This is a genomic window from Thermoanaerobacterium sp. PSU-2, from assembly GCF_002102475.1.
Taxonomy (GTDB): domain Bacteria; phylum Bacillota; class Thermoanaerobacteria; order Thermoanaerobacterales; family Thermoanaerobacteraceae; genus Thermoanaerobacterium.
In genome coordinates this window covers 1-40,802 of sequence record NZ_MSQD01000017.1, presented here as the reverse complement: position 1 = coordinate 40,802, position 40,802 = coordinate 1, and the positions used below count along the sequence as shown (strand labels likewise).

Here is a 40,802-nt window from a genome sequence, read left to right as displayed (position 1 = left end):
AAAAAAAGTCTAAGACTTTTTTTAAAAAAATCTATGCTATAATGCATAATAGAATAATAGATATTTTACAAAAGAAAAAGCTCAGGTGTCCCCTTCCTGGGCTTAAATTTTTGCAGAAAAAGAAGGATTTTAGAAAGAAATGTAGAATATTATGGTAAAAGTAAAAAAAGGGGATAATTATGGACGATATAACAAAATCATATTATGAAATGTTTAGAAATTGGTGCAACAGATTTAGCTTGAGCGATGCGAGAGAAGAGAGTGTTTTACTAAAATTTTTAAGAGAATTTTTAAATGAAGATGAAATTGTTGGGTTTTATTATCAACAACAAGAATTGTTTGTATTAACAGCTAATGGTATTTTGAAATTATCAATATATAATGGCGAAACGCAAATGCATATAATTCCTCTAAATTTAATAAAAGATATAAAAATTACTAAAAAGCCTAATCAAATTTACAAGGTGCTGATTATCTATAATGATAATGATTCATTATCATTGAAATCGGATAATGAAAGTCAAAATGAAGCATTACACATATTTATTAAACATTTAATGGAAGAGCTCTAATGGGCTCTTTTTTAGTGTTTTTTTTGAAACAAATTGAAACGAAAGGAGGCGTGCTTATGAGTTTAACAAAAAAACAGTTAGAGGCAGCTAAATTAATAGCCGAGGGTAATATGACTGATGAAGAAATAGCAAAAGCATGTTCCATAGGACGTACAACATTGTATCGGTGGAAAAAGCAAGAAGAATTCAGACAAGCTATTGATAATTTTACAGCGGAAATGAAGAAAGACATTGAACGTAAGCTCATGAGTATGTCCTCCAAAGCACTGAGAGAATTAGACAAATTACTTTGTGCACGATCTGAATTAGTACGCTTGCAAGCGATAAAAGATGTGCTTGACAGACTTGATATTAAACCGGCAGACAAACAAAACATTGATTTAAAAACAGACATGGACATAGTCGTTAAATTGCCAGATGAATTAACGGCAGATAAAAATGATTAACATAGATTTAACAGCATTGCCTGATTTAACAAATGACATATATTATCCACTATACAAAGATACAAGCAGATATTTAATCTTGTATGGTGGTGCTGGTAGTGGGAAATCTGTGTTTGCAGTGCAAAAAATATTAGTCCGGTTATTGACCGAAAAACCTCATAGATTCCTCGTTGTTAGGAAAGTTGCGAAGACACTTAGATATAGTGTCTTTTCTTTATTCCAAGACATAATAAGTCAATGGAATCTAAACACAATATTTAAGATAAATAAATCAGATATGACTATTACATGCATAAATGGCAATCAAATAATTTTTGCTGGTCTTGATGATGTAGAGAAACTTAAATCTATTGCAGGTATAACAGGCATATGGATTGAGGAGGCAAGCGAGCTTGAACAAAAAGACTTTCAACAGTTGGATTTGAGATTGAGAGGCCCTACAAAAAACTACAAACAAATTATTCTCACATTCAACCCAATATCAGCCTTGCATTGGCTGAAAAAAGTATTTTTTGATTTCAAAAAAGACAATGCAAGAGTTGTAAAGTCAACTTATTTGGACAACAAATTCATTGATTCAGAATATGCAAAAGTTCTTGAGGATCTAAAAAATCAAGACGCAACATACTACAAAATCTATGCTTTGGGTGAATGGGGTGTCCTTGGAAATCTTGTCTATACAAATTATGTTGTTGAGGATATACCACTTGACGAAAACAGATACAGCTCAATTTATTATGGACTTGATTTTGGATATAATGATCCATCGGCACTCTTGAAAGTAGCATTCAAAGACAATGAAATATATATACTTGATGAGATATACGAAAGACATCTCACAAATACACAATTGATAGAGCTGTGTAAAAACAAAGTAAATAAACGATATATGATTACAGCCGATAGTGCAGAGCCAGACAGAATAGAAGAATTCAGAAAAGCAGGCTTTAGAATACAAGCCTGCACAAAAGGCAAGGACAGCATTAATTTCGGTATTGACTGGATTAAGCGGCACAAAATACACATCCACCCAAGCTGTATTAATACTATCAAAGAAATTCAGACATACAAGTATCGAGAGGACAAAGATGGCAATGTACTTGATGAACCTGTAGACATGAACAATCACGCGTGTGATGCCATGAGGTATGCCTTACAGCCATTGATGAGCAACAACGAAGTGAGAATCAGATGGATATGATACGAAATAATTCTTTCGTATAATTAGGAGGTGAGATATTGAATATATTTCAGAGGATATTCAATCGCAGTCATACAAAAGAGAAGTCAGCACCATTTAGCTACTATCCGCTTAATTGGCAGATACCACCTGACAGAAAAGAAACAGACTGGCTTAAAGCATATCAAGAAAATAACTGGGTATTTGCAGCTGTATCCAAAATAGCACAGTCAGTCGCAGCGACAGAATGGAGACTATTCACGAGAGACAGTCAAGGAACAGAGATAGACATCATAGATGGCCCGATATATCAGTTGCTACAAAAGCCAAATCCATTTATGCCGTTTCAAGAATTTATAGAGCTGTCTCAAATTTATCTTGAACTTACAGGTGAAGTCTACTGGGCATTGTCGAAGAATGGTATGGGGCAGCCGGCGGAAATGTGGCCTGTGCCATCAGATAGGATGTGGGTAGTACCAGACAAGGACAACTTCATCAAAGGATATATCTACATCTGGGGCGGTGAGAACATACCATTCGATCCAGACGAGGTCATACACATCACGTATCCGAATCCGCTCAATGTTCATAAAGGCGTAGGGCCAACACAGGCAGCAGGATTGCAGATAGACAATGACAGTTTTGCACAGCAATATGCAAGAAACTTTTTCTACAATTCGGCAGTGCCGGGTGGATATATTGCAGTGCCACACGTACTAACAGAAGATGAATTTACAGACCTAAAGGAACGTTGGAATCTAGGACATCAAGGCGTAGACAAAGCGCATAAAATCGCAGTATTGGAAGGCGGTGCAGAATACAAGCAGACAGCATTCAGCATCCGAGACTTGCAATTGACGGACGTTAGAAAACAAAACAGAGATGACATCCTTGCAACCTTTGGTGTCCATGCGTCAATTCTTGGCATATCAGAGAACGTCAATCGTGCAAATGCCGAAGCAGCAGAATACACTTTTGCAAAGAGGACGATTGAACCACGTTTAAGGAAATTAGAAGGCAAAATCAATAACGAACTCATTCCAATGTTTAAGCCAAAAACACAGATTATATTTGACTTCAATCAAGTAATACCGGAAGATGTAGACACAGTCATCAAAAAGGTACAGGTTGGCATTCAAAGTGGCATAATGACAGTAAATGAAGCAAGAAATTTATTAGGGCTTGAGGATATAGATGGTGGAGATGTGTTATACATCTCTAATCAAATTATGCCGCAACCTATAAGCGATGTGGAACCAGATACATCAGAAGGAGAGGTAGAAACAGGGCAGGAACAAGACATGACAAAATCTTTTAAGACGAAAACAAAAGGTGCAAATACAGCGTGGAGAAAATTTGTAGGTCAACAAACAAAATATGAGAAGAAATTCAAAAAAGCACTTAAACCGATATGGGAGGAAATGCAAAAAGATGTAGAAGAAAGCATCCGCAATGGTCGAGGTGCTTTTTTTGATGCACAAAAATATAAGGATAAATTCTACAAAGTGGGCTATGAGCAAATAAAGACAATCCACAATGACTTTGCAGAGCAAGCCTACAATGAGGTATTTGCCACAAAGGCAATGAAGATAAAGAAGGATTTTGACCCAAGCCTGCACCGAATAGCTGAGTGGATACAAAACAAAACCTTCAAATTTGCTCAACAGATAACGCAGGACACGGAGGAAATGCTGAGACAACAGCTTGAAGAAGCAAATGCAAACGGTGAAGATATAGACCAGATTATGAGACGTGTTGCGGAGGTATTTGATATTTCAGCGACTGGATACAGAGCAGAAAGAATTGCAAGGACAGAGACAGTACCTGCTGCAAATGCGGGAGCACTCGAAGGATACAGGCAAACAGGTCTTGTATCCAGAAAAACATGGCTGACCGCAGAAGATGAAAGAGTCCGAGAATGGCATCAAGAAGCTGATGGTCAGACAGTTGGCATTGATGAGCCATTCATAGTTGGTGGCGAAGAATTGGATTTCCCCGGAGATCCAAATGGCAGCGCAGAAAATATCATCCAGTGTAGATGCACTGTTATTCCAGTTATAGATGAGTGAGGTGAGAAAATGGAAAAACAATTCAAACAATTTACGGCAGAAAAGCAAGGCGATTTTTGGTGCATAGCAAGTGATGAAACAGTTGACCGTTCAGGTGATATTGTCAAGGCAGATGGCTGGGAACTAGACAATTTTAAAAAAAATCCGGTTTTGTTGTGGGCACATGACTATTGGACGCCTCCTGTGGGAAAAGCAAATGATATTCAAGTATCGGGGGGTAAGTTGATATTCAAACCTGAATTTGCACCAACACAATTAGGACAGGAAATAAAACAATTGTATGAAGGTGGTTATCTCAAAACATTCAGCGTAGGATTTATTCCAAAAGAATTTCAAATCAATCCGGATACAAATGGTTATATATACACGAAAAGCGAGCTTTTGGAAATATCGTGTGTTCCTGTACCAGCCAATCCTAATGCATTAGCACTATTGAGCGCAAAAGGCCTTCTAAAAGGAGGTGAGAACGTGATAATCAAAGGCGCAATTCCATATAAGCAGACGCCAAAAGCGCCAGAGGACGAGCAATGGGATGCAGGCGAAGAAGTTAAAAATGCAACGGTAGATGACTTAAAAATTATGTGCGCTTGGTATGATGACCAGAATCCAGACGTAAAACAATCGTACAAATTACCACATCACAAAGCAGATGGGCAACATGCTGTTGTATGGAATGGTGTTCGTGCTGCTATGGCTGCGTTGCTTGGTGCAAGAGGAGGTGTAGACATACCAGATGCAGATAAAGAAGCGGTATATAACCATCTTGCAAAGCACTACAAAGAATTTGATAAAGAACCGCCAGAATTCCATAAGGAGGTGGATGATATGCATGTAGATAAGGCAGGTGCTGTATTGTCGGCTGCTAATGTAGAGAAGCTGTCTAAGATAGCAAGTGCTATCGATAGCGCAGTAGATGAACTTATGCAGTTTATTCAAGACGCAACAGGTACGAAGCCAGACGACCCTGACGAAGGCGAACCTGGGATGATGCCGGGCATGATGGAAGGAGGAAAAGGAATGGATGAAACAAAAATAAGAGAAAAACTTGAGCAAGAATATAAGCAAAAACTTGAAAGCGAAATTGCAAAGATGAAAGAGGAATTTAAGACAGCATTACAGGATGCGGTTAAAGAGTATAAGGAAATATTTACAAAAACTTTAAAAGGAGATGAAAAATAATGAACATATTCGAGGAGATCAAAAAACAAGCACAGACAATGGCAGAGGAAGACGCAAAGGAAATACTTAAAGGCATAGTAAATAGAAAAATAAAGTTCCCAGAAGGAGGCGCAGATCCAGTGGATAAAAAATTCAGTTTTTTGAAAGCTATAAAAGGCGTTATATTTAACGATTGGAGAGATGCAGACTTTGAAAAGAAGGCACTCACAGAAGGCACAGGCAGTGCAGGCGGATATTTAGTGCCACCAGAATACAGTACACAGTTAATTCAAATGGTATATGCAAAAACAGTCGTAAGAAAAGCCGGCGCAACAGTAATACCAATGAACAGCAACATTCTCTATATTCCAAAGCAGAACGGAACCGCTAATGCGACATGGATAGGTGAAAATACAGCAATCAGCGACACAAATCCGACATTTACACAGGTGCAATTAACAGCGAAGAAACTTGCAGCATTGGCAATATTCTCTAATGAATTGTTACAAGACAGCAATCCGCAAGTTGAAAGTGTAGTAATGAATGACTTAGCCAACGTATTGGCAGTTGCACAGGATAATGCATTCCTGCAGGGCACAGGTACAAATAATCAGCCAAAAGGCATAATTAATCAGTCTGGAATAAACACAATATCGGCAGGTGCAAACGGAGCAGATCTCACATACGACATGATAATTGACGCAATTGCAGCTATACAAAAAGCATCTTTAGGCAACTTTAAGCCAAATGCTATAATCATGCATCCGAGCATTTATTACAAAGCGATGAAACAAAAGGATAGCATGGGCAGATACTTAATTGAGCCGATTCAGAACGCTAGCGCAGCAACAGACTTCCCAGGAACTATTATGGGAATACCAGTTTTGACAACAACAACAATACCAACAAATCTCACAACAGGCACAGCAAATAATACATCTTATGTTATCTTAGGACAATTTGATGAAGCAATCATCGGCGAAAGAGGCGGAGTTGAATTATTGGCATCTAATACAGCGGGTAACTTCTTTACCAACGATGTAATGGGTATTAGAGCAACAGTAAGGCTTGACTTTGCACTCAGATATCCTGAAGCATTCTGCGTAATCAATGGAGTTATAGCAGCATAGTAGGTTTTCCCTACTATGCTTGCTTTTTGAGGTGATGACATGAAAGCAAAAGTATTAAAACATAACGCTCTTATACATGAAGGCAGAATAGCACAAAAAGATGACATAATCGAGGTAGACAAAAAATTGGCTGTGCAATATGCAGAAATGGGACTTGTAGAAATATTGGAAGTATCGGAGGACAAGACAAAGAATAAAGCCATAGAAAAGTGAGGTGGTAGTCTATGGCGTATTTTACAAACGATGAGTTAAACACGTATCTGGGGAAAACAGTCACAGCAACAGATTATCAGAGTGTGCATGATTTTGTGAAACAACGGATTGAGAATTATTGCGGACAGGAATTTGAACAAAGCACATACACAGAAAGCCGAATGTTGGATAGCGTCATATATCTCAAACATCAACCAGTAGCAACAGTAACGCAAGTAACAGACCAAACAGGCGCAATAATAGACCCAACGACATATGACGTGTATGGCTGGGGCATTGCATTCTATCAGATGCCATATACAAGAATGATAACAATATCCTACACAGCAGGATATTCTGTTTTACCACAACCTATTAAGGAATTGGCGCTTTGGATGACGAAAAAAATATTAGTAAAGCAGGATACGCCGGAAGGCCCTGCATTAAACAGCATGACAACAAATGGTATAACAATGGTATTTCAACATGCCGACTTGTACAATGGAAGGCTAACAGGTGACGACTACTGGGATGCAGTTGCTAATCAATACAGGAAATGGCCGAAGGTGATATAAATGGATCTCGAGATTGTGGTAGAAGGTGTATTGAGTATAAAGAAAGATGTCGAGCAAATGGCACAAAATGTTGAAAAACAGTTTACAAAAGTAGGTTTGATGATAAGCGCAGAAGCAAAGAAAAGAGCACCTGTAGGCGTATCAGGATTGTTAAGAAGTAGAATTACGTATGAAGTCATTAAAAGCGGGCCATTTTCGTTGTATACAAGAGTTTATGATCCTGCAAAGACTCAAAGTGGATTTAATTATCCACTTGCGGTTGAGTATGGCACAAAGCCACACTGGTTGCCTTGGAATGGCAACGAAAATACATGGCAGCTTTGGGCAAAAAGAAAAGGCATACCAGCCGGTGCTTTGCAAAGGGCAATAGCTATGCGTGGAACAAAAGCACATCCGTTTTTGCACCCTGCTGCTGATACTGTGTTAAAATCCTTTAAATGGGAGTTGTAACTTATGAAAGAGACACGACAATTTTTAAGTAATTTATTGCAGACTAATCTGACTGGAATAAAAACATTTATGAGTGGATATCCAATTATGCCAAAAGCTGATTGGTGTCCACTTGTAATGATATATAGTGATAGCGAAACTGTTAGCTGGAAAGCAAGCGGCACATTTACGAGTACGTTGGATTTACAAATTCTTGTAGGTGTAGATGCAACACAAGAAATGAATAGTGATGATAGAGGACAGGCTAATGAGGATTTTTTGAACGATACAGCACAGCAAATCAAAGATTTGATATTTAAGAATCCACAACCATATGACAATCTTATGTTAGTTGGAATACCGCAAATTGAATATCGCAACAACCTTGACGGAATGGTTAGAATGGCACTTATAAAAGTTAGATATACGAAATATTATGCGAGGTGATAACCTTGACTAAACAGGAAGCAATTGAAAAATGTAAAGACCAGATAATGCTATATAAAGAAGTTTTTATACCGGATGTTGGTACAGTGACAGTTGATGATGTAAATGTACAACAGATAAATACAATTAATTCTGACACAGTAGTAACAGATAACACGGAAGGAAGTGAGAATAATGGCTAATTATTATGGCGGTCTTGGCTGGATAGGTTTTAAAAAAGAGACTACACCGGGAACAGCGCAGGCAACAGTATCACAATTTTTTCAAACAGATAGCTTTATCTTAAATCAAGACCATAAACCTATAGACCTCAAAACGAATTTCGGCTCGCTTGGTGATGCGCCAAGCTTGGCAGGCACAATAACACCAACCGGAAAATTATCCACATTGCTAACAGCATCTTTGCCACATCCATTTTATTGGGCACTCGGTAAGGCAACAGTGGCAGGCACGACAACATATACACACACTATAACATTAGACCCAGCAGGACAGTTGCCATCATTGACAGTCGAAGGTAACGAAGTCGCAATACAAATGAAACAATCAGGTGTATATATCAATAAACTATCGCTGGCTTGTGCAGCAGGTGATGTAGCAAAGCTGACAATGGAATGGTATGGCCTTAATCACACAGACAACGCAACATTAACAAGTACGCCTGCATATGTCACAGATTACTTAACGATGTTGAACGCAACGATTACTATTGGCGGTACAGCTATGGCAGATGTTGACAATATTCAATTAGACATAGACAATCAGCTTGAGGCACAATTCCCAATCGGTACAAGCAGGTATCCAACACAGATAGTCAGAAAAAATAAGCCAAAGATAACAGGCAAAATAACATTTATAGATTATCCGTCAACATTGTATCAAGCATTTGTAAATGCAACTACGGTAGCAATAAATATAAATTTGACTGCAAGCGGAGGCAAATCATTAACGATTGATATTCCAGCAGCAGGTTTCAGTAAAGGATTTGCACAGGAAATTAAAGACGGGCCAGTCACTGCCGATGCAGATTATACCGTATTCCAAGACCCGTCGACAAGTAACATAATAACTGTCACGGCAGTAAACAGTGTCGCTGATTTAACAGTATAGGAGGTATAGTATGAGAATAGTTAGAGATGATGATATAAGGGAATTTGTAGACGAGAATGGAGACAAATTAGTCACATTAGCAAAAGTAAGAAAAAGAGACTATGACAAAAGACAGCAAATGATAATCGACATGGCAGATGTAAATATGGCAGATCCAACTAAGCCGACAATAGATAGTCTAAAAATAGACCAGCAGGCTATAAACGAGTTCATGTTTAAGACAGTTGCTCAGAAGTTTGTAATAGCAGGACAGGAGATAACAGGAGATGCTCTTTTAGACACATATAGAAACCTTGATGTCGATAGTGGCAATTGGGTAGATAATTGTATTGCAGAAGTGTGGAATGAAGTGCCAAAAAAAAATTAGAAATTGCCCGTAGAATGTATATTATGGCAGCAAAAAGGCTGCCAATCGAAAAGTTGGCAGCCGAACATCCTGACATTGTACAAAAGATGAACGATTATTGTTTATGCAAGCAGCTACATTGCCTCCCTGAAAGTGGTGGGTTAAATGACCAGTATTATGAGGACTACCAATACTTTATGATATTTGCAAGGGCGGAAGCGGAGATTCAACCTTCTTAGCCTGAAAAGCTAGATAAATATTTAGAACGTGCTTCATTGATTTTGGCAACTATGTTAATATATAGTTTCGGTATTTGAAATATGCCGTTGGACTCTTTGTCATAGTTGATGATGAGATATTGTTCATGAGTGACGCGTTTCTTTTTAAGACCAAAAGCAAATATTCCTACAAGCAATAATCTTGTTAATGTTACATCTTTGGATATTTGTTCTTCAGTTTTAAAGGATGTAGGCTGCAATCTGTCATATGTTATGAATTCGTCATTTTCATAATTTAAAAAGTATTTAGCTGGATGTAATGCAATGCCTTTTTCATAACATATGATTTCAATGTCTTCATTGGGGCTTAATGACAAGTTTCCCCCAACATATTTACTCATAGCTGCCATAATTCTTTTGCCGTATTTTTCAGACATTTTTGTTTTTTCATCTTTGCTACCAAATAAGCTCAAAATCAACCCCTCCTTTTTTCTTTTATTATACCACGAGAGGCGGTGAAAAGTAGATGGACTCGGAAAAAATTCTCGAAATAATAATAGAAGCAAAAGACAAAGCAACAGCGACTTTGGAAAAATTGGAAAAAAGTCTTAAATCAAATCAGGATTCAATAGAAAAAGTCAGCAAAAGTGCAACAGGAATGGGCAGCGTATTTAAAAATGTTTTTGCTGCTATGGGTGGCGTGGCATTATGGGATACTATAAAAAACGGCTTTGAAAATAGTATTGGTGCAGGTATTAAATTCAATGCAACATTACAACAAAACCAAGTAGCATTTACTACAATGTTAGGAAGTGCGCAAAAAGCACATAGTCTTATGACGCAATTATTACAGATGGCAGCAAAAACACCGTTTGAAACAGAAGATTTAACTAAAGCAGCACAATTGTTAATGAGTTTTGGCATGTCAGCAAATCAAGTTATTCCAACTATAAAAATGTTAGGTGATGTGTCGCAGGGCGATAGAGAACGGTTTAATGAATTGGCACTTGCATTTGCACAGATACAAGCAAATGGCAGACTTACAGGACAGGACCTTTTACAGTTAGTAAATGCTGGATTTAACCCATTAAAAATCATATCAGAAAAAACGGGTAAATCTATGGCAGAACTTAGAGATGAGATGTCAAAAGGAAAAATTAGCGCACAAGATGTTGCGAACGCATTTAAAATAGCCACAAGCGCTGGCGGACAATTCTATAATGCAATGCAAAATCAAAGCACGACATTTAACGGCTTAATGTCGACACTACAGGACAATTTGAATATCACTTTTGGTACAATTATGAAACCAGTATTTGATTGGTTAACTAGCACAGCGTTGCCAAAAGCCATTGACCTAACAAATAAATTTTCGGATGGTTTTCAAAAAGGCGGACTAAAAGACGGTTTAGAAGCAATATTTCCGCCTTCAGCAAAAACAACAATAGACGGAATATTTAACACTGTATCAAACTTAATAAATTTTATAAAAACTAATGGTCCTGCAATTGCTTCTATATTAGGAGGAATAGTAACAGGTTTTTTAGCTTTTAGAGCTATAACTTTTATACAAAGTATACCAACTATGCTAGAAGGTTTACGGACTGCAATATTAGGCGTAAATGCAGCTATGGCTGCTAACCCGATTGGTATTGTTATTTCTCTTATAACAGCGCTTGTTGCAACTATTATTTATTTGTGGAACACAAACGAGGGGTTTAGAAATGCAATCATAACAGCATGGAATGCAATAGCAACTACAGCACAAACAGTATGGAATGGTATAGCAACTTTCTTTACAAACATATGGAATGGAATAGTGAACACTATAACAACTGTATGGCACGGCATTGTGCAAACAATAACTAATGCGTTTAACAGTATTACAAATTTCTTACAGCCTGCATTGAATTTTTATAAAACTATTTTCCAAAGCACGTGGGACATAATCAAGAATATTGTATTAGGTGCAGTGCTTATAGTGCTTGATATAATAACAGGAAATTTTGGCAAGTTAAAAACAGATATTGCTGGTATATGGAATAATATAAAAGACGATCTCGGTAACATCTGGGAAGCAATAAAAACTGTAGCATCAACTGCTTGGGAGAATTTTAAGGCAGCAGTAACAAATATATGGAACAATATAGTTCAAGGTGCTAAAGATATATGGAATGGGCTTATAAATTGGTTCAAAGAGTTACCATCTGCCCTTTATAATATAGCAACTGATATGTTTAATCGCATGAGAGAGGGTGTAATGAACACAGTAGGCAATGTAAGAACTGCTATTGTGAATGGGATAAACAATGCTATTGATTGGATAAAATCCTTGCCATCTGAAGCGATTGAATGGGGCAAAGACATGATAAATGGCTTTATAAATGGTATAAAAAGCATGATAAGTAGCATTACAAATACAGTTAAAACTGTAGCAAACACAATAAGAAGTTATTTGCATTTTAGCGCACCAGATGAAGGGCCTTTAGCTGATTATGAAAGTTGGATGCCTGATTTTATGAGTGGATTAGCAAAAGGTATTGAACAAAACAAATATCAAGTGCAAAAAGCAGTTCAAGGCCTTGCAACAGATATGAATTTAAGCATTAATACACCATTAATGACAGCAACAACACCTACCATAAGTCCAAATGTTGGTAATAGTGGAATTACTAGCAATACAAATTTGCAACAAACTATACACGATGCAACGTATCAAGCGACATATCAGGCATTGATTGATGTTATGAAAGTAAAATCAGTATCGACAAATAATGATAACAACAAAGAAATGACAATACGCATTGATACTGCATCCAGCAATATGCTAGCAAGAATACTATTGCCTGCGATAATCAGAGAAGGGCAGAGACAGGGCCTTAATCTTATATTTCAAGGGGTGACTAACTAATGCAAATAGCAGGCGTAACAGTAGCAACACCCAATGCTGTAAATGTTGGCTCAACTGATATAACAAAAACAAGTAGAGCAGCAAGCGGTAAGATGCAGATTGAACTAATTGCAACAAAGAAAAAAGTCAAAGTATCATGGGTTAATTTAAGCGATACTGATTTTCAAACAATCATGAACACAATAGCGGCTAATAAGCCGTTTTTTAGTTTGACATATCCGGATGCGGGACAAGATAATACAATAACATGCTTTGTGGACGGAGACCCAAGCGCAGATTTAGTGTCAATGATAAATGGAGTAAAATTATGGAATTTAACGATTAATTTCACAGAGCAATAAGGAGGCGATAACATGGCAACAACAAGAGTGAGTTTGGCGAGACAACAATTAAGTGATACAGGTCTTACAGCTGCATATTCGCCAGCTACAACAGACGGACATGCAGTAGAAAACAACGGCAAAGTGATATTACACGTTAAAAATGATTCAGATACAGACGTTAATGTGACTATAAGAAGTGGATATGCAGTAAATGGCCTTAAGCTTGCAGATAGAATTGTAACAGTTGCAGCTCATACGGCAGTATTTATAGGGCCTTTGGATACAAGCATATATAACCAGACTGACGGACTTGCAGGTCAGGTGGCGATAGATTATAGCGCAGTAGATGGAGTTACAATAGCAGCATTATTGATGCCATAGGAAGTGATGATATGTACGCAGTAACACAAGATTTTCTAAACCAGATGAAAGCAAACAAGCGACAAGTCAGTGCAAAATGCCAAATAGATTATACAAATCCTTTCATGGATCAATCAATCAATATTACAACAAGTGAAAATGCCAATGTGTCATATCCATCTCAGGCAGCCGATTCGATAGTATCAGTTCCTCACAAATGGGCTTCTTTGGACGGTTCTTGGGCGTTAAACGGTTCATATTATTTAGCACCAACACAAGACTTGTTAAGCCAGTACCAATTTGGTTGGTGGGGAAGTCAAATGTCTGGTGCGGATGGCAGTTTTGTAAGCCCATATCCGACATTAACCGTCACACACTTTGCACGCCCTATACACACATTGACAGTTGTCGGCGATAGTGCACGTGGCGAGTATCCAACAGACTTTACGATAGACCTTTATGCCAGCGACGGAACAAAGCTATATACAAAGTCCGTAACAGGTAACAATCAGGTAAATTGGTCGTATGCTTTGCCTTCACCTGTTTTGGATGTGACAAAGCAGGTGCTGACAATAACTAAATGGAACATACCTAACAGGCAGGTAAAGATAACAGAATTTTTTACAAGTATTCAGGAAACTTATTACAACGACGACATTGTAAAGATTGATTTACTTGAGGAAAGGGAAGCGTCACAGGGCAGTTTGCCTGTTGGGAATATATCGGCAAACGAAGTTACTTTAACACTTGTAAATAAAGACAAGAAGTTTAATGTTGATAATACACAAAGTCCACTAAACAATTTGCTAAAGCCAAACAGAAAAATAAAGTTGTGGCTTGGGTTTAAAAGTGATGGAGAAGGGAATAACATCGCAGAAACAGAAGCTACACAGGCCGATTTTACTACTGGTACATTGACGAATGTTGTTTCTACTACAAGTGGGTTGCAGCTAGCCAAAACCGGAGCAGACTACTCCAAGACCGAAACAACTCAAGCCGACTTCCAGGCTGGTACATTGACTAACGTTGTAGCGACAAGTGCGGGAGATTTAGAGTTAATTTTACCAGATAACAATATAATTTCTCCCCGAAATAGTATATTTTCTAATGCAAATATAGGAGATTGGACGACATTTTTTTATTATGGTTCAAGTGTAAGTGCTGTATATGACAATATTGATACTTGGAATGGATACCCTTCAGTTAAAATAACAAAAAGTGGTAATGGTGATAGTGGAATTACACTTTATATTACAGGTCTTACCGCTAATACAGATTATATAGCTTATATGATGGTTAATATCCCTATTTCAGGTACAACAGATGGAAATGGAATTATTTTTATAGTAAATGGAGCAAACAATGCTGGAATAGCCGCTACACATTTATATACTGCAACAAATGGTTGGAAATTAGTAAAATTAAACTTTAATTCAGGAACTGAAACATCAATAAATTTTAGAATAACAACTGGTGATATACCAACAGTTTATGTTACAAATATTCACTTGGTTGCAAATCAAAGTATTTCTGGTTCTCGCCTCTCCCCCGTCTATGACATCAGTTCTGTCGGCACAGCGGCAAACAGCACTATCTCTTGGAATGCCACTATGCCAGCCAATACTAGCCTGACCGTCGAAACCAACCTTTCCCTCGATGGGGGTGCGACGTGGCAGGGCTGGCAGGTATGCACAAACGGTGGAGCGATACCAGGAATAACAAAAGGCACTAATCTTAGTAATGCCCGACTTCAAGTAAGGGAAACACTTAGTACGGCGGATACAACAATAACGCCTGCTCTTAATGATTTAACAGTATCTATAACAAGTGCTTATAGCACTATGGGTAATAGAGTTTCTAACATTATTGATTTGTCACCTGTAAATATTACTACTGGAAGTAGTATTTCTTGGAATGCTAATATACCTATAGATACTAACATTATGATAGAAACTTCGCTTGATGGGGGCACGACATGGCAACAATGTATAAACGGGGGCAAGATACCACAAATCAGTTACGGAGATAATTTGGCAGATAAATCTTTGATGATACGAGAAACGCTAACAACAACAGATATAACAGTAACACCAACCTTACAAAGCTTGACAGTCCAAGTCAACCATGAGGAATGGGTGCCATTAGGAACATTCTGGTCTTTAGATTGGGATAGCCCAGACGATGTATTGGAGGCAACTATAACAGCACGTGACAGGCTTGAATTGCTTCGCAAAGGAACATATCAATCCAGTACAGTACAAACAAATGTAAGTCTTTATACGCTTGCACAACAGGTATTGCAGGACGCAGGATTGGATAGTACAGAATACAACATAGATACAGCCTTGCAATCTATTGTAGTGCCTTACGCTTGGTTCAATTCGACAACACATAGAGAGGCATTGAGAATTATTGCAGAGGCAGCATTGGCAGTTGTGTATGCGGACCGTGATGGAATAATACAGATTAAAAGTTTTAACAGTGTTGGAACAGATATACTTGAAATTACAGATGATGACTATTTCTTGCCTTTGAGAAATCCGTCACAACAAAGTCAGGTATCAAACAAAATAATTGTCAATACCAATCCACTTGCACCGCAGGCGACGCAGGAAGTATATCGCAGTAATAGCCCAATTACAGTGCCAGCGAATGGTTCTACGACTATAACAGCGTTTTACAATCAGACGCCGGTTATAAACGCAACAGCAAGCATTGACGGTTCGCCGAGTGGGATAAGTATTGTATCGGCTACGTATTACGGCTGGGGTGCAACTGTAAAGATACAAAACACGAATAGTACAAGTACGAGCGTAACACTTGTAATAAACGGGCAGCCTCTGACGGTGCAAAACAAAGAGCAGTATATAGCGCAAGACGACACAAGTATAACCGAAAATGGCGAACTGAGATATGAGTATCCTGACAATCCGCTAATACAGACATTAAGCCAAGCACAGCAGATAGCAGAAACACTGCTTGCAAGTGTCAAGGACGCAAGGCGTGATATACAAATGGATTGGAGAGGAAATCCTGCATTGTTGCTTGGCGATAAAGTAACTGTAAAAGGCAATGACTACTACGTGATTAGGCAGGAAATAAGCTGGCAAGGATATTTAGAAGCTAATTTGACAGGAAGGAAGGTGGAATGATATGGCATGGCAGACGCCCAAAACGGATTGGAATATTGAGACACCGCCAACCTACAATGATTTTAATCGTATTGAACAGAACGAAGTAGAACTAAAGAAGGCTGCCACGATTGACATAGCCGACAGCGGAGGGTATTTGACAATGACAAATGTTGAAGATGCACTTGCAGAAATATACACAAAATCGAGGTGATGAATAGATGGCGTATGTAACACCTAAAACAAATTGGCAGGCAAGTGATGTTGTGCAACCTGCCGATATGAACAGGATTGAACAGAACACGGTTGAATTGAAGAAAGCTGCAACAATAGATGTAGCAGATGCGAATGGGTATTTTACGACAACGCCAAAAACTGTAGAAAGTGCATTGCAAGAATTGGGCAGTGCAGTTACGACAGGTAAAAATACTATCGCAAGTGCAATAACATCTATGGGGCAAAGTGCATCGGGAACAGACACTTTTGCAACGCTTGCGTCAAAAATACAAGCAATATCGACAGATGCCAATGCTGGTGTTGGAGACGTCTTGAGTGGTAAGACATTTTACCAAGGCGGGTCAAAAAAGACTGGTGCAATGGCTAATAATGGTGCAGTAATAATCACGCCATCAACGCAAAATCAAGCTATCCCAGCTGGCTATCACAATGGCAGTGGATATGTAAAAGGTGATGCAAATTTAGTGGCGGCAAATATTGTTGCAGGAAGAAGTATTTTTGGCGTTAGTGGGCCTACTGCACAATCGTATAGTAGCGCTTTCACAATGGCATCTAGTGTAACACAAAATATAGGTTTTAAACCTCGATTTATTGTTTTTCAGTATCAAGGCTCTATGACACTATACAATTCTGAGAATCCTTCTGAAAATGTTACAGGCATTTATCTTGGCATATTGGACCCAAGCAGGATTACGCTTACGAATACAGGTTTTACTTTAACCTCTGGTTCGGTAGGTCAGATTATAACTTATATTGCTTTCACTTAGATTTTTATATAGTTTTTATGTAGATAGAAAGGATGTATGCCTATGGAACTTGAAGAGAAGGTGAACAACATGGAAATACAAATTGCAAAGCATAGCGAAAGAATTAGCAAGCTTGAAGAATGGCAGGCGAAACAGAATGGCAGTCTACAGCGTTTAGAGCAAAAAGTTGACGGCATATATACATGGCTGATAGGTTTAATGGGAGGCGTGATAGCCTCTTTAATTATGCTTATAGTAGACTTTGCCGTAACAAGGAAGTGAAAAACGGTGAAAATAATAGACATCTCTAATCATAACCCGGTTCAAGACGCAACTAAAGTAAAAAATGCAGGCTATGCAGGCGTAATATGCAAGGCAACGGAGGGAAAGACATATATAGACCCGACGTTTCAAACAAATGTTGCAAAACTATCACAGGCTGGTATGCTGTTTGGAACATATCATTTTGCAAGGCCCGACAACAATCAACCTGAAGATGAGGCAACGAATTATTATAGGCAAATAGCTTCTATAAGCACAAAATTGCCTCCAATCTTGGATATTGAAGTAAATTGTAATTTAGGCAAAGATGCTCTAACTAACTGGATATTGCGATTTATTGCAGCTATGAAAAAACTTACAGGGAAAGACTGCATTATTTACACATATACAAGCTATCTAAATTCAAAGCTAGACTACAGCAAATTGCAGAATTATAACTTTTGGATTGCAGATTATGGTAGCAAAGAGCCTACAATTCCGCACATTATGTGGCAATACACAGACAAGGAGAACGTGCCGGGCATTGGCATATGCGATTGTTCTATTGCCAATGATGATTTATCAATACGGAAAGGAGGCGAAAGTGTGGATTGGATAAAACAATTGCAGCAAGAGCTGAACCAAGTATTAGGACTTAATCTTGCAGTAGATGGCATAATTGGTCCTGCTACAACAAGCGCTATAAAGCTATTCCAGACAAAGGCAGGGCTTACAGCCGATGGGGTATATGGTCCAGCGACAGCAGATGCACTTGCAAAAGCATTGCAAAACTTGAATAAGCTTGCACAAAATACACAAACTGCACCACAGATAAAAAAGACGCTTTTAAAAACGCTCACAATAAAGATCTATTCAGATGGAACTTACGAAATAAATTAAAAAAGGAGAGGATAAATTATGTTAGAAGGAAATACATTAGCAGTTTTAACATTAGTAATAGGACTTGTTATAGGAGTTGTAGCTACAGTTGGAGTAGTTATACCGCTCTTGAAAAAGAAAGGCATAGATATTGAAAAATATTTGAACGAAGCTAATGACACAGTAGTCAAAGTGGATCAGGTTTTCGATACAATCAAGCCTTTTTTGCCACAAGTGCCAGCTTTAGGTATCATAGACAAAGTTCTCGAATACACAAAACTCGGTGTAGACAAAGCAGAACAACTCTATCATATCGGACAAATTCAGGCAGACCAAAGAAAAGCAGAAGCAAAAAGTTTTATATTAGACGCTCTTAAACTTGCAAAGATAGACGTTACGCCGGAGCTTGACAAGGTTATTGATGGTGCAATTGAGGCGTCTGTTATGGCTTTAGGACATACACAGCAGACAGCACAGGCACAAGTAGCGGCGACAACAGACACGCAAACACCTGCTGCACAGACAACTACCCAACAATAATCAAGGCCCTTCGGGGCCTATTTTTTTGTGCGTAAAGGCATATAAATATATTCAGATGCACAAAATCCTTCGTTGTAGGCTAAAATCAAACGATTACATTAATATAAAAATAAAAGAGGTTATGAAAACCTCTTTTGCACTTCTTCCAAAATAACATCAGTTGGCGGATATATACCGCTAATACTTATGCTACCGCCAGCTACAATAACGGCATCTGTTGCTAGTTTTGACCCGTTTGGAATTTCCTTCGTGATGTCTTTCCCTTTATATCGTATTGTAGCTTTGAAGTCCATCACGTTTACGTATAATTCTGGAAGTCCTTGCTGGTTTATCGCAACCCATTGTGCTACAGTATATAGCGGTTTGGGCTGGATTAAATGTTTGTTTTCTTCTATATATTGTTTCACGAAGACCCGTATAATTCTGGATACATTATCGCCTTTTATCTCGCATATTTTCTTCAGATTTTCGTATTCGCTCTCTGACAATCGAACACGAATTGCTTTTTCTAATTCTGCCATAATTATGCCTCCAAAAATTTTTTATTAAAGGCGTATCGGCTACGCCTTTATTCCTCTTCTTTAGTCCATGTAGCTGTAAATATTTGCCCGTTTATAACCCAAACCATTTTTCCACCCCATTGACCTGCAACATTTACCTCATCAAGGTCAATACCGGCATCTGCAAAAGCATCTATGATGTTTTGTGGGGTATCATCTTCTTCGCATGAAAGAGATAAAATTTGATTAAAGTTATTTATTATCCGTGGCAATCCGTATTCTTTAATTGTACGAATAATATCGTATTTATAAGTTTCGTATATATCTACATTGTTTTTTAAATTGTATTCTCCAGCAAGTTCGAAAATTAATCTCTCTACATCAGGAATATTTTGGTTGACTTCTAAGATGTCCTCGTCATCCATAAACTCGCTTGCTACATTTATCACAAGCCCTTGATTTTCTAATTCTTCCTTAAAAACCTCATAAGCCGTTATCTGTCCATCGCTCCATATGTCATTTGAAAATTTTACTTCTACATATTTACTCATTTAAAATCACCTTTCTTTAATTTATTTTTCCTGCTAAGCAGGTTGAGCGTAAGTGGCGTTTCCGCCACAGCCGGCATTCTCGGCTTTGTACCTAGCCCTGCTATTCTTCTACTGTATATGTTACTCTATAGTCTGCACCATTGCTCATAATATGGTATTCTTTATTTAATTCATAACTTCTTGACTTTGTAAGTACTACTGTGTTTTTCTTAACGTCTACGTATGCATTTTTCATATCTTTAAGATAATATCTAATGTTTTTCCAATTGTTTAATTCGTGTTCTTCTCTAATCTCTCTACCATCTTTTGTATATTTTATGTTTTCTATTAATTTCATTTTTCATACTCCCTTTCTTTTTTTATTTCCTCCTGACAATTACATTGTACCACATTGTTGTACAATGTCAATACCTTTTTATAATTTTTTTAAAAAAAATAAATCTCCACAAATGCCTATTTCAAGCCATTTTAAGATACAATATTAAAGTTCTAATTTTCTGACTATTTTAGGCATAAAAAAAAAGAAGGCTCAGGGCCTTGAATCATTTTTACACTTCTATTATAGCATAAAACTTGTTGACAGTTTGTTGACACTGTTGACACAAAATATATAATTCTATGAACTGTATAAAAATAAAAATAGGCTATAAAGCCTATTTAGAGCCATTTTTTATTTTAAAAGCTGACTTGTAATCAGCAGGTTGAAGGTTCGATTCCTTTCGCCAGCTCTCATTTTAAGAGGATTTCAGGGTATCGAGATTTGATCGATACCCTTTTTTGTATGCGAAATTAAAATAACATTTTTTCAAGTTTATCTGTTGCCTGTTTCTGCATGTCTGGTAGTACATGAGAATAGGTATCAAGCGTTAATGTAATGCTAGCATGACCTAATCTTTCACTAACTACTTTTGGATTTTCACCTATTGCTAATAATAGGGTAGCACATGTATGCCTTAAGTCATATAATCTTATATCGGACAAATTTTCTTTTTTGAGAAGTTCCTTTATAAGCATAAGCTTCTAAAAACTTTTTGGCTTTCTCTGGTGTTAATATTCCCATTTATTTCCGTACTATATTGAATAGAAATCACACAGGCATTAGGAAATTGAACGCCTCTAATATTCTTGTACAAGTTGGTTTAAATATCTGAAATGGTATACACTTATTGTAATAAGGCTAAACACTTAAATAATTTTAGTTCATCTATCTGACTTACAACTTATATAAAATTATCTAAATAAAAGGTGGTAAGAAAATCTAACTTAGATTTTAAAAAATTATCTTGACAGATGGAGGCATTATAGACAACTGTATTAATGATTGAAGTAAATTGTTTTTATTGACATGTTATAAGTATAGTGCTATAATATGCTTGCAAATGTTTAGTAAACAAACAAATGTTGTATAAGGAGGTGGTGAAAATGCCACTAACTAAAAGAGAAAAGGAAATATATGAGCACATTAAATCAAATCCAATGGTATCACAGGAAGAACTTGCAAATACGGTTGGTATTAGCCGCTCAGCTGTCGCGGGTCATATTGCCAATTTGATTAAAAAAGGCTATATAAACGGAAGAGGATATGTAGTAAACGACAAAAAGGGCGTAACTGTAATAGGTGGAGCTAACATTGATATAAAAGGTATGACATTTGATACTCTAAAAAAGCATACTTCAAATCCTGGCCATGTCGAAATTACTCTTGGTGGAGTTGGAAGAAATATAGCCAATAACCTTGCATTACTAGATGTTCCTGTGACTTTTTTGAGTATAGTAGGAAGTGACGATGAAGGTAAAAGAATTATAACAGAGACACGAAAAACGGGTGTTAATTGCGAACATATTGCTATCTCTAATGCAAAACACACCGGAATATATTTAGCAATTATCGATAATACAGGGGACATGGATATTGCATTATCAGGGATGGAAATTTTAGAAGAGTTGAATATTAAATATCTTGAAAAAAAAATAGATATTATTAATAACAGCAGAATTGTAGTCATAGATGCAAATATTCCTGAAGCATCTATTGAATATATTGTTGATGCATGTGCAAGAAAGAATATACCTGTACTTGCTGAACCAGTTTCTATTGATAAATCAAAAAAATTGAAAAAAGTACTGGGCAATATAGATTATATTACACCAAATAGAGATGAATTAGGGTCACTGTTGGAAACCGAGATAATTAACGATGATGACATGATAAAAGCGACAAAGGAAATAAGAAAATTGGGTACAAAAAATGTTATTGTGACACTTGGTGAAAGAGGTGTTTATATAAGCTCAGATGATTATGAAGGATATCTAGATTCATATAAGGTCAATGTCATTGATGCGACTGGCGCAGGTGACGCATTAACAGCTGGTTTCATCTATGGTATTATTAATGATATGTCTATAGAAGACTCTGCAAGATATGGAATAGCTGCTGCAACATTCACATTATCATCATCTGAAACTGTAAATCCATTTCTTAATAAAAAAATTTTAGATAAAATTGTAAAGGAGAATGAATATGTATAAATATTTAGAAATAAGTGAAGAAGTTAAAAGTGCGATTGATAAAGGACTTCCAGTAGTTGCTCTTGAATCAACCATTATTTCACATGGAATGCCATATCCAGAAAATATAAAAACAGCAAATATGCTGGAGGATATAATCAGGGATAATGGTGCTGTTCCGGCAACGATAGCCATAATTAATGGTAAAATAAAGATTGGAATAAATAAAGAAGAATTAGAATTTTTGGCAACATCAAAGGACATTTTAAAAGCTAGTAGAAGAGATATTCCATCAATAATAGCAAAAGGTTTAAGCGCTGCTACAACTGTTTCTGCAACAATGATTTGTGCTAACTTGGCTGGAATAAAGATATTTGTAACTGGAGGAATTGGTGGAGTGCATAGAGGCGCTGAACATACTTTTGATATTTCCGCAGATTTACAAGAGCTTGCAAAAACAAACGTAGCTGTGATATGTGCTGGTGCAAAAGCTATACTTGACTTGCCATTAACGCTTGAATATCTTGAAACACATGGTGTCCCTGTTTTAGGATTCAAAACAGATGAACTGCCAGCTTTTTATACTAAAAATAGTGGTCTTAAAGTTGATTATATGATAAATGATGAAATCGAAGCAGCTAAAATTATAAAGGCTAAGTGGGATCTTGGATTGAAAGGTGGATTAATCATCGCAAATCCTATACCTGAAGAGTATTCAATGAATAGAGAATATATTGAAAAAGCAATATATAAAGCTTTGGAAGAAGCAGATGCAAACAATATTAAAGGTAAGGAATTAACACCATTTCTTTTGGAGAAAATCAAGGATATAACATCTGGCGATAGCTTAAAAGCAAATATTGAACTAGTAAAGAATAATGCCATAGTAGGTGCAAAAATTGCAGTAGAACTAAATAAATTAAACTAATATTAAGAAACTTAGCTAATTGTTTTTGCAGGCAGTAAAAAAATATGTAGAAACAGGTACTTAGTGTAAAGTCTTTTTAAGTAAAAAAGCAGGAAAATAGCGATAAAATGCAGAAACAAGACTGTTGGAACAATATCATCACTTGTTATTTTAGCGCTGGTACCAAAGGAAACTGAAGATATTTACAGCTACAAGTAAATGAGAATATTTAAAATATAGAAAGGGGTGTTTTTTATGTCAAATATATTAGATAAGGCTAAATCAATTGAAGATTATATTATAAGTTTCAGAAGAAGTTTACATGAGGAACCTGAACTTAGTGGACAGGAATTTAAAACTCAAGAAAAGATTATGAAAGAATTAGATAAGTTAGGAATACCATATAAGAAAGCGGGAAATACCTCTTTAATAGCTACATTAAAAGGTGGAAAAAGTGGAAAAACCGTAGCTTTAAGAGCAGACATAGATGCTCTTCCGATAAACGAGGAAACAAATGTTGAATTTAAATCTAAAACTCCTGGAGTGATGCATGCTTGTGGTCATGACGCTAATATAATAAAAAGACATATTCCTATGCCTCAGCCGGAGTGATGCATGCTTGTGGTCATGACGCCCATGCTTCTATGCTTCTTGGGGCTGCAAAAATTTTATCAGAAATGAAGGATGAAATACCAGGTGAGATAAGATTCTTCTTTCAGGAAGCTGAGGAAACATTCTCTGGCGCGAAAAAAATAATAGAAGCAGGCGAAATGGACGGGGTAGATGCATGTTTGGGCATGCATGGAATGCCAGAATTAGAAACAGGATATGTAAATATTGAACCAGGATATAGAATGGCAGGTTGTGATACTATTTATGTTAAGTTTGAAGGAGTATCAGGCCATGGCTCAGCACCGCATCTTGCAAAGGATACTATTCATCCTGCATGTATTTTTGTTACAGATCTCCAAGGAATAGTTGCTAAAAATGTTAATCCTCAGGAGCCAATAGTACTTTCTGTAGGAAAGTTCATTGGGGGTACAAAGGCCAATGTTATTAGTAAATATACAGATATTGAAATTTCAATGAGGTACTTTGACCCAAAAGTTAGGGAAACAGTTCATGAAGCAATAAAAAGACATGCAAAGGCCATTGCGGATGCCTATGAGCTTAAAGTTGACGTAAGAATAGAGGAAAGTGCTCTCAGCCTTTATAATGATCCAGAATTAGCAAAACTAGCTGACAAGTCTGCAACAAAAGTCTTTGGAAAAGGGAAAAATAAAACCTTACCTAGATATATGGGTTCAGAGGATATGCCATACTATTTCCAGCATGCTAAAGGAGTTTATGCATTCATTGGATATAGAAATGAGGAAAAAGAAGCTATATACTTCCCGCATCATGAGAAGTTCAAGATTGATGAAGACTACTTAAAGTATGGTACAGCATTATATGTACAATTTGCTTTGGACTTTTTAAATGAATAGTATAGTATCAACTATTATGCTACTTTCAATCGTGCAATTCAGCATTCATGAGGCATAATTGTTTGAGTGATTATAGCTACTGTAATCTGAAAATTTCTGCCTCATGGTTTTACGATAATTATAGTGAATATTATTTTAACTGCTACGACAGAAATTTTATTGTAAAAAACTATGCTGCAGCAAGCAATGTTTTTAATACCAGATGCGTTGTTACTAGCTGAAACTACTTCTAAGATAATTGGTATTACTTATTTTGCAACGGTACGTATTATAGATATTTTAGGTGGATCATTGATTTGACTAATTGGAAACACATATTTGAATTTTAAGATGGCTTATAATACAGCTTTAGGGGAAGTTCCCAATATTGAAGTACTGCTTGAATTGTTTTGGAAGGCAGTTTTTTTTCTTTGAGCATCTTAGCTATTTGCTTGATCAAATGTGTATGCAAGGTGAATATTTAAACACTCTGATAAAGAATTTAGTACAATTATTACTTGCGTTTGAAACAAATAGAAGTAGCCGGTGAAAAAATAATTGCTGCAGCCTAAAAAATTTCTTATGTAGATGAAATACCACAAATCTACAAAGAAATAAATAATCTTTAAGGAAGCGCTAAGCGTATAAAAGAGGTGAAAAAATGTTTTTAATAAATTCTTTTGAAATAATAGGAACCATTGCTTTTGCTATTTCAGGTGCTTTAGTTGGAATTGAAAAGAAGCTTGATTTGTTCGGGGTTACTTTTTTAGCTGTTACAACAGCTGTAGGTGGTGGGATATTTAGAGATATAATAATAGGAAATATTCCCCCAACAGCTTATGTTAATCCCACATCTTGTATAATAAGTATTATAACTGCAATTGTAGTATTTTTCTTTTATGAAAAAATAAATAAGTTTGAAACAATGATAATGATATCAGATGCATTAGGACTTGGGGTTTTCACGGCAATTGGTTGTAGAACTGCAATTACACACAGCTACAGTAACGCCTTTATAGTAATTACTATGGGGCTAAGTACAGGAATTGGTGGAGGCATAGTAAGAGATGTTCTTGCCAAAAATGTTCCGCTAGTTTTAAAAAAAGAAATCTATGCTGTGGCATCAATTGTAGGTGCCTTATGCTTCTATTATATTCATGGATACTTGCCAGATATAATATCATTATACATTTGTTGTGCAATTGTATTTATCATAAGAATTTTGTCAATAATTTATAATTTAAACCTACCTGTGCGTAACGTGGAAGATAAAAAAAATTAAATATATAATCTTAAAGGCTGATGACCATATGTAGGACAAACGCGAAAAAAACATTCCTACGTTTCAAATAAATAGCGCAGTTATTGCGTAAAAGTATATTTCATGCCCCACTTTATTCAAGGGGTTATTTTAATGCGTAAAAATGTCTTTATTCTACAACTTCATTAAGGCAGTGTTATACACAGCTGAAGGCTTAGTCTTAATCTCATTTGCAAATTGTCATGCCTATATATTGACTTCGTACTTGGGTACGTAGGTATTTTGCTATATACGAAAAGAAATCGAAAATGGCAAATAGTTTAGGCTACTTATTCGGAGAACAAAATACGTTAGACTGGAAATACGGAATAATAAATTTATATACTGATGCTGTAGGAAATAAAATTAATTATAAAAGTGCAAGCAATTTATTTGTTTTTTCTAATATTTGGATTATAATTATAATTAGATAAGGGAAAAAGGAGGTGTTAGCATGAAATCCAATGTAGGCAGTGTTGACAAAATAGTCAGATATGTAATCGGAATAATTCTTTTACTCTTGTTATTTATCTTAAAAGGCAATGCCAGATATTGGGGACTCCTTGGACTAATACCTATACTTACGGCTGCGTTTGGCTTTTGCCCTCTCTATAAAATTTTTGGCATAAGCACAGCAAAGAAAGAAAACGAGTCAGAGAAGAAAAACTAATATGCTGTATAGAATTGAGAGTGAGCGCAATACTCACCCTCAATTTTTTATAAATTTACCAAAAAGGTGATACAATGGATAAAATCTGTTTAGAACGATTTGATTCTTATGGATATGCTCGCTATATATGTACATCATGTTATCACTGTGAAAGCAAAATGGGTATAAGTTATTGCAGCATTAAGATGAGAGGATGTTGTTCGTATTTTCCGAAATTTGAGCTTATTGATATTCATAGGATGGTTAAATCAGCCGAAGGCCTTAATGTGCTAAACAGGATAATTGATAATCCAGGAACAGTAGTGTATAGTTATTACATTCACGCAAAGGGGTATTTTGACAAGGAAGGATATGAAAAGTATATAAAGACAAACGATGATGACAGTGGAATAAAAGACAAGACGATATTTTTTAGAGCTTGTCCCTTTGTGAAAAGTGGTTTTGGGTGCACACTACCTCCTGTTTATCGCAACTATGTCTGCAATTTTTTCATCTGCGACGAGGTCATGAGCAAGGTGACTGATGATGAAATTAAAGAGCGATATGTAAGGGAGAGAGAAAGATTTGTAAAATGGGCCGAATGGGAGAATAGATCGCTGGAGGCAATTTTGTCTGAGCGCCATATAAATTTGAGAAACAACTTGGAGGAATGTATAAAAGTTTTACAAGATGTGCCTCTCACAATTTTCGAATTTGCACAATTAAAAGAGCTTAGTGTATTTGACACAGACGAAAAAGAAGCGTGATAAACGATAAGAAAAAGGTATGCTTGACTTTAGCATACCTTTTTTGGTCAATATTAGAACCAGCTAAATGAAAACAAATATATAACAGACAACTAAAACAGCCATAGATATGGGAATCCCTATTTTGGCCCATTCTTTGCTTTTTATTTCCAGCTTTCCTGCTGATATGATATTCGGTATATTTCCGGGTATCAACATACCGCCGCTTATTAAAAGTCCCATCAGAATAGCGCGGATGTGCTCAGGATCCATAGCAGGGCTTATTTCTGCTGCTGCTAATGTGGCATTGTCTAATACTGCTGAAATCATGTTTACCCAGTATAAAAGCCGAACGTTCATGTGCATTACATAATTGTCAACCAACGGCTTAAATCCTGCACTTAAAAGCTCTAAAGCCAGCAAAAATATGAAGATTTTTATTGAACGGATGACGATAAACTTAATATTTTCTATTTGCCTAATTTCCATTTCTTCTTCTTTAAAATATTCTTCCTCTTTTTTTGGTTTCGCATTATCTGTAAATCTATTTACATAAAAAGCACCTAAAATACCCATTACAAAAATTGTAGGTACAATGTAAATGCCGACCGTTCTTAGAAGATAGAAGAAGTCTTTTTTTAAAGCAGATATTACCAATGTTGATAAAGGTTCTCCTACAGGTGTCAATGCTGCTCCTAAGCCAATCGAAAGGCATGCGATTACAGTGATGACCACTTTGTCTTTGTGATATATTGGCAAGATGTGGACTATTTCAACTAAGACTAACGAGGCAACAATCGCAGTTATAATACTTGACGTAAGCCCTAATACGACTATTAACATAAAGACAAAAATTTTAAGCGACATGTGTTTTAAAATTGACTTTACAAATTCTTTGATTTTATTTTTAAAAGTTTCAAATAGAAAACCACTTATAAAGACGGCAGCCGTTATAATGTACAAAAGATGGTTTTTTAATATATGTGATAAAAGATCAAGTGACATTGCACCTGATACGGTAACTGCGATGATGCCCATGACAAATAGAAAATATTCAATATTATCTTCTATTGCTTTTACAAAAAAAGGCACTGTTAGTATTATTAATAGTATTGCAAACAAAATAGCGTTAATCATGTAAATCACCTTTCTTTATTTTGTCCATGTAATAAAAAATAAAAAGGCAGAAAACTCATCGTGACGATGAGCTTCCCACCCTGGAAGCCAAAAATCTTGAAGCAAAAATTGCTCAACCGAAAAAAACAATTATTAAACTAAATTGAATTGTATCACAAAAATTGTTTTAAATCAATACAGAGTGATGGTTTTCTTTTAGCCTTATACTTTCGACTTTTTATATCAAAATTATAAATTTACTTGGAAATTTTGGAGGATTTTTGATGGTTTTGTAGAATATATAAGGTAAAAGTGTAAAAGTATGTATTAGAAGGGGGTGGATTAATGAACAATATATTTACATATACGGGGAATCCTTTTGTAGATGCCGGTATAACTGCCATGTTGGTATGGCTTGACAAGGAAAATCCGGAAGAAATAGAGGATTATGAAGTAAAGAATTTATTTAATGAGTTAACAGATTTATATGTTCAAAAAAGTTGGAATATGATGATGTATTCTGTTTTTCCAAATAGCAAATTGACAAATCCAAGTGTAAAAGACAAGAAAGGTGAGTATGACAAACTTCTCAATGAATTATTATCTGAGGTTGTTGCTTTAGATAGTCATGGTAACTGTATTGCTTGCGGAAAGAGAGATTCAAAGAGGTATTTTACAAAAACTCAAGTGCCTTTAACGGGAACCAGTGATTTTATAAATTTTTTTTCTTATGGTAATGGAGGCGCTGATTATTGTTCTGCTTGTGCTTTAGCCATTCAATTTTCTCCGCTTGTCTTTTACAAATGTGGCAATTTAGTGTGTCTTCAATCAAATAATAAAGAAGTTGAAAAAATTTATGCTAAAAAATGCAAATCATTTATAGATGTTCAGAAAGCTACTAAAGAATATACAGGCTGTAATGATGAAGGATACACAAATCCTGTGAATGCTTTATTTCATCTGGTTACAGACATCATATTAACCTATGACAGAAGAGAGTGGCACAGAGAAAATACAGGCGTAAGATTATATCATTTTACTAATTTTAATCAACCTCCACTTGACAATTTATCAATATATGATATGCCGGATGAGATATTTAAGTTTTTGGCTTATGCCCTTCAGCATGAAGAAAGAGACAATTGGAAAAAGGTCATAAAGAGAGGATATTTTACAACAAAAAAGGCTAATTTGGACGATGAAGAGGAATATAAAAATTTACGCAATGATGTTTATGAAAGGCTTTTAAGAGGACAGTCAATTTTAAAGTATTTTGTGGATACTAATCAGCGTAGAACATTAGTAAAGTGGAGCTTTCTTGAATATTACATGAAGGAAGTGAGAAAAATGGAAGCTAAAAGATTAGACACAATAAAAAAAGTCGCTGACGATATTGCTCAAGTTATAAAAACTAAAGGGAATATTAAAAGACTTGCGCAACTTGAGACCGCAAAGAATTATGGTGAATTCAGAAATGTTTTGAGGTTAATAATCAAAGATCGCATAAATGCTGGATTTGAAAAACCTTTGTTTTCCATCGATGAATACGAAAAATATCTTTTTCCTGAGGGAAATTTATCTTGGAAGGAAACACAAGATCTCATAGTTTTTAGACTTTATGAACAATTGCATGATTGGTTAGTTAATAACGATAAAGAAATAAAAGAAGATTTGGTCGAAGACGAAGAGGAAGATATTGAATTGATTTAAATGAGGAGGAATTAGTGTATGAATAATGTAAATGGCTTTATGTTAATAGATGCTCCGGCTTCAGCATTGAATAATGCGGGACCAGATATTGGAGCTAAGACAGAAAATACGATAGCTGTAAAGAAAATAAGAAGAGGTAGAGGTGAATATGTCTACGTTTCAGGACAAGCTTTTAGATTTTGGATGAGAAGCTCATTAGAAAATGTCTTTGGTTGGGAGTTATCACCTATTGAAAGGGAAGCAAAGATAGCATTTACAGCAGCAGATCCTTTTAAATATCCAGATGATGATGTATTTGGATATATGCGAGCAATAGGTAAAAAATCAGGTATAACTTTAACAAGAGTATCACCTTTTAAGTGTTCGCCATTGATTTCTGTTACTCCTGTTAATATTGTGAATGATTTTGGTGTAATGGCCAGACATGAAGGCGATCCTGTTCCATATGAACATGAGTTTTATTCAACTGTATTAAAAGGAATTTTTTCTCTTGATTTAGACTCTGTGGGTAGATTTAGCAGTGAAAATAAAACTGGTTATATGAATATAACAGAGGCTTATAAAAAAGAGTGGGAAGAGCATAATTGCTTTATTGAAGATGATGGAAGGACTGTTGTGTTACCGTTGGAAATAAGAGCTAAAAGAGCAAGTGATTTAATAGGGGTGCTGCCTTATATATTTGGTGGAGCTAAACAAACTTCACATTTGACAGATGTTTCTCCTAAATTTTTAGTTTTGACTATTTTAAATTGTGGCAATAACATATTTATGAATATTGCCGTTGATGATAAAGGAGAAGCTTCTATAAATGTAAAAGCTTTAAAAGAGGTTATTTTGGATTATAGAGAAAATATTGTTTCTGATGTCTATATTGGAAAGAGAGAAGGATTTATAGATGAGTATAATGAGGATTTGAAACAAATGGTTGATGAAATTAATAACACTTTAGAAAATGTAAAGGTGCATTTTTTAACGGTAAATGAGGCAGTTTCAAAATTTCAACAAGTGGTTAGTGACTTTTATAAGAGGTGATGCAGCTTGAAAGTTTTGAGAGTGCATCTTGTTGGGTGGACTGCATCATTTAGATATCCTATTTTTATAACAGGATATCAACCTACTTTGCCAGTACCGCCTGTATCTACCATATATGGACTTATTTCTGCAGCAAAAGGAGATTATGTAACACCGTTGAATACAAAAGTAGGTTATGTGATGAGAAGTGAAGCTAAAGGAGTTGATTTGGAAACCATATACATGCTTTCAACCGACAATAGTGCAAAATCTAATGTATATAAAAGAGAATTTTTGTTGAATCCAGATTTATATTTGTATCTTACAGACTTAAGTTTTAAGGAGATTTTTAAAAAACCTGAGTATCCACTTCTTTTAGGAAGAAGTTCTGATTTGATGATGGTGGAAGAAGTTAAAGAAGTAGATTTAATGCAAAAACATGGTAATAAAAGGGTTGGCGGTACAGTGGTACCTTTTGAAGAGGAAGGCATCTGGGGCCCTCTCCAAGCATTGCCTATGTATTTTTCAAATACCATTCCAAGAGAAGCAATTGGCATTAAATCGTATTATGTTTTAGAGAATTTCATCGAATATGATGGAGATAGTTTTTGGTACGATGATGAGTTAGATTGGGGAGTATATTTACATGGGCAAGAAAATATTAGCCAAAAGCAGTAAATATGGAGAAGAAACACTTATTCAACATACACAGAATGCGCTTCAGGTTTTCAAAAGTTTAAAAAATGCTTATCCAGAAGTTATTGAGATATGCGATGAAGAAAAGTTTTACGACTACTTATTTGCGGCAATATTTTTGCACGATTTTGGAAAGGCAGCAGAAGGATTTCAAAGGATGCTAAAAGAAGGAAAGCCATGGGGTTACAGGCATGAGATAATATCAGCAGGCTTTATCTCATGCCTTCCTTTTTCTAATGATGTGCGGAAAGATATATCTCTTGCGATTATTACACATCATAAAGATTTGTATGAATTGCAGGAGAATTATTCTACTTTGACGGCACCAGGAAAAGATAATTATATTAGAAGGTTGAAAGAATTAAATGACAACATAAAGTATTTGCAGTATATGATAGGTGAGGTACCAAGGTGGAGCAAAGAATATTTAGGATATGAAATTAGTTTAAAACAGATACAGTCTATTGAAGAGATACAGGATGCTTTTTGTTTCGCTGCTAAAGAGTATTTAAATGATTATGAAGATAAAAAAGTTGAAAAACATAAAAGAAAGTTATTTTTAAGAGGATTTTTGACTGCTTGTGACCATTTATCATCAGCTTCTCAAGATGAAATAATAAAAGCGATTTCTGATATGGAAGTATTGTTTAAATTTGACAAATATAAAGACACTCAATTAAAAGCTATGAATACAAAAGGATCTGCTGTTTTAATTGCACCAACTGGATATGGGAAGACCGAAGCTTCTTTATTGTGGAGCAATTACAATCAAAATGAATCAAAAGGAAAAAGGGTATTTTACATATTGCCATATACTGCAAGTATTAATGCAATGTACAATCGGTTAAAAAATTCTTTTGGAGATGAAAGCGTGGCTTTGCTTCATGGGAAGGCTTTTTATTTTCTATATAAAGAGTTTACAAAATCAGGAGAAGATTATTTTGGCGCTGTAAGTAAGGCAAAAACAAAGTACGATTTATCTAAAAAAATTTTTAAACCTTATAAAATATTGACGCCATTTCAAATATTAAAATACTTTTTTAGTGTTACCGGATTTGAACAGCATATAGGAGAAATGGCTGGTGGACTTTTTATTGTGGATGAAGTACATAGTTACGATCCACATACGACTGCATTAATATTGGAAAGCTTAAAATACTTGAAGGAAGAATATAATGCAGAAATTTTTATCATGTCAGCTACTTTGCCAGAATTTTTGAAGAAGCTTTTTATGGAAGAATTGAACATAGGGAACCTTATTGAGCCGAATAAAGAAGAAATTAAGGCAATTGCGAGACATAGGGTTTCTATTATTGAAGGAGATGCTTTTTCCAATATAAGCAGAATAATTAAGGACATAAAAGAAGATAAAAAAGTTCTCGTTGCTTGCAATACGGTTGAGCGTGCACAAAATATTTATTGTGAATTAAAAAAATACGCTAAAAAAAGTGCTCTTTTGCATTCGCGATTTGTTTTAAAAGATAGAGAAAGAATAGAAAAGAATTTAAACAGTGTTCAATTGCTAGTGGGTACTCAGGCAATTGAAGTTTCCCTCGATATAGATTTTGACATTTTATATACTGATCCTGCTCCTATTGATGCATTGATTCAGAGATTCGGCAGAGTAAACAGAAAAGGCCTAAAAAATGTATCGCCAGTTTATATTTTTTCAAAAGGATCTGAAGAAGATAGGTTTGTCTACAAAAATCAAAGCATTGTAAACAAAACATTAGAGCTTTTGAGTAAATGTGATGTCTTAAGTGAAGATTTAATACAAAATTTGGTTAACGAGACTTATAAAAATGGTTATGATGATAAAGATTATGAAGAATTTTTAAAAGCAAGGGAGAGTTTTAAAAGCGTTATAGGTCAACTATATCCTTTCATTGAAAATAAACAAGTAAAAGAAGAGTTTTATGAAATGTTTGACAATAGAGAGGTTGTACCATATACATTTAAAGAAGAATACATGGATAAAATCAAAAATAAAGAATATTTTGAGGCTGTTGGATATATGGTGGGAATTTCCCAACGCAGATATATATCTTTAAAAAAACAGGGGCTTATCGAAGATGATGGTTATGATGTCGATTTTGTATATTGTGAATATGATAAAGATTTAGGACTCCTCATTGGCAATGCTTATGACAATATATTTACACCATGAATTTAATAAGGTGATATCATGGATTTAGTTATAGGTACAGAGGTAAATTATTATTTCGTCTGTAAGCACAAATTATGGCTTTTCGCACATGGCATAAGTATGGAACATAATTCAGACTATGTTGATATAGGAAATGCAATTCACGAGAAAAGTTTTCAAAGGGAAAATAAAGAAATTTTGCTGGATGAACGTATAAAAATCGATTTTATTAAAAATCAAATGGAAATACATGAAACCAAAAAAAGTAAGGCTATGGAAAAGGCTACAAAATACCAAGTTTTATACTATATTTATTATTTAAAGACAAAAGGAATGGAGAATGTTAAGGGTGTCATACATTATATGGACAACCATTCCAAAGAAGAAATTAATCTTACTGAGGAAAGTGAAAATGAAATAAAAGTGATAATTGAAGAAATCAATAAAATAAAATCAGCGGAAAAGCCACCGGCGAAAGCAAAAAGTAAAGTTTGCACAAAATGCAGTTATTATGAATTGTGCTTTAGTTAGAAGGTGATTTTATGAAAAAAAGCATATATATAAATGCAAGTGGACGACTTAGCAGAAAAGACAACACCATTTTCTTTGAAAGTGAAACATTCGGAAAAAAGTTTATACCTGTTAATAATGTGGAAGAAATATTTTTGTTTGGAGAAATAGATTTTAATACAAAGGCAATCAATTTTTTGGCACAAAACAACATAACGGTACACGTATTTAATTATTATGGCTATTATTCAGGAAGCTTTTACCCAAGAGAACATTTGCCATCAGGCTTTTTATTGGTTAAACAAGTTGAAAAATACAAAGATGATGGTGAGAGACTTAAGATCGCAAAAGAGATTATTAATGGTGCCAGCCATAATATATTAAAAAACATTAAGTATTACGCCAACAGAAAAGAAGGATTAGACGAATTTGTAGAAAGAATTGAGAATGAGAGAAAAAATCTAAAGGGTATAAAGACGATAAATGAGCTAATGGGGGTGGAAGGCAGGATTAGAAATATATATTATTCTGCTTTTGAGACAATAATTGATGGAAAATTTGTATTTAAGAATAGAACGATGAATCCACCGGACAATCCAATAAATGCATTGATCTCCTTTGGAAATTCCATGATGTATTCTATTGTTCTCACAGAGATTTACAATACACAGTTAAATCCTACTGTAAGCTATTTACATGAACCTGGCGAAAGGAGATTTTCTCTAAGCCTTGATATAAGCGAAATATTTAAGCCCATCATCATAGATAGGATTATTTTTAGCTTGATAAATCAAAAAATGATAAGAGAAGAACATTTTGATCAGGATTTAGAGCTGTGTTATTTGAATGAGAAAGGTAGAATCATATTTCAAAGAGAATTTGAGGAAAAATTGGGAACGGTTATTAAACATCCAAGATTGAATAGAAGCGTAAGCTATAGAAGACTTATAAGACTTGAATGTTATAAAATTATTAAGCATTTATTAGACGAAGAAGAATATGAATCATTAAAAATGTGGTGGTAAAGTGTATGCACTTATAGTTTATGATGTTGAAGAAAAAAAGGTTGCAAAAGTAAATAAATATTTGAAGACTTATCTAAATTGGGTGCAAAATTCAGTGTTTGAAGGTGAACTAACAGAGGCCCAATTAAATAGAATTATTTTATGGTTTAAAGGACATTTGGATTTAGAAAGCGACTCGGTTTTGATATATACGGCCGCTTCTCAAAAGTGGCTATCAAAAAGAATCATAGGAATAGAAAAAAATTCTACTGATAATATTTTGTGAGGTGGTACGATTGAGGATAAAAATAACACTATTACCAGAGAAAGATAAAAGCTTAAATATAAATTATAATTACTTTTTGTCAGGATGGGTATATAACACTTTAAAAAAAGCTAACAGGGAATTTGCAGAACATCTTCACGAAAAAGGATATAGTTATGGAAAAAAGGTTTTTAAGTTATTTACTTTTTCTCAATTGCGCAGTAAAGAGCTCAAGATAATCGATGATGAGATAATGTTTTTGGATGAAACATACCTATACATAACATCACCTAAAAAAGAATTTATGTTAAACTTTGTAAGCGAAGTTTTAAACAATGAATTTTTAAGATTACAAGAATATCAGTTTAGAATTAAAAGTGTGGAGATGTTAAAAGAACCGGAATTCAGCAATGAAGATAAATTTATATGCTTATCTCCAATAGTTGCGTCTACTGCCATCGAAATTAATGGAAAAAGAAAAAGCGTAAATTTACCTTTACACGATTCACGATTTGCTGAAAATATAAAAAATAATTTAATTGAGAAATACTATGTTTTATATAATACGCTACCAGACAATTTAAATGTAAACATAGATTTTGATATGGATTATTATATGAAAAATCCTGACGGCAAAAGAATAAAATTTAAAAATGTTTATGTTAAAGGATATATGGTGCCTTTTAAGATGTCAGGTAATCCTGATTTGATAAAAATAGCATACGAATGTGGATTGGGAGAAAAGAACAGTGCCGGATTTGGAATGATACAGAAAATAAAATGAATAATTATAAAAATTAGATCTTTGTCGACCTTTCTCGATGTAAAAAACGTAGAAGGTCGACAAAGAAATTGGTAATGTAAAAGATTATTGCTTTTTAGTATTAAGAGGATAAGCGATGAAAATTAAATTTTTATACAACGTTAATAAATAAACTGAATTTCTCAAAAGTATTGAAAAATAACTTATGTTGTGTTAAATTAAATTTAAACAGAAAAGTATTTTCATGCAATTTTCCTGGGATTTAATCTAACCATAGTGGAATTGAAACTTGGAAGTACAGGCGGCATTGTTAGGACACACATTAGATTTAATCTAACCATAGTGGAATTGAAACTTGCTTAAGAAGAAAGGCATAGACATAGAAAAGTATGATTTAATCTAACCATAGTGGAATTGAAACCCACTCGCAACAGTTTAGCAGGGGGACTTCTCGACGGATTTAATCTAACCATAGTGGAATTGAAACGAAATAAAATCCTTTTTGTAGTCTGCTATAAAAAATGATTTAATCTAACCATAGTGGAATTGAAACTTTTTTCTCTTTTAGAAAAATGAATAGGAAAATTAGGATTTAATCTAACCATAGTGGAATTGAAACAGCGACAACAGCAGATGCAGCATACAAAAGATATCAGGATTTAATCTAACCATAGTGGAATTGAAACTGTATTATTAATGCATTTTCAAATTTAGCGCCTGTTAGATTTAATCTAACCATAGTGGAATTGAAACGCAAAGCAGAAGCATATTGGGGCGATAAAAGATTTTTGATTTAATCTAACCATAGTGGAATTGAAACTGGTCCATCGCCAACTACCGTTACCGTTGCAGTGGAGATTTAATCTAACCATAGTGGAATTGAAACGAATTTTTCAACGCATTTTGAACAGGTATCGTATCGATTTAATCTAACCATAGTGGAATTGAAACTCAATTGTCACAGTCATTTTTTCTCCGTCTATCACCGATTTAATCTAACCATAGTGGAATTGAAACGGGGTAATGAATTTAATCTCGTTAATGCAGAAACAAGATTTAATCTAACCATAGTGGAATTGAAACTCAATAACCTTGTCCAATTCTGGCGTAACGTCTATTGATTTAATCTAACCATAGTGGAATTGAAACATAAGAGCACATTTCAGCTCGAATTTGCGAGGTTCTAGATTTAATCTAACCATAGTGGAATTGAAACTAAATGGCGGTTAGATACTTATGCTGGAATGGTAGCAGATTTAATCTAACCATAGTGGAATTGAAACATAGACACAGGCGATTTGAGAGCAAATTGTAGTGTCAGGATTTAATCTAACCATAGTGGAATTGAAACTAAGTTTTCTAATCGCTTCAATTTCTGCTACAAATCTGATTTAATCTAACCATAGTGGAATTGAAACGTTGGATAAATACAGAGATACAATTTCTAAAGCTGGATTTAATCTAACCATAGTGGAATTGAAACATGCAGTTCTGCTTGACTTTGTTAAATCTGACCTGCTGATTTAATCTAACCATAGTGGAATTGAAACAATTGTGACAGCTACGTCTACTGTTGAATTATTCTTCGATTTAATCTAACCATACTGGAATTGAAACACGATCTCTGTGACTAATTTCATTTGTTGCAAAGAGGATTTAATCTAACCATAGTGGAATTGAAACAAGGCAAGACGTATATATGAAGAAATTAAGGAAGACAGATTTAATCTAACCATAGTGGAATTGAAACTGATTCGTAGTCGGCAAGCGGTCCTTCGTCTGGTGCGATTTAATCTAACCATAGTGGAATTGAAACGAGGCAGACCCAAAAAACGCATAGATCCAGGGGACGGATTTAATCTAACCATAGTGGAATTGAAACCTGAAATAATTGTGCAGAAATTAAGAAACCCGGAAGATTTAATCTAACCATAGTGGAATTGAAACTTGAACAAGCTTACCAAGTCAGAGCCGTTGCACAAGATTTAATCTAACCATAGTGGAATTGAAACGGTGTTAATTTTTTAGAGGTAATTTATCGGTTAACGATTTAATCTAACCATAGTGGAATTGAAACGAGGAAGATGCCTTTATTAGTTTTTATGTAAATACCTGATTTAATCTAACCATAGTGGAATTGAAACTCTGCATAACCTTCTTCCAAATACATAGTTGCAAAGATTTAATCTAACCATAGTGGAATTGAAACGTATACTTGCAAATGTGCCTGTTGCCTTCCAATTTACGATTTAATCTAACCATAGTGGAATTGAAACGAGTACAGCACACAGCTCATTCAAATGGTATATGCAGATTTAATCTAACCATAGTGGAATTGAAACAAGGTGATATAAATGGATCTCGAGGTTATTGTAGAAGATTTAATCTAACCATAGTGGAATTGAAACTGGTGTAGATAGAAGCACAATAACAAAAATTGAAAAGATTTAATCTAACCATAGTGGAATTGAAACGGCGTTCCTGCGGATGGCGGATTGCTTGTACCACAAGGATTTAATCTAACCATAGTGGAATTGAAACAAATTCTTAGATTGTTGAGACGCAATTGCAGAAACATAAGATTTAATCTAACCATAGTGGAATTGAAACGCTTAAAGCTGTTCTACCTATATCAGCGAATATCGGATTTAATCTAACCATAGTGGAATTGAAACGAGGCAGACCCAAAAAACGCATAGATCCAGGGGACGGATTTAATCTAACCATAGTGGAATTGAAACGAGGCAGACCCAAAAAACGCATAGATCCAGGGGACGGATTTAATCTAACCATAGTGGAATTGAAACGTGTGAATGTGGAGCAAACACTTTCGGGATTGACTAAGATTTAATCTAACCATAGTGGAATTGAAACTTGAAAGTTTCTGTTTGCGGATCTGTTGTACCTTTGCGATTTAATCTAACCATAGTGGAATTGAAACTGACGCAAATTACGCAAGACGAGCAAGATTGATAGCAAGATTTAATCTAACCATAGTGGAATTGAAACCGTTGTCTGCGAATAAGTCGCCCATCTCATTGAAAATGATTTAATCTAACCATAGTGGAATTGAAACATTGGAATTATGTACGCATATTCTATGTCGCCTAAAGATTTAATCTAACCATAGTGGAATTGAAACAGCAATGATGAGATTTTATCTCAAACAATTGCTCAAGATTTAATCTAACCATAGTGGAATTGAAACTGAAGAAATATCATCCAATATTTCATCAAAACTTTTGATTTAATCTAACCATAGTGGAATTGAAATGATAACAAGCTTGTAGTAGATAAAACTTATTTGTTTGATTTAATCTAACCATAGTGGAATTGAAATGATATTGTTTTTGTACAATTTTTGTCTTCTGCCACTCAGATTTAATCTAACCATAGTGGAATTGAAATATAGACGTTTTTAAGGATTACAAAGATAAAGTTGACAGATTTAATCTAACCATAGTGGAATTGAAATTAAGATCTCCCTTTACTCTACCTTCAAAAATTTCTTTTGATTTAATCTAACCATAGTGGAATTGAAATTCTGTTATCAAAATTCTATCTATGTTTGCCATAAAAGATTTAATCTAACCATAGTGGAATTGAAATAATACATCGTTATCGCTATATAAATTAAATCTATATAGATTTAATCTAACCATAGTGGAATTGAAATTTAAAAATACTAACTAAC

45 protein-coding genes, 1 tRNA gene, 1 CRISPR repeat array and 1 other annotated feature are annotated in these 40,802 nt (G+C 35.1%); of the genes, 40 read left to right on the top strand and 6 right to left on the bottom strand.

Features of this window, described 5'->3' with window-relative positions; genetic code table 11:
- The first annotated feature begins 179 nt into the window (after window positions 1-179).
- The 14 genes from BVF91_RS11615 to BVF91_RS11560 are packed head-to-tail and all read left to right on the top strand — an operon-like array spanning window position 180 to window position 9,893.
- Window positions 180-572: a hypothetical protein gene (locus BVF91_RS11615; protein ID WP_085113561.1), complete on the top strand. Its 393-nt coding sequence runs from the start codon at window positions 180-182 to the stop codon at window positions 570-572.
- 56 nt (window positions 573-628) lie between these two features.
- Entirely contained in the window at window positions 629-1,018 is a 390-nt protein-coding gene (locus BVF91_RS11610) for a phBC6A51 family helix-turn-helix protein (protein ID WP_085113562.1), read from the top strand.
- On the top strand, window positions 1,011-2,219 hold the full coding sequence (locus BVF91_RS11605) for a PBSX family phage terminase large subunit (RefSeq protein ID WP_085113560.1): 1,209 nt from the start codon (window positions 1,011-1,013) through the stop codon (window positions 2,217-2,219). The genes BVF91_RS11610 and BVF91_RS11605 overlap by 8 nt, the downstream gene beginning before the upstream one ends.
- 38 nt (window positions 2,220-2,257) lie before the next feature.
- Window positions 2,258-4,267 carry a phage portal protein gene (locus BVF91_RS11600; RefSeq protein WP_085113559.1) on the top strand — a complete coding sequence of 670 codons (2,010 nt, stop codon included), beginning with the start codon at window positions 2,258-2,260 and terminating at the stop codon, window positions 4,265-4,267.
- 9 nt (window positions 4,268-4,276) lie between these two features.
- Complete coding sequence (locus BVF91_RS11595) at window positions 4,277-5,446, top strand: HK97 family phage prohead protease (protein WP_085113558.1); 1,170 nt, start codon at window positions 4,277-4,279, stop codon at window positions 5,444-5,446.
- Complete coding sequence (locus BVF91_RS11590) at window positions 5,446-6,555, top strand: phage major capsid protein (RefSeq protein ID WP_085113557.1); 1,110 nt, start codon at window positions 5,446-5,448, stop codon at window positions 6,553-6,555. The genes BVF91_RS11595 and BVF91_RS11590 overlap by 1 nt, the downstream gene beginning before the upstream one ends.
- Before the next feature lie 39 nt (window positions 6,556-6,594).
- Window positions 6,595-6,768, top strand: a complete 174-nt coding sequence (locus BVF91_RS13340; protein ID WP_168170212.1) for a hypothetical protein — start codon at window positions 6,595-6,597, stop codon at window positions 6,766-6,768.
- 11 nt (window positions 6,769-6,779) lie between these two features.
- Window positions 6,780-7,322, top strand: a complete 543-nt coding sequence (locus BVF91_RS11585; protein ID WP_085113556.1) for a head-tail connector protein — start codon at window positions 6,780-6,782, stop codon at window positions 7,320-7,322.
- Window positions 7,323-7,772 carry a hypothetical protein gene (locus BVF91_RS11580; RefSeq protein ID WP_085113555.1) on the top strand — a complete coding sequence of 150 codons (450 nt, stop codon included), beginning with the start codon at window positions 7,323-7,325 and terminating at the stop codon, window positions 7,770-7,772. It begins immediately after the preceding gene.
- A gap of 3 nt (window positions 7,773-7,775) precedes the next feature.
- Window positions 7,776-8,198, top strand: coding sequence for a hypothetical protein (locus BVF91_RS11575; RefSeq protein ID WP_085113554.1), 423 nt, complete (start codon window positions 7,776-7,778; stop codon window positions 8,196-8,198).
- A gap of 5 nt (window positions 8,199-8,203) precedes the next feature.
- Window positions 8,204-8,380, top strand: a complete 177-nt coding sequence (locus tag BVF91_RS13335; RefSeq protein WP_168170211.1) for a hypothetical protein — start codon at window positions 8,204-8,206, stop codon at window positions 8,378-8,380.
- Window positions 8,373-9,308, top strand: a complete 936-nt coding sequence (locus BVF91_RS11570; protein ID WP_085113553.1) for a phage tail tube protein — start codon at window positions 8,373-8,375, stop codon at window positions 9,306-9,308. Before BVF91_RS13335 ends, BVF91_RS11570 begins: the two co-directional genes overlap by 8 nt.
- A gap of 10 nt (window positions 9,309-9,318) precedes the next feature.
- Window positions 9,319-9,675 (top strand): hypothetical protein, encoded by a 357-nt coding sequence (locus BVF91_RS11565; protein WP_085113552.1) that lies wholly within the window; start codon window positions 9,319-9,321, stop codon window positions 9,673-9,675.
- Window positions 9,676-9,698: 23 nt separating this feature from the next.
- On the top strand, window positions 9,699-9,893 hold the full coding sequence (locus BVF91_RS11560) for a hypothetical protein (protein WP_085113551.1): 195 nt from the start codon (window positions 9,699-9,701) through the stop codon (window positions 9,891-9,893).
- On the opposite strand, the gene BVF91_RS11555 is transcribed toward BVF91_RS11560, so the two are convergent.
- Window positions 9,890-10,345: a hypothetical protein gene (locus BVF91_RS11555; RefSeq protein WP_085113550.1), complete on the bottom strand. Its 456-nt coding sequence runs from the start codon at window positions 10,343-10,345 to the stop codon at window positions 9,890-9,892. The genes BVF91_RS11560 and BVF91_RS11555 overlap by 4 nt on opposite strands.
- Before the next feature lie 53 nt (window positions 10,346-10,398).
- Between BVF91_RS11555 and BVF91_RS11550 the strand changes: the two genes are divergently transcribed.
- The 9 genes from BVF91_RS11550 to BVF91_RS11510 all read left to right on the top strand — a co-directional run bounded on the left by BVF91_RS11550 (window position 10,399) and on the right by BVF91_RS11510 (window position 19,260).
- A complete protein-coding gene (locus BVF91_RS11550) occupies window positions 10,399-12,783 on the top strand; it encodes a tape measure protein (RefSeq protein ID WP_085113549.1) in 2,385 nt (794 codons plus the stop codon).
- A complete protein-coding gene (locus BVF91_RS11545; protein WP_085113548.1) occupies window positions 12,783-13,124 on the top strand; it encodes a hypothetical protein in 342 nt (113 codons plus the stop codon). Before BVF91_RS11550 ends, BVF91_RS11545 begins: the two co-directional genes overlap by 1 nt.
- Window positions 13,125-13,136: 12 nt before the next feature.
- Window positions 13,137-13,487: a hypothetical protein gene (locus tag BVF91_RS11540; RefSeq protein WP_085113547.1), complete on the top strand. Its 351-nt coding sequence runs from the start codon at window positions 13,137-13,139 to the stop codon at window positions 13,485-13,487.
- Between the two features lie 11 nt (window positions 13,488-13,498).
- Window positions 13,499-16,618 (top strand): hypothetical protein, encoded by a 3,120-nt coding sequence (locus tag BVF91_RS11535; protein ID WP_085113546.1) that lies wholly within the window; start codon window positions 13,499-13,501, stop codon window positions 16,616-16,618.
- Window position 16,619: 1 nt separating this feature from the next.
- Entirely contained in the window at window positions 16,620-16,811 is a 192-nt protein-coding gene (locus BVF91_RS11530) for a hypothetical protein (protein ID WP_085113545.1), read from the top strand.
- 7 nt (window positions 16,812-16,818) lie between these two features.
- A complete protein-coding gene (locus BVF91_RS11525) occupies window positions 16,819-17,601 on the top strand; it encodes a hypothetical protein (protein ID WP_085113544.1) in 783 nt (260 codons plus the stop codon).
- 69 nt (window positions 17,602-17,670) lie between these two features.
- Window positions 17,671-17,862 carry a hypothetical protein gene (locus BVF91_RS11520; protein WP_168170210.1) on the top strand — a complete coding sequence of 64 codons (192 nt, stop codon included), beginning with the start codon at window positions 17,671-17,673 and terminating at the stop codon, window positions 17,860-17,862.
- Between the two features lie 6 nt (window positions 17,863-17,868).
- Window positions 17,869-18,741 (top strand): GH25 family lysozyme, encoded by an 873-nt coding sequence (locus tag BVF91_RS11515; RefSeq protein WP_085113542.1) that lies wholly within the window; start codon window positions 17,869-17,871, stop codon window positions 18,739-18,741.
- Between the two features lie 18 nt (window positions 18,742-18,759).
- A complete protein-coding gene (locus BVF91_RS11510; RefSeq protein ID WP_085113541.1) occupies window positions 18,760-19,260 on the top strand; it encodes a hypothetical protein in 501 nt (166 codons plus the stop codon).
- A 119-nt stretch (window positions 19,261-19,379) separates the two neighbouring features.
- Here BVF91_RS11510 and BVF91_RS11505 read toward each other — a convergent pair whose 3' ends face one another.
- From BVF91_RS11505 to BVF91_RS11495, 3 genes are all read right to left on the bottom strand, one after another.
- Entirely contained in the window at window positions 19,380-19,781 is a 402-nt protein-coding gene (locus tag BVF91_RS11505) for a ribbon-helix-helix domain-containing protein (protein ID WP_085113540.1), read from the bottom strand.
- Window positions 19,782-19,828: 47 nt separating this feature from the next.
- Complete coding sequence (locus BVF91_RS11500; protein WP_085113539.1) at window positions 19,829-20,311, bottom strand: hypothetical protein; 483 nt, start codon at window positions 20,309-20,311, stop codon at window positions 19,829-19,831.
- A 100-nt stretch (window positions 20,312-20,411) separates the two neighbouring features.
- Window positions 20,412-20,648 (bottom strand): hypothetical protein, encoded by a 237-nt coding sequence (locus BVF91_RS11495; RefSeq protein ID WP_085113538.1) that lies wholly within the window; start codon window positions 20,646-20,648, stop codon window positions 20,412-20,414.
- Between the two features lie 322 nt (window positions 20,649-20,970).
- Here BVF91_RS11495 and BVF91_RS13330 point away from each other — a divergent pair.
- Window positions 20,971-21,042, top strand: a tRNA-Thr gene (locus BVF91_RS13330).
- A 58-nt stretch (window positions 21,043-21,100) separates the two neighbouring features.
- On the opposite strand, the gene BVF91_RS11490 is transcribed toward BVF91_RS13330, so the two are convergent.
- A complete protein-coding gene (locus tag BVF91_RS11490) occupies window positions 21,101-21,325 on the bottom strand; it encodes a tyrosine-type recombinase/integrase (RefSeq protein WP_085113537.1) in 225 nt (74 codons plus the stop codon).
- A gap of 408 nt (window positions 21,326-21,733) precedes the next feature.
- On the opposite strand from BVF91_RS11490, the gene BVF91_RS11485 reads away from it, so the two are divergent.
- The 8 genes from BVF91_RS11485 to BVF91_RS11460 all read left to right on the top strand — a co-directional run bounded on the left by BVF91_RS11485 (window position 21,734) and on the right by BVF91_RS11460 (window position 27,908).
- On the top strand, window positions 21,734-22,840 hold the full coding sequence (locus BVF91_RS11485) for a carbohydrate kinase (RefSeq protein WP_085113536.1): 1,107 nt from the start codon (window positions 21,734-21,736) through the stop codon (window positions 22,838-22,840).
- Window positions 22,833-23,747 carry a pseudouridine-5'-phosphate glycosidase gene (locus tag BVF91_RS11480; protein WP_085113535.1) on the top strand — a complete coding sequence of 305 codons (915 nt, stop codon included), beginning with the start codon at window positions 22,833-22,835 and terminating at the stop codon, window positions 23,745-23,747. Before BVF91_RS11485 ends, BVF91_RS11480 begins: the two co-directional genes overlap by 8 nt.
- Before the next feature lie 234 nt (window positions 23,748-23,981).
- Window positions 23,982-24,338, top strand: coding sequence for a M20/M25/M40 family metallo-hydrolase (locus tag BVF91_RS13680; protein ID WP_206199056.1), 357 nt, complete (start codon window positions 23,982-23,984; stop codon window positions 24,336-24,338).
- A 32-nt stretch (window positions 24,339-24,370) separates the two neighbouring features.
- Entirely contained in the window at window positions 24,371-25,213 is an 843-nt protein-coding gene (locus BVF91_RS11475) for an amidohydrolase (protein WP_240495883.1), read from the top strand.
- A gap of 62 nt (window positions 25,214-25,275) precedes the next feature.
- A complete protein-coding gene (locus BVF91_RS13325) occupies window positions 25,276-25,434 on the top strand; it encodes a hypothetical protein (RefSeq protein WP_168170209.1) in 159 nt (52 codons plus the stop codon).
- A 419-nt stretch (window positions 25,435-25,853) separates the two neighbouring features.
- Window positions 25,854-26,474 (top strand): trimeric intracellular cation channel family protein, encoded by a 621-nt coding sequence (locus tag BVF91_RS11470; RefSeq protein WP_085113534.1) that lies wholly within the window; start codon window positions 25,854-25,856, stop codon window positions 26,472-26,474.
- A gap of 472 nt (window positions 26,475-26,946) precedes the next feature.
- Complete coding sequence (locus tag BVF91_RS11465; RefSeq protein WP_085113533.1) at window positions 26,947-27,162, top strand: YgaP family membrane protein; 216 nt, start codon at window positions 26,947-26,949, stop codon at window positions 27,160-27,162.
- Window positions 27,163-27,236: 74 nt separating this feature from the next.
- On the top strand, window positions 27,237-27,908 hold the full coding sequence (locus tag BVF91_RS11460) for a hypothetical protein (RefSeq protein WP_085113532.1): 672 nt from the start codon (window positions 27,237-27,239) through the stop codon (window positions 27,906-27,908).
- A 63-nt stretch (window positions 27,909-27,971) separates the two neighbouring features.
- Here the strand turns inward: BVF91_RS11460 and BVF91_RS11455 are convergent, their stop codons facing one another.
- Window positions 27,972-29,024, bottom strand: coding sequence for a DUF1646 family protein (locus tag BVF91_RS11455; protein WP_085113531.1), 1,053 nt, complete (start codon window positions 29,022-29,024; stop codon window positions 27,972-27,974).
- A gap of 69 nt (window positions 29,025-29,093) precedes the next feature.
- Window positions 29,094-29,142 (bottom strand) — a sequence feature (sodium ion sensor (DUF1646 type); this cis-regulatory element may regulate processes involved in with the transportation of sodium ions).
- Between the two features lie 206 nt (window positions 29,143-29,348).
- Between BVF91_RS11455 and cas8a1 the strand changes: the two genes are divergently transcribed.
- The 8 genes from cas8a1 to cas6 are packed head-to-tail and all read left to right on the top strand — an operon-like array spanning window position 29,349 to window position 37,129.
- Window positions 29,349-30,713, top strand: a complete 1,365-nt coding sequence (cas8a1, locus tag BVF91_RS11450; protein WP_085113530.1) for a type I-B CRISPR-associated protein Cas8b1/Cst1 — start codon at window positions 29,349-29,351, stop codon at window positions 30,711-30,713.
- Window positions 30,714-30,731: 18 nt separating this feature from the next.
- Window positions 30,732-31,745, top strand: coding sequence for a type I-B CRISPR-associated protein Cas7/Cst2/DevR (cas7i, locus tag BVF91_RS11445; protein WP_085113529.1), 1,014 nt, complete (start codon window positions 30,732-30,734; stop codon window positions 31,743-31,745).
- A gap of 6 nt (window positions 31,746-31,751) precedes the next feature.
- On the top strand, window positions 31,752-32,402 hold the full coding sequence (gene cas5b / locus BVF91_RS11440) for a type I-B CRISPR-associated protein Cas5b (RefSeq protein ID WP_085113528.1): 651 nt from the start codon (window positions 31,752-31,754) through the stop codon (window positions 32,400-32,402).
- A complete protein-coding gene (locus BVF91_RS11435) occupies window positions 32,371-34,587 on the top strand; it encodes a CRISPR-associated helicase/endonuclease Cas3 (RefSeq protein WP_085113527.1) in 2,217 nt (738 codons plus the stop codon). The genes cas5b and BVF91_RS11435 overlap by 32 nt, the downstream gene beginning before the upstream one ends.
- Window positions 34,588-34,605: 18 nt before the next feature.
- Window positions 34,606-35,097 carry a CRISPR-associated protein Cas4 gene (gene cas4, locus BVF91_RS11430; protein WP_085113526.1) on the top strand — a complete coding sequence of 164 codons (492 nt, stop codon included), beginning with the start codon at window positions 34,606-34,608 and terminating at the stop codon, window positions 35,095-35,097.
- 11 nt (window positions 35,098-35,108) lie between these two features.
- Entirely contained in the window at window positions 35,109-36,101 is a 993-nt protein-coding gene (gene cas1b / locus BVF91_RS11425) for a type I-B CRISPR-associated endonuclease Cas1b (RefSeq protein ID WP_085113525.1), read from the top strand.
- Window position 36,102: 1 nt separating this feature from the next.
- Window positions 36,103-36,366 carry a CRISPR-associated endonuclease Cas2 gene (cas2, locus tag BVF91_RS11420; protein WP_085113524.1) on the top strand — a complete coding sequence of 88 codons (264 nt, stop codon included), beginning with the start codon at window positions 36,103-36,105 and terminating at the stop codon, window positions 36,364-36,366.
- A gap of 10 nt (window positions 36,367-36,376) precedes the next feature.
- Window positions 36,377-37,129, top strand: a complete 753-nt coding sequence (gene cas6 / locus BVF91_RS11415; protein WP_085113523.1) for a CRISPR-associated endoribonuclease Cas6 — start codon at window positions 36,377-36,379, stop codon at window positions 37,127-37,129.
- 238 nt (window positions 37,130-37,367) lie between these two features.
- Window positions 37,368-40,784: a CRISPR direct-repeat array (repeat unit 30 nt; unit sequence GATTTAATCTAACCATAGTGGAATTGAAAC).
- Window positions 40,785-40,802: the final 18 nt, after the last annotated feature.

Bases quoted from the DNA above. Each gene is read 5' to 3' on its own strand.
- BVF91_RS11615 (WP_085113561.1), top strand. From the start codon at position 180: ATGGACGATATAACAAAATCATATTATGAAATGTTTAGAAATTGGTGC.
- BVF91_RS11610 (WP_085113562.1), top strand. From the start codon at position 629: ATGAGTTTAACAAAAAAACAGTTAGAGGCAGCTAAATTAATAGCCGAG.
- BVF91_RS11605 (WP_085113560.1), top strand. From the start codon at position 1,011: ATGATTAACATAGATTTAACAGCATTGCCTGATTTAACAAATGACATA.
- BVF91_RS11595 (WP_085113558.1), top strand. From the start codon at position 4,277: ATGGAAAAACAATTCAAACAATTTACGGCAGAAAAGCAAGGCGATTTT.
- BVF91_RS11590 (WP_085113557.1), top strand. From the start codon at position 5,446: ATGAACATATTCGAGGAGATCAAAAAACAAGCACAGACAATGGCAGAG.
- BVF91_RS13340 (WP_168170212.1), top strand. From the start codon at position 6,595: ATGAAAGCAAAAGTATTAAAACATAACGCTCTTATACATGAAGGCAGA.
- BVF91_RS11585 (WP_085113556.1), top strand. From the start codon at position 6,780: ATGGCGTATTTTACAAACGATGAGTTAAACACGTATCTGGGGAAAACA.
- BVF91_RS11580 (WP_085113555.1), top strand. From the start codon at position 7,323: ATGGATCTCGAGATTGTGGTAGAAGGTGTATTGAGTATAAAGAAAGAT.
- BVF91_RS11575 (WP_085113554.1), top strand. From the start codon at position 7,776: ATGAAAGAGACACGACAATTTTTAAGTAATTTATTGCAGACTAATCTG.
- BVF91_RS11570 (WP_085113553.1), top strand. From the start codon at position 8,373: ATGGCTAATTATTATGGCGGTCTTGGCTGGATAGGTTTTAAAAAAGAG.
- BVF91_RS11565 (WP_085113552.1), top strand. From the start codon at position 9,319: ATGAGAATAGTTAGAGATGATGATATAAGGGAATTTGTAGACGAGAAT.
- BVF91_RS11560 (WP_085113551.1), top strand. From the start codon at position 9,699: ATGGCAGCAAAAAGGCTGCCAATCGAAAAGTTGGCAGCCGAACATCCT.
- BVF91_RS11550 (WP_085113549.1), top strand. From the start codon at position 10,399: ATGGACTCGGAAAAAATTCTCGAAATAATAATAGAAGCAAAAGACAAA.
- BVF91_RS11545 (WP_085113548.1), top strand. From the start codon at position 12,783: ATGCAAATAGCAGGCGTAACAGTAGCAACACCCAATGCTGTAAATGTT.
- BVF91_RS11540 (WP_085113547.1), top strand. From the start codon at position 13,137: ATGGCAACAACAAGAGTGAGTTTGGCGAGACAACAATTAAGTGATACA.
- BVF91_RS11535 (WP_085113546.1), top strand. From the start codon at position 13,499: ATGTACGCAGTAACACAAGATTTTCTAAACCAGATGAAAGCAAACAAG.
- BVF91_RS11530 (WP_085113545.1), top strand. From the start codon at position 16,620: ATGGCATGGCAGACGCCCAAAACGGATTGGAATATTGAGACACCGCCA.
- BVF91_RS11525 (WP_085113544.1), top strand. From the start codon at position 16,819: ATGGCGTATGTAACACCTAAAACAAATTGGCAGGCAAGTGATGTTGTG.
- BVF91_RS11520 (WP_168170210.1), top strand. From the start codon at position 17,671: ATGGAAATACAAATTGCAAAGCATAGCGAAAGAATTAGCAAGCTTGAA.
- BVF91_RS11510 (WP_085113541.1), top strand. From the start codon at position 18,760: ATGTTAGAAGGAAATACATTAGCAGTTTTAACATTAGTAATAGGACTT.
- BVF91_RS11505 (WP_085113540.1), bottom strand. From the start codon at position 19,781: ATGGCAGAATTAGAAAAAGCAATTCGTGTTCGATTGTCAGAGAGCGAA.
- BVF91_RS11500 (WP_085113539.1), bottom strand. From the start codon at position 20,311: ATGAGTAAATATGTAGAAGTAAAATTTTCAAATGACATATGGAGCGAT.
- BVF91_RS11495 (WP_085113538.1), bottom strand. From the start codon at position 20,648: ATGAAATTAATAGAAAACATAAAATATACAAAAGATGGTAGAGAGATT.
- BVF91_RS11490 (WP_085113537.1), bottom strand. From the start codon at position 21,325: ATGCTTATAAAGGAACTTCTCAAAAAAGAAAATTTGTCCGATATAAGA.
- BVF91_RS11485 (WP_085113536.1), top strand. From the start codon at position 21,734: ATGCCACTAACTAAAAGAGAAAAGGAAATATATGAGCACATTAAATCA.
- BVF91_RS11480 (WP_085113535.1), top strand. From the start codon at position 22,833: ATGTATAAATATTTAGAAATAAGTGAAGAAGTTAAAAGTGCGATTGAT.
- BVF91_RS13680 (WP_206199056.1), top strand. From the start codon at position 23,982: ATGTCAAATATATTAGATAAGGCTAAATCAATTGAAGATTATATTATA.
- BVF91_RS11475 (WP_240495883.1), top strand. From the start codon at position 24,371: ATGCTTCTTGGGGCTGCAAAAATTTTATCAGAAATGAAGGATGAAATA.
- BVF91_RS11470 (WP_085113534.1), top strand. From the start codon at position 25,854: ATGTTTTTAATAAATTCTTTTGAAATAATAGGAACCATTGCTTTTGCT.
- BVF91_RS11465 (WP_085113533.1), top strand. From the start codon at position 26,947: ATGAAATCCAATGTAGGCAGTGTTGACAAAATAGTCAGATATGTAATC.
- BVF91_RS11460 (WP_085113532.1), top strand. From the start codon at position 27,237: ATGGATAAAATCTGTTTAGAACGATTTGATTCTTATGGATATGCTCGC.
- BVF91_RS11455 (WP_085113531.1), bottom strand. From the start codon at position 29,024: ATGATTAACGCTATTTTGTTTGCAATACTATTAATAATACTAACAGTG.
- cas8a1 (WP_085113530.1), top strand. From the start codon at position 29,349: ATGAACAATATATTTACATATACGGGGAATCCTTTTGTAGATGCCGGT.
- cas7i (WP_085113529.1), top strand. From the start codon at position 30,732: ATGAATAATGTAAATGGCTTTATGTTAATAGATGCTCCGGCTTCAGCA.
- BVF91_RS11435 (WP_085113527.1), top strand. From the start codon at position 32,371: ATGGGCAAGAAAATATTAGCCAAAAGCAGTAAATATGGAGAAGAAACA.
- cas4 (WP_085113526.1), top strand. From the start codon at position 34,606: ATGGATTTAGTTATAGGTACAGAGGTAAATTATTATTTCGTCTGTAAG.
- cas1b (WP_085113525.1), top strand. From the start codon at position 35,109: ATGAAAAAAAGCATATATATAAATGCAAGTGGACGACTTAGCAGAAAA.